We start from the raw sequence: 42,151 nt of genomic DNA on the forward strand, positions 1-42,151 counted from the left end.
CGACGCTGCGACGTCCTCTACGCAATGCTCCGCGACGGCACCCTCTACCAAGCCCAGCACCAACTCGCCGCTTGACAAACCACCTAGGGGCACCCCCCCGCGATTATTCGCACCAAGAAAGGAAACAATGATGTTTGGAACGAAGCACACCGGGCGCGCAGGCGCTGTAGTAGCGATTGCCCTAGGTATAACTCTTGCGGCAGGAGGTTGCGCGAGCTCGACCACCGACAACTCGAGCGACAGCGGCGACGCCGCCAACGGTGATTCAAACCTGTCGATCGTGATGTTGCCTAAGAACCTAGGCAACCCGTACTTCGACACCTCCACCGGCGGCGCAGAAGAGGCAACTGCGGCATTCGGGGGCACGTTCGAAGAAGTAGGCCCCACCGAAGCTTCGCCGACGGCGCAGGTTCAGTACATTCAGACCGCAGCGCAGCAGGGAGTAGGCGGGCTCATCGTTTCGGCAAATGACCCTGAAGCTCTTTGCGATGCGCTCGATGAGGCACGTTCGGCCGGGGTGAAGGTCGTCACGTTCGATTCGGACACCAACCCTGAGTGTCGCGATCTTTTTGTAAACCAAGCAACCGCGGAAGGTATCGCGAAGGTCCAGGTGGACTTGATCGCTGAGGAAATTGGCGAGAGCGGTCAGATCGCCATTCTGTCATCGACGCCGAACGCGACGAATCAGAACGCGTGGATCGCGATCATGGAAGAAGAGCTCAAGGCTTACCCTGACATCGAGCTCATTGAAGTTGCCTACGGCGGCGACGACGACCAGACAGCATTCGACAAGACTGCGGCTCTGCTTCAGACGTATCCTGACCTCGCAGGCATCGTTTCGCCTACCACAGTGGGAATCACTGCGGCCGCTCGCTACCTTTCCACGTCAGAGTACAAGGGCAAAATTGCAATCACCGGTCTTGGTACACCGAATCAGATGCGCGGCTATATCGAAGACGGCACCGTGACGGCATTTGCGCTTTGGAACCCGGCTGACCTCGGCTACCTCGCAGCGTACGCAGCTCAGGCGCTCCTTACAGGCGAGATCACCGGAGCGGAAGGCGACAAATTCGAAGCCGGGGACCTAGGAACTTACGAAGTCGGCGCTGACCAGAGCGTTCTGCTCGGAGACCCCTACGTCTTCAACGCGGATAACATCGCAGACTTCGACTTCTAAGCCGCAGTCGTGAATCGGCTCGGTCTGCAAATGCAGGCCGAGCCGATTTCAATTTCTCACTGATTCGAGCGGGCGGAACCGCACGCCAGGAAAAACTAGTGCATGTCTCGAAGGCTGCATGAGGTACCCATGCTCTACCTTGCTAGGCCAAAGCAGCAGGACAGAGGCAGTGACCCCGTCCCGGTGAAGTTTTCTAGCTCGCCTAGTGACCTCGGTCGTCCACACACTCGAACGCGTTGCGGAGTTCCCGAAAGCTTACGAGAGAAACTTGACGCCGTTTTCGAGCGTCGAAAGGATTGCTGGAGTGAGGAGATTCAAGACTCGTCTTTTCCCGTTGGGGCCGCGACCAACTGCTCGCGAAGGTTGAAAACCTCTGTCAGGGCAGTGGCCGCTTGGTCGACACGGCCATCAATGCCAACGAAGAAATGACTCATGTCGCGCTCCCATTGCGAGGCGATCTCTGAGCCGGCGAGGTAGGCCCGCGAGGCGTCATCGTCATCGGTCTCGTAGTAGCCGACAAGTCGGCCGCCCTCAGCTAGAAAAATCGTATAGTTGCTGCGGCCGGATGCCTCAATTTCGGCGAGCATCTCGGGCGAGACTGGGGAGTGTCGCTCAATGTACTCAGCGATGAGTTCGGGTTTGACCTGCAGCTGGAAGCAGACACGTACCGGTGTGTCGGAATTCGTCATTGAAAAATCTCCTGGTGGGCGATCATGAATCGTTTCAAACAATAGTTCACTCTGCCGTCTCACACAAGTACTCTGTGGCGCGAACTGAGCGACGGCAAGCTTGATCGGCCACGACTTCTTTCCTCTCATCGTTCAAAGTATCTGAGTACGCGAGCCGGATGTGATCATCTACAGCGTGACGCTGAAAAGAATACCCGCACCCTGATCGGCGGCGCCGGGTGTTGTTTCTATTACCGGCCGCTCAACCTAGGGCCCAGTGCCTTCCTCCATCAGGGTTCCAGCCCTATTGCTTGATCAAGATAGATCTGCTTCGGGATCCGATGACGCACCACAACCTTGTCGATCATCGATCGATTAACGCCAAGACGATAATCGGTCCGGTGACGTGCGCGACGAATTCGCCCGTGCGGGGTGAAAGGAGCATCAGCGTGAGTCAAGGAGGCCCCCGGTTGTTGGCGTGAGCTTGGTAACCCACATGCTGCCGGAGGACTTCAGCAAATCAAGCGAGCACAACGTCCATGGGAACTACACCTAGGGCGCGTCGACGGCGCTAGCCGAGGTTGAACGGCGCACCACAAGCTCAGGCTGAAACTCCACGTGACGTGGGGACGCCTCCGGATCAGCCACCTCTTCGAGCAAGATCTCCAATGCGGTGTGGCCGATCATGCCTGCAGGCTGACGGATCGACGAGAGCGGCACGACCGCAGAGGACGCGAAGTCAATGTCGTCGTAGCCGATAAGGGCAATGTCCTCGGGAACGCGAAGGTTAGAGCCCTGCAACATGAGCGCCTGAAGAACGCCCATCGCCACCAGATCGTTCGCCGCAAAGATTGCATCGGGCAGTTCTGAACGGCCAGCTATCGCGGCACCTGCCTGGCGGCCAGCGATCACGCTGAGCGAGGCCAAAGTGACGAGCTCGAGAGAAACCTCCGGATGCGCTTGAGCTGCTCGCTCCGCACCCTCAAATCGGTCGGCGACTTGGCGAATGGAGAGGGGGCCTCCCACAAACACGATGCGCGTGCGGCCCTCGGCGATCAAATGCTCGACGGCCATGCGGCCGCCGGCCACGTCATCCACGGTGACCGAACTAAAGCTTCGATCGGAACTCGCGCGGTCAACGAGAACGGCAGGGATTCCTCGGGCTCGTAGAGCCGTGAGGCGCGTGCTGATCTCGCCGATCGGAGAGATCAGCACGCCGTGCGAGCGTTGCTGCTCGAAGAGTTCGAGGTACGCCAGTTCGCGCGCCGGATCTTCGTCACTGTTTCCCAGAATGACGGACAGCCCCTCTTTGCTGGCCCGGGTTTCCGCCCCACGAGCAACATCCGTGAAGAAGGGGTTTCGCACGTCGAGAACGACGAGCCCCACCGTCTTGCTGTGGCCATCCCGTAATTGTCGAGCGGCGTCGTTGCGCACGAAACCGAGAGTCGCGATGGACCGCTGAACTTTGGTGACGGTTGTCGGCGCCACTTTCGAAGGGTGGTTCATGACGTTCGAGACTGTGCCTACGGAGACTCCAGCATGCCGGGCGACATCTTTCACGCTCACCGCGCTCATGAATCCTGCTTTCCCAGCCTCGTCGCTGCCTAGTTTTTGAATCGTTCAATAGTGTCACGGATTAGCCGCACCTTGACGGAAACCCATAAAAGACCTTATCCTCGATCTCAAGAGTTAAAACGATTCAATGAAGAGTTGACGAGTGGGGAAACACGCGCCCGCCACTAGGCGCAGCCAGTCATCACTCCGCGAGAACAAAGGAACACCAGTGACCAGCTTCAGCTCAATCGCAGCCCGCCTCGAAGAACAGGCCATCGAGCTCCCGTCATGGGCCTTCGGCAACTCCGGCACACGATTCAAGGTTTTCGGCACCCCCGGCACCCCGCGCACCCCCGAAGAGAAGATTGCGGATGCCGCCCAGGTCAACAAATACACGGCTTTGTCTCCGTCGGTTGCCCTGCACATTCCGTGGGACAAGGTTGAGGACTACAGCGCTCTTCGAGCTTTCGCCAATGAGCACGGGGTTGAGTTGGGAACAATCAACTCGAACACCTTCCAAGACGACGACTACAAGTTCGGCTCGCTCACCCACGTCGATCCCACGATTCGTCAGAAGGCTATCGATCACCATTTCGAGTGCATCGACGTGATGGATCAGACCGGGTCACGCGACCTCAAGATTTGGCTTGCTGATGGCTCCAACTATCCGGGTCAAGCTGATCTTCGCGGTCGCCAGGATCGTCTCGCTGACTCCCTCGAGAAGATCTACGGCCGACTCGGGCAAGAGCAGCGCATGGTGCTCGAGTACAAGTTCTTTGAGCCCGCTTTTTACCACATGGATGTTCCGGACTGGGGAACCAGCTACGCCCAAGTGGCGGCCCTCGGCGAGCGCGCTCTCGTCTGCCTCGACACCGGCCACCACGCCCCCGGCACCAACATCGAGTTCATAGTGATGCAACTGCTTCGCCTCGGAAAGCTCGGCTCGTTCGACTTCAACTCGCGCTTCTACGCCGACGACGACCTCATTGTGGGTGCCGCCGACCCGTTCCAGTTGTTCCGCATCCTGTACGAAGTTGTTCGCGGCGGCGGCTACGGCACCGACAGCGGTGTTGCCTTCATGCTCGACCAGTGCCACAACGTCGAAGACAAGGTTCCCGGCCAGATGCGGTCGGTGCTCAACGTGCAGGAAATGACGGCGCGTGCACTGCTCGTCGATACCGCGGCGCTCAGGGTTGCCCAGAATGCCGGCGATGTTCTCGGCGCCAACGCGATCATGATGGATGCCTTCTACACCGACGTGCGCGGTGACCTCGCCGCCTGGCGCGAATCGCGCGGGCTTCCCGCGGACCCGATGGCGGCCTACGCGGCATCCGGTTACCAGGAAAAGATCGCCGCTGAGCGTGTTGGTGGCGTTCAGGCAGGCTGGGGAGCCTAAGCCTCGCGGTTTAGACGCTGCCTCATCCTCGCTCCCGTTCACTCTCGCCTCTGACGACAAGGACCTCTCATGACAAACCCCACTGCAGTTGAACTCATCGCACGCTCGAACCGTCTCGGTTCCGATCCGCGCGTCACCAACTACGCCGGCGGCAACACGTCGGCCAAGGGCACCGAAACGGATCCCGTTACCGGCGAGCCCATCGAGCTCATGTGGGTGAAAGGCTCCGGCGGAGACCTGGGCACCCTCAAGGAAGCTGGCCTCGCCGTGCTGCGCCTTGACCGCCTGCGCTCCATGACCAACGTCTACCCCGGCATCGACCGCGAAGACGAAATGGTTGCCGCGTTCGACTACACGCTGCACGGTAAGGGTGGCGCCGCGCCATCCATCGACACCGCCATGCACGCGCTCGTGGATGCCGCCCACGTCGATCACTTGCACCCTGATTCCAGTATCTCCATTGCGACCGCAAAGGATGGCGAGAAGCTCACCAAAAAGGCGTTCGGCAATAAGGTTGTCTGGGTTCCGTGGCGCCGCCCCGGTTTTCAGCTCGGGCTCGACATCGCCGCCATCAAGGAAGCAAACCCGAAGGCAATCGGCTGCATCCTCGGCGGGCACGGCATCACCGCGTGGGGCGACACCAGCGAAGAAGCCGAGTCGAACAGCCTCTGGATCATTAAGACCGCTGAAGATTTCATTGCCACTAAGGGCAAGAAGGCGCCGTTCGGTCGCACCGTCGCCAAGAACGCGGCCCTTCCCGAAGACGAGCGTCGCGCAAAGGCTGCCGCTTTGGCTGCCACCATCCGCGGCCTCGCGAGCCACGACCGCCCCATGGTTGGTCACTTCACGGACTCCGACGTCGTGCTCGACTTCATGGCATCCGCTAACGCTCCGAAGCTCGCAAAACTGGGCACGAGCTGCCCCGATCACTTCTTGCGCACCAAGGTGAAGCCACTGCTGCTCGACCTCCCGGCCAACGCAACGGTCGAGAAGAGCATCCAGCGACTCAAAGAACTGCACGAGGAGTACCGCAAGGACTACACCGCGTACTACGAGAAGTACGCCACCGCAGACTCCCCTGTCATTAGAGGAGCTGACCCGTTGATCGTGCTCGTTCCCGGTGTCGGAATGTTCAGCTACGGCGCCAACAAGCAGACCGCCCGCGTGGCCGGCGAGTTCTACGTGAACGCCATCAACGTCATGCGCGGCGCCGAAGCCATCTCGACCTACGCTCCCATCAGCGACGCCGAGAAGTTCGCCATTGAATACTGGGCACTCGAGGAAGCCAAGCTGCAGCGGATGCCCAAGCCCAAGTCGCACGCCACCCGCGTCGCCCTCGTGACCGGCGCAGCATCCGGCATCGGTAAGGCAATCGCTACCCGTCTCGCTGCGGATGGCGCGTGCGTCATCATCGCTGATCTCGACCTCGAAAAGGCTCAGGCCGCTGCTGCCGAGATCGGTGCTGCGTATCCGAACCCGGCTGACGTCGCCATCGGCCTCAAGGCCAACGTGACCGACGCTGCCGCAATCGAGCGCATGGTGCAGGATTCCGTACTCGCGTTCGGTGGCATCGACATCGTTGTGAACAATGCGGGCGTTTCGCTCTCGAAGCCCCTGCTCGAGACCACCGAGCAGGATTGGGACTTCCAGCACGACATCATGGCCAAAGGTTCGTTTCTCGTCTCGAAGGCAACCGCGCCGGTGCTCATCGAGCAGGCCATGGGTGGCGATGTGATTTACATTTCGTCAAAGAACGCGGTGTTCGCTGGGCCCAACAACATTGCGTACTCGGCCACGAAGGCAGACCAGGCACACCAGGTTCGACTGCTTGCGGTCGAGCTTGGTGAGCACGGCGTGAAGGTCAATGGCATCAACCCTGACGGTGTTGTTCGTGGTTCAGGAATCTTCGCTTCTGGCTGGGGCGCAAACCGCGCCAAGACTTACGGTGTTGAAGAAGAAGATCTGGGCAAGTTCTACGCGCAGCGCACGATCCTCAAGCGTGAGGTTCTTCCCGAGAACGTGGCCAACGCGGTTTCGGTGCTCACGGGCCCCGACCTCAGCCACACCACCGGGCTCCACATTCCGGTTGATGCTGGTGTTGCGGCGGCGTTCTTGCGATGAATAACGCAGTTGCCGCCGTAGATCTCGGTGCGACCAGTGGCCGGGTCATGCTCGGCCACGTCGGTCACAACGAGCTCAGTGTTCGCCCGGTAGCGCGCTTTCCCAATGGCCCGGTGCGGCGCGAGGACGGTTTGCACTGGGATATCGATGCCCTCTACTCGAGCGTGCTCGCAGGGTTGGTTGCCGCCGTGCGCGAAGAGCCTCAGCTCTCGAGCATCGGTGTCGACTCGTGGGCTGTTGACTATGCGCTGATGGCGGGCGGGCGGATGATCGCCCCACCGTTCCACTACCGCGACGACCGCACCGCGGCCGGAGTCGAGCGGGTGCATGCCGTCGCCGATCACGCTGAGCTGTACTCCTCTAATGGCCTGCAGTTTCTTCCGTTCAATACGCTGTACCAGTTCGCGGCCGAACAGAATCTTGCCGGCGCCGACAGCTTCTTGCTCGTGCCTGACCTCATCAACTACTGGTTGACGGGTCGCCAGGTTGCCGAGCACACCAACGCCTCAACGACAGGTCTGCTCAACATTGCGACCGGTCAGTGGGATGACGCGCTCATCGAGAAACTCGGAATGCCGCGCAAGTTGTTCCCTGAGCTTGTTGTTCCGGGCACACGCCTGGGGCCGGTGCGCGACGAGCTCGGCATCAGTGCCGACGTGGTCTCTGTTGGATCGCATGACACCGCATCCGCTGTGGTTGCTGTGCCTGCCACAAACGACGACTTCGCCTACATCTCGTGTGGCACGTGGGGTCTCGTGGGCGTTGAGCTGAACTCTCCCGTGCTGACGGAAGCGAGCCGTGCTGCGAACTTCACCAACGAGGGCGGCGTCGACGGCCGCGTGCGCTACCTGCACAACGTGATGGGGCTGTGGCTGCTGAGCGAGTGCGTGCGCGAATGGCAAACGACCGACGCCAGCGTCGACCTTCTTGAGCTTTTGGCTGCGGCATCCACCCTCACCGTGAAGGTGCCGACCTTCGATGCGAATGACCCCGGCTTCATGGCGCCAGAAGGAATGCCCGGGCGCATTGCCGCCTGGTGCATCGAGCACGACCTGCCCGCACCGCAGTCGCACGTCGAGTTTGTGCGCAGCATCATCGAGAGCCTCAGCGCTGCCTTTGTGGATTCGGTGCAGACGGCGTCGAAACTGTCGGGCAAGCGTGTGTCGGTCATCCATATTGTGGGTGGTGGTTCGCAGAACGAGTTGCTCTGCCAGCTCATCGCAGACCGGAGCGGGATGCCGGTGCTTGCGGGACCCGTTGAGGCGACAGCGATTGGCAACGTGCTGATTCAGGCGCGGGCTCAGGGTTTCGTTGAAGGGTCGTTGGAAAGCTTGCGCAGCTTGGTTGCTGCGGCATTCTCTCCGCGTCGTTACCTTCCGCGCTCGCGCTAACGTCTGCGCCGGGGTGATACCAGCGCGCCTGCCGCGGGACTAGCCTGCGGCAGGCGCGCTGCGAGTTAGTTTTCGTCGAGCATCGGGTAGGTCAGGCTGATCTGGCGGCGGATCTCGTCGAGGGTATACATGATCTGCACGCTCTGGCTCGGCGGCAGGATGTCGTTGGCGAGTTCACCCGCTGCAACGAGGCGTTCGAGTTCTGCGGCCTGGAACTGCATGCCGCGTCCGGTGGCGGTACCGTCAAATTCTTCGACAACAGCTCCCGAGCCATCGAAACGTGTGAACGTGGTCGGCTCATACCAGACCTCGTCGATCTCGATCCGCCCCTCGCTGCCGACGATGACCGCGCGGTTGGGACCATGCAGGTCGAGGGTGGTCTGGAGCACAGCTTGTGCCTCATCGCCGTAGCTCAGAATCATCGAGGTCTGGCGGTCGACGTCGGTGGCGGTCTTGGTCGCCACAGCAACGACGTTTGTCGGCGTTCCAAGAATGTCGTAGGCGAACGACAGCGGGTAGATGCCGAGATCGAGCAACGCCCCACCGCCGAGAAGCGGGTTGTTGATTCGGTGAAGTGGATCACGCGACAGGTTTTGATTGTGATCGGCGATCACGCTGCGGATGCTTCCGAGCGCACCGCTCCGCACGAGTTCGCGAATACGAACCATGTGGGGCAGGTAGCGCGCCCACATGGCTTCGAGCACGACAAGTCCGAGCTCGGATGCCCGGGCGACGACAGTCTCTGCCTGGGCTGCATTCATCGTGAATACCTTCTCCACGAGAACGTGCTTGCCGGCGTTCAAGGCGAGAAGCGCATGCTCTTCATGGAAGGGGTGGGGAGAAGCGACATAGATAGCGTCGACATCGGGGTTGGCAACGAGTTCTTCATAGCTACCATGGGCGGCCGGGATGCCATACTTTGTCGCGAACTCAGTGGCCGCGCCAGCAGTGCGAGAGCCCACTGCCACGACACTGAACCCATGCTCGATGAGATCGCTAGTCTGCAAGCCCGCAATCCACCCCGTACCCAGAATTCCCCATGCCAACTGATCAGTCATTCCATCTCCTTTGAGGCGCCACGAAACATATCCCATCAACCTAACAGGACGGTATTTCATTTTGTTAGACATTCTGTTAAATTGTTTTACAATATTCGGGAGCAGGCACGGCGACTGCTGGCCGGAGAACCACTCGCATACGTGGTGATTGAGGGGCGTTGATCACCGGGCAGGCGTCATTCGCTCAAACACTTTTCACAACGAAGCACAGGAGAACAAGAGATGACTGCAAAGATTCCGGACACCATGCGCGCTAGCATCCTGCTGTCACAGGACACCCTTACGATCGAGGAGCGCACGGTACCCACTCCCGACCGCGACCAAGTGCTCGTTCGCGTTGCCGCGGTCGGAGTGTGCGGCTCTGACGTTCACTTTTTCCGCGAGGGGCGCCTTGGTGACTTTGTCGTCAACAACCCTCTCGTGCTTGGCCACGAGCTATCAGGCCGCATCGTCGCGGTAGGAAGTGATGTTGATTCAAATCGCGTCGGTCAACGGGTCGCCATCGAACCGCAGCGACCGTGCGCACAGTGTCAGGAATGCCGAACTGGCCGCTATAACCTGTGCAAGAAGATGGAGTTTTTTGCCACTCCATCGATTGATGGCGCTTTCGCCGAATACGTCACGATTCAGGATGCGTTCGCGCACGCAATTCCCGACAGCATGTCGGACGAAGCAGCCGCAATGCTTGAGCCTCTCTCCGTGGCGATCGCGTCAGTGCGCAAAGCGGGCGTTACTCCGGGGTCGAGCATCCTCATTGCGGGGGCGGGCCCCATCGGCATCATCACAGCTCAGACAGCGAGGGCATTCGGTGCGAAAGACATCATCGTCACAGACCTCATTGAAGAGAAGCGCGAGCGCGCGCTCAAGTTTGGTGCGACCCGAGTCATCGACCCTGTCGCGACGTCGATCGAATCACTCGACCTTGACGTCGAGGCATTTATCGACGCATCTGGGTCGCCGCGTGCCGTCGACAGCGGAATCCGAGCCCTTCGTCCCGCAGGAACCGCAGTGCTCGTGGGGTTGGGAAACTCCACGATGACTCTGCCTGTTGAACAGATCCAAAACCTCGAGCTCAATGTGACGGGAATTTTCCGTTACACCGACACGTGGCCTACAGCAATCCATCTCGTATCGAGCGGCCAAGTCGATCTCGACAGCCTGGTTACCGGAAAGTTCGATCTCGACCACGTTCGCGAAGCCCTCGACAGCGATCTCGACCCGACGAGCCTCAAATCGATCGTTTATCCGTAGAAAGGCATTCCTGGGGTTGTGGTCACCTCGTGCGAACTCTGCGTCGACGGCCGCTCCCGAAAGGTAACGATCCTCGCCATTGTGGGCCAACAGCCCCGTTTATTGATTGTTATGCAATCTGCTATATTGTATAGCAATATGAAGCGAATGGAGCACTATGTCTTTGTTGACGGCTGCTGAACGCACGGGGCCCATCCGGCCCGACGCGATCTACGCTGAATTACGTGCCAACATCATCGGCGCCACAATCGCGCCCGGGGCCACCGTCACCGAATCCCGTGTCGCCCTACGCTTCGGCGTCGCCCGCCCCACGGCCCGCATCGCCATCGAACGACTCGTCGCTGACGGCCTGCTGCGCCGCGAACCACATCAGGCTGCGCGAGTTCCCTTCCTCAGCGGTGACGACGTGAACGACCTCTTCACCAACCGCGCGATCGTCGAGGGCGCGGCAATTGCAGCACTGACCCAGCACGGCATGATTCCTGCCGCCGCGCTGCAGGCCCACCGCTCGCTGCGGTCTGGTTCGACAGGGTTCGCGCACGACGACATCCAGTTCCATCGTGCGCTCGTCGCCGGTCAGCCCAGCTCACGCCTCACCCGAATGCACGAACTGCTGATGGGTGAAATCGAGCTGTGCATTGGGCAGGTTCAATCCGCCCAACTGATTACCGCCCACGAGGTGGCCGACCAACACCAGGGCGTCCTCGATGCCATCACCGCCGGGGATGCCGTCACCGCTGAGCGGCTCACCCGCGACCACATCATGGGGGCGCGCGATCGCCTCCTTACCCACCTCGACTCCACCAGCTAAGGGCACACCATGGTTAAGCGTCAATTCCCGAACCCCATCGAGCTTGCGAAGCTCATGAAGTTCAAAGCACCAGAACTCAACGGCAAGAAGCGTCGCCTCGACAGCGCACTCACGATCTACGACCTCAAAGACATCGCCAAGCGCCGCACGCCCAAGGCCGCCTACGACTACACGGATGGCTCAGCCGAAGGCGAGATCTCACTGAGCCGGGCGCGCCAAGCATTCGAAGACATCGAATTTCACCCCTCGATCCTGCGGGACGCCTCCCACGTCGACACCACCACCCAGATCTTGGGTGGCACCTCAGCGATGCCGTTCGGAATCGCGCCCACGGGATTCACCCGCCTCATGCAAACCGAAGGCGAGATTGCTGGCGCGGGCGCAGCAGCGGCAGCAGGCATTCCCTTCACTCTCTCGACGCTGGGCACGACATCCATCGAAGATGTGAAGGCCGCGAACCCTGACGGCCGCAACTGGTTCCAGCTCTATGTAATGCGCGATCGCGAGATCTCGTACGGACTCGTTGAGCGTGCAGCCGCCGCCGGCTACGACACCCTCATGTTTACCGTCGACACCCCGGTTGCTGGAGCCCGACTGCGTGACAAGCGCAACGGCTTCTCGATCCCACCACAGCTGACCGCCGGCACGATCCTCAACGCAATCCCCCGCCCGTGGTGGTGGTTCGACTTCCTCACCACGCCGCCGCTGGAGTTCGCCTCGCTCGCCACCACCGGCGGCACCGTCGGTGAACTGCTCGACTCCGCGATGGACCCGTCAATCGATTACGACGACCTCACGACCATCCGCGCCATGTGGCCAGGCAAGATCGTGATCAAGGGTGTGCAAAACCTTGAGGACTCGAAGCGCCTTGCCGATCTCGGCGTTGACAGCATCCTGCTTTCCAACCATGGTGGCCGCCAACTCGACCGCGCCCCCATCCCCTTCCACCTGCTGCCCAACGTGGTCCGCGAAGTCGGCAACGACGTTGAGGTGATGGTCGACACGGGCATCATGAATGGTGCCGACATCGTGGCCTCGATGGCACTCGGCGCCAAGTTCACGCTCATCGGTCGCGCCTACCTCTACGGCCTCATGGCCGGCGGTCGCGAAGGTGTTGACCGCACGATCGAGATCCTCTCTGACCAAATCGTGCGCACCATGAAGTTGCTCGAGGTTACGAGCATTGAAGAGCTCGAGCCCAAGCACGTGACGCAGCTGCAGCGGTTGGTTCCGCGCGCAGTCGCGCCCAGTGCTGCCGCAGCGGTGCCTGCCAAACGCGCCGCACCGCGAAAGACCGCATCAACAAAGAACTGAGACGGCGCGTGCCGGACGGGGCATAGGGTTGAACAACGTGAACCACAACTCTTCAACGGGCCCACCGCCAGTGTGGCGCGCACCCGGAATGCCCGCACTGCTCGCACTGACGGCTGCTGGCTTCGGTGGCTTCGCGGCCCTGCTGCCCGTCGTACCCCTCTGGGCGGTGCAGGGCGGCGCCAACGAAGCGGGAGCTGGCCTCGTCAATGGGCTGCTTTTGCTCGCGACGGTCATGACCCAACCATTCGTTCCGCGCCTGCTCACTCGCTTAGGGACCGGAAGGGTGTTGGCCGCAGGGCTGGCACTTCTTGGTGTTCCGCCGTTGCTCTTTCTCTTCTCCGACCACCTCAGCTGGATTCTGATCCTGTCGGTTCTGCGGGGCGTTGGTTTCGGCATTCTCACTGTGGCTGGGTCGACCGTCGTCGCCAATCTGGTGCCGCGCGCTCAGCATGGTGCCGCCATTGGGGCCTACGGCGCAGCAATCGCCGTGCCGCAAGTGATCCTCGTTCCGGCGGGACCGCTATTGGCAGATTCGGTCGGGTTTTGGGCCGTGTTCGCGCTGGGAACCCTGCCGATTCTTGGGATCAGTTCCGCTCCACGGCTGGCTCGGGTTCTGCGTGAGCAGGAAGCTGCTCGGTCCTTTCTGCCCCCTACCGATGTCACGCCAATCGTGCTCGGTAACAGTTCCGGGCGTCGAAAGTTGATGAGCAGTCTGGTTCGCCCCATGATGCTCCTCAGCGGGGTCACTCTCGCCGGCGGTGCACTCATCACCTTTGCGCCGCAGATGAGTTCGTCACCAGCCCTCACCGCCGGCGCACTCACTCTCCTCACGTTCAGCGCGGCGGTAACCCGGTGGGGCGTTGGCGGCCTAGCCGATCGGCACGGCGCTAAGCCGTTCCTGTGGCCCTTAGTGCTGCTGACCGTCATCGGGCTCGTTCTGGCCGCCATCGCGGTTCAGAACCCCAACGCCACCACAATTGCGCTCTTTCTCGTCGGCATGACCCTCGTCGGCATTGCGTACGGTGGGCTGCAGAACCTCACCCTTCTGATCTCCCTCGCCTCAGTGCCACGCAAGCAGTATGGAACTGCAAGCGCCGTCTGGAACATCGGGTTCGACATGGGAACAGCAGTGGGCTCCGTGCTCATCGGCACTCTCGCCGCCGCGCTGTCATTCCCTCCAGCACTGCTCGTCGCCGCCGCGATTTCGCTCCTCACTCTGCCGCTCGCCTTTACACGTGGCACGACTGGTGAGAAATAGCGAGGCAAGCGGGAGCGCGGCTAGGCGAGCCGCAGAAGTCGCGCCCGCAGTTCTTTTGGCGTTGATTCAGGCATCGCGGCTGAAAGTTCGCTGCGTTTCGGCAGCGCGCCACCCTCGGCAACCACAGTGATCGCGCGAGCAAGGCTGCCGCGCCCGACATGGGTGAGTGCGTTGTCGTCGGCATGCATTTCGAGAAGGAGGGCAACCTCCCGCGACGCGTTGCGGGCGGTCGGCAGCCAGGGCAGCGACAGCTTCCACGCGGTGAAGAAGATCAACACGATGTCATGCCGCAGCCGAACGTGTGCCCGCTCATGCTCAACAACCGCGCGCAGCTCTTCGTCGTCGAGCAGCTCAATCAGTCCGGCCGTCAACACGGTAATCGACTTGAGCGCACCGGGTAGGCAGTAGGCAACCGGTGCCAGGGTGTCGATGACCCGGGTGCCCGGGCGGTCAGACATGGGTTCGCTCAGCAGAGTGATGAGTTGGGCGTGACGGGCTCGTTCCCGCTCGGCATAGACAACGGTCACCAGCAGGTTGAGAAGGAGGTGCGCAGTGAGGAAGAGTGCGCCCGAGAGCGCGAGCAACGACCACACCGAGGAGCCCTCTGGCAGCTCATTGTGGGTGACGAAACGCCACATGCCATTAGCGGCATCCGGGATATCATCGGCAAACGTTGCTGCGCCCAGCAGCACGAGAGACCCGATCATGCTGGTGCCGCCGACGAGCGCAACAAGTTGCCACACGAGCAAGCCGAGCGTCGGGCGGCGGTATGCCCACTGTGCTCCTGGCAGCAGTGCAGGCACCGGCCACGCGAGCAAGATCGCGACGAGGCCCAGCGTGATGGCAGCGACAAGCATGACTACCGGCCAGCGAGAATGCGGCGCAGAGTTTCAGCCTCTTCGCCCGAGACCTGGCCAACGAAGCGTTCGAGCACCGCAGCGCGATCGCTCGCCCCGCCAAGCACTTCGTGCATGAGGTCGGCCATGTGAGCTTCGCGAGCGGCTGCGGCACGATAGAGGTGCGGGCGAGAGTCACGCTCGCGCACCACAAAGTTCTTGTTCTCGAGGCGCGACAGCACGGTGAGAATTGTAGTGGCGGCGAGCTCACGGCCAGAAGATTCCGGTTCAGCGAGCTTGGCCTGAAGGTCATAGGCAGAGAGGCTTTCACCACCCGCCCACAGCAAATCCATCACGCTGCGTTCGAGTTCTCCTAACGAATTCATGACCCAATTCTACCTCAGGTAGAAATTATTTCTACAAGCGTGTAGAAATAGTTCTACAAGACGTAGAAAATGCAGTGGAAGGTGCGGAGTGGATCCCCTAGAAATCGCCCGGTGGCAGTTCGGCGTCACCACCGTTTACCACTTCATCATGGTTCCGCTCACGATCGGCCTCGGCCCGGTCGTCGCTCTTATGCAAACCCAGTGGGTGCGCACAGGTGATGAGAAGTGGCTGCGCATGACCAAATTCTGGGGCAAGTTGTACCTCATCAACTTCATCATGGGTGTTGCTACGGGCCTCGTTCAGGAGTTCCAGTTCGGCATGGCCTGGAGCGAATACTCCCGCTTCGTCGGCGACGTCTTCGGTGCGCCCCTCGCCATGGAAGGCCTGCTCGCCTTCTTCTTTGAATCAGTCTTCCTCGGCCTCTGGATCTTCGGCTGGAGCCGCCTCCCCAAGAAGATCCACCTCGCGACCCTCTGGATCGCCGTCGCCGGCTCCGTCGTCTCCGCCTTCTTCATCATTGTCGCGAACTCCTGGATGCAGCACCCGGTCGGCGTTGAACTCATCGACGGCCGCCCCGTCATGACCGACATCTGGGCCGTGCTCACCAACAACACCGCTCTCGCCGCGTATTCGCACACCATCATGGGCGCGCTGGCGGTAGGCGCTGGTTTCGTGGTCGGCATCTCCTGGTACCAGCTCTGGCAGCGTCGTCGCGACGGAATCGATACCGTGGATGCCACGGGCCGTGTCGTCGTCGGAGAGAACGCCAGCCTCCCGGGCCGCGATCGCACCGACCACTCGGTCTGGATCAAGAGCATCCGCATTGGCGCAGTAATAGCGATTATCGGATTCGGCGGAGTCGCCATCACCGGTGACCTGCAGGCGAAGCTGATGTTTGAACAGCAGCCGATGAAGATGGCTGCCGCTGAGGCTGCCTGCTACGACGGTACGAGCTTCTCGGTGCTGTCGATCGGCAACCTTGGCTCTCAGAACTGTGACGATGTTGTCGGAATTATTGAGATTCCGGGCATTCTTTCCTTCCTCGCTCACGGTGATTTCGAGACGGAGATCAAGGGTGTGAATACGCTCATTCCTGAATACCAGGAAAAATATGGCACCAACTTGCCCGACAACCCCCTCTACGGAGAGCGTGCCGGTCAGGAGATCAACTACCTGCCCATCATGGAAGTCACCTACTGGGGCTTCCGTCTGATGATCGGCTTCGGCATGCTCGCTGCCGGGTTCGCCCTCCTCACCCTGTGGATTGTGCGCAAGGGCACTGTGCCGCGCTCAAAGTTCCTCATGGGAACAGCCCTACTCAGCATCGCCGCCCCCTTCGGCGCAAACATCGCCGGCTGGGTCTTCACCGAGATGGGCCGCCAGCCCTTCGTTGTCGCTCCGAACCCGACGCCTGGTGGCGTCGACGGCGTGTATATGTTCACCGCAACAGCAGTCTCCCCTGGAGTGAGTGGCGAAGAGATCATCTTCTCGCTCGCCTCCCTCGCCCTCGTTTACGCCTTCTTACTCGTCTTCGAAGTGCGATTGCTGATCAAGTACGTGCGCGGTGGAGTGGCCTCGGCAATGCCTGAGCTCGGGCATCCAGAAGGCGACGGAAACGGCGATGACCCGGACAACCCCAACAACCCCAACCGACCAGACCGACGCGACGACGTTCTCGCGTTCGCCTACTAGACAGAAGGGCACGCACTCATGGAACTTCTCCCCACCATCTGGTTTATCGCGATCGCAGCGCTGTGGATCGGCTACCTCCTGCTTGAAGGCTTCGACCTTGGTGTCGGGATGCTGCTGCTCTTCAGCACCCGCAGTGACAAGCAGCGCCGGCTCATGCTCAATGCCATTGGCCCGGTTTGGGACGGTAACGAGGTCTGGCTGATCACCGCCGGAGCCGCCACTTTCGCTGCATTCCCGTTTTGGTATGCATCGCTATTCTCGGCGCTCTACATCCCGCTGACGATCGTGCTCGTGAGCCTCATCTTCCGCGCGGTAGCGATCGAGTACCGTGGTAAGGGCTCCAGTGACCGGTGGCGCATGTGGTGGGATCGCGCCCTCGGTCTCGGCTCACTCGGTTCAGCATTCGGCATCGGTGCAGCGCTTGCACTCACCACTACCGGGCTCCCGATTGACGCGAACGGTGACCGCGTTGGCGGTGCCTTCGCCTGGTTCACTCCCTACGCAGTGCTCGGCGGCCTTGCGGTTGTTGGCTTCTCGCTCGTGCATGCCTCCGCATTCCTAGGCCTGAAGACGGTTGGCGACGTGCGCGCTCGTGCCCGCACCTTCCTCGTGCGCTGGAGCCCCGTCGCACTGCTCCCCATCGTCGGCTGGGTCTTGGCCGTGCAGCTCCAGAACGGAACCCCCATCACGTGGGCGCTTGTCGTCGTCGCCGTGATCGCGGTCGTCTTCGCTTGGGTCAGTGCGCGAGCCGGGCGTGAAGGCCGCGCGTTTGTGGGAATCGCCGCCTTCTTATTGACTGGTGCATCATCCATTTTTGCTGCCGCGTATCCGGTCGTGCTGCCGTCCACGCTCGACCCCGCGTTCAACCTGACGATCTCGAACGCGGCCAGCGGTGAATATACGTTGAGCGTTATGAGCGTCGTTGCAGCCTTCGGTTTGCCACTCGTGCTGCTCTATCAGGGCTACACCTACTGGGTATTCCGCAACCGCCTGAGCGAACACCACCTCCCTGAGGCTCACGTGGTGAAGCCTGCTGTTGCCCCGGTTTCCTCAGCCCGCTAGGGCCTGAGCAGGATGCCGCGTGCAAAAAAGGGGATAGTGGAGGGCATGAAGGCCAAACTTCGCGAACGACTTGCGGCCGGGTTCGGCCCGGGCGGTGTGCACACACTGTTCGGGCTGGGTCTGCTGGCCGCCCTCAAGGGTCTCGCTCTCGTTCTCATGGCCGAGGCGGTTGCCCGCGGTGTGGTCGGCGTCATCGAGACGGATGAACGTGCCTGGCAGTTCGCGATCGTGCTCGGTGTGGCCGCAGGCCTGCTCCGCGCAGTCACCGCCTGGGGAACAGAGAGTTTCGCCGCCCGCGCTGCTCTTGGCGCAAAAGAGTCACTGCGTCACGAGCTCGCCGAGCGAGTACTAACGGGTTCCGATTCGCGCGTCGGTACAAGCACCGCGATCGCCACTGTGGGGCTCGATGAGCTCGACAACTACTTCCGCGTCGTGTTGCCGGCGATAGTGACAACGGCGACGGTTCCGCTGCTAATCGGTGCCCGCATCCTCTCGGTCGACTGGGTGAGCGCGCTCATCATTGTTTTGACGGTTCCGCTGGTTCCCGTGTTCATGGTGCTCGTCGGTGGACACACCCGCGAACGTGCAGAAGCGGCCAGCGCAAGCCTCGAACGCCTTTCGGATCACCTCGTCGAGCTGGCTCGCGGGCTTCCCGTGTTGGTCGGCCTCGGTCGGGTCGGCGAGCAGTCGCGTGCCCTGCGTGCGATCTCCGCCGAGAACCGTACGACCACCATGGCGACCCTCCGCACCGCCTTCCTCTCAGCGCTCGTACTCGAACTGATTGCCACGATCTCGGTCGCTGTTGTTGCCGTCTTCGTTGGTGTGCGACTCGTGGATGATCAGCTCTCGCTCACTGTTGGCCTCATCGCTCTCGTGCTCGCGCCCGAATGTTTCGCACCCTTCCGTGAACTCGGTGCGGCGTTCCACTCCTCCGAAAACGGACTCACCGCCCTGCGCCGCGCCCGCACGATCATCGATGCCCCGCGTGCCCGCGAGCACCGCCAGCTTGACGACAAATTCCGTGTTGTTGACCTCACGATCGGCTACGACGGTCGAGCACTCCCCGCCGTCGACAACCTCAGTTTCACGGCCACCCCCGGCACGATCACGGCATTGGATGGGCCGAGCGGCAGCGGAAAATCCAGTGTTCTCGAGGTGCTGGCCGGCAATCGCGAGCCCAGCGGCGGCAGCGTGTGGGGCATCGACCCGCAGCACGTGGCGTGGGTTCCGCAACATCCCCACACCGTCGCCGACAGCGTCATTGACGAACTGCGTCTCTATAGCAGCGACGAGAAAGCCATCAAGTCTGTCGTCGTTGAGCTGGGCTTGGCGGCGATCGCTGAGGCCGACCCCCGCCAGGTGAGTCCCGGCGAACTGCGTCGCATTGCCGTCGCGCGCGGACTGCTGCGCGTCGAAGCGGGCGCAACCCTGCTACTGCTGGATGAGCCGACCGCCCATCTCGACCCGGCATCCGCGCATCGTGTGGAGACGGCGATTGCTGAACTGCGCGGTCGCCCTGTGACGGTGCTTGTTGCCTCGCACGAGTCGGGCATTGCGGCCCTGGCTGACCAAGTGATCGCCGTTGGCTCTTCGGGCGGCACGCGTGCGGTCGAGTCTCGCGTTGACCCCCTAGCCGTTGCTCAGGAGTTGGATGCTGACGCTGTCGCCGCGCCCAGCTCACCCCGCGCCACTCTCGCCAGCCTGCTCGAGTTTGTGCGTCCGTCCCTCGCGACCCTCGTCGGAGCGATCGCTCTCGGCATTGGCGCGAGCCTTTTCGCGATCTCGTTGACGGCGATCTCGGGCTGGCTGATTGTGCGGGCCAGCGAACATCCGCCGATCATGTTCTTGCTTGTCGCCATTGTCGGTGTGCGGTTCTTCGGTCTGGGTCGTGCTGGGCTTCGCTATGCGGAGCGTCTCGCGACTCACAGTGCGGTGCTGAGTTCAGTGATCGAGTTGAGGGTCGCGCTCTGGAACGGTCTCGGCGCACGAGCCCTCGGTTCCCGTGCGCTCGCCAATGGTGGGGTTGCTCTCGACTATCTGGTCGCTGCTTCTGACCGGGTGCGGGATCTTGTTCCGCGCGTGGTGCTGCCGCCCGCCGTGGCCGTGGGAACCTCGCTTGCCGCGCTGATCGCTGTCGGATTGCTGCACGCCCCAGCGGTGCCCGTGCTGCTGGGGGGTCTTGCCGGTGCGCTCGTCGTCGCTCCCGTCATCGCCGTCTGGGTTGATCGGTCTGCGGCCCACGGCATCGCCGAAGTGCAGTCGCGTGTCGTGCGCGCCTTCGCCGCCATGACGGGGGCCGCCAGCGATCTGCGCGCCAACGGTGTTGGGGATCGGATGCTTGGCCGCCTCGATCGCATCGATGCCGAAGCTGGGGCACTCTCCCGCCGCAGCGCCCGCGCCCTGGGCATCGGCAACGCCGTCGTCGTCCTCGCCTGCTCGGTGACCGCCGTCGCGATGTTGCCCGCTGCCGCCCCTGCCGTTGTCGCCGGCACGCTTCCGATCGCCGTCGTCGCCGTGCTTGTGCTCATCCCGATCGGGCTCGTTGACTCGCTCATCGCGTTCGTCGACTCCGTGCAGCAGTGGCCCGCGCTCAGTGCCGCGCTGGCGAAAGTGCGGAGCGTCACTGAAGGCGCCGACGATGCTGTCCCCGGTCGCGGGGTACGTGGCGGAAGTGGATCGCGCGACGCGCGCGGATCCCGCACCGACGCTGAAACTGGAGCCGCGAGCGTAGACCGACCGCTGGCCGACGCAAGCGTTCTCGAACTGAGTGAGCTCGGCATCCGCTGGCCTTCGAGCCCGGCTCTCGCATTCTCGGGAGTGACTGCCCGCGTTGAGCGTGGCGAGTGGCTTGTGGTTGAGGGGCCCTCGGGGGCGGGAAAGTCGACGCTGTTGGCGGCGCTGCTTGGATATCTTCCGCCTGCCGCTGGGTCGTGGAGTCTCGGCGGTGTGGATGCTCGCGAGCTGTCCCCCGAGCAGTTGCGGCACGCGGTGACCTGGTGCCCGCAGGAGTCGCACCTCTTCGATTCGACAATTCGCGCGAACTTGCTGCTTGGACGGGCACACGACGATCAGCCGTCCGAGCACGAACTCGTAGCGGTTGTGCGTCAGGTTGGTCTTGGCCCACTCTTCGATTCGCTCGACCGTGGGTTGGATACCCGGGTCGGGTCGGCCGGCAAGAGCCTGTCGGGTGGCGAGCGGCAGCGTCTCGCGGTCGCCCGCACCTTGCTGACTCGTGCCGACGTGGTGCTGCTCGACGAACCGACTGCTCATTTGGATGCGGCGAGCGCCGAGCAACTCATCGCCGATCTGCGAGTGGCACTGGCCGACAAGATTGTGGTGCTCGTGAGCCATCATGCGGATGAGCGCCGCGACTCCGACGTCAGTGTGCGCCTGGGTGCACGCGAGCAGGTTTCGGCTCTTTAGCCCTCGCTAAGCAACGGGTTAGTCGTCGAACAAATCGCCAGCAACAGTCCGATGCACCGACTCGGGGTTAGAGGGGTGGTAAATGCCGGCGAGCACGTCGCGTTGCAAGCGCGCGAGTTCGCTATTGCTGCGGAATGCGCCCCCACCAGCCGAGCGCATCACTTGGTCGACGACGTGGCGGGCGGTTTCCGTGGTGCGGTGCTTGAGGCCAGAAAGTTTGCGGAACCATCCCATCCCGTGATCAACGAGCCCATCAACGTCATCGACGACGCTGTGCAGTTGGGGTTCGATCGCATCAAGGGCGAGGGCGGCATCCGCCATACGCCACCGCAGGTCCGGATGCTCGGAGTACGCGTCACCGGTAATGGCCGAGCTGCGCTTCTGCAGTGCTTCGACCCCGAGTTCGAGGGCGCGGTCGGCGAGCCCCGCATAGACGGAGGCGATGAGCGGCAAGAAGTTCGCGAACACGGCGAAGATGAACGGGTCGGCGTTGGGGCCGACGGGCAGCACGCGGGCGACCCGGTTCGCGGGAACGAAGGCGCCGTCGAGCACGGTGGTGTGACTTTGGGTGGCGCGCATGCCGAGGGTGTCCCAGTCATCGAGGGAGCGCCATCCGGGGGCTGATCGCTCGATGAAACCATGCACGAGGGTTTCGGTGCCATCGTCGGCGGTGTGCTTGCCGAACGTTCCGAGCTGGGTCCACGCCGGCGAGAGTGAGGTAAAGATCTTGGTGCCCGTGAAGGCGTAACCGCCTTCGACGGTTTCTGCGGTGGTGAGCGAGTCCCACATGACGAGATCGTTGCCGGGTTCGCTGAGCCCGAAGGCGAACACTTCCCCGGCTTCGGCATCCGCGAGCAGCCAGTCGAGGCTGGTGTCGCCGCGTTCGCGGAGCGCCCAGGCGACGCCAATCCACACGAGGTGCATGTTGATGGCGAGCGCCGTGGCCGGAGCGTAGGCGGCGAGCAGTCTCTGGTCATCCGACAGCTCCCGCAGGCTGCGCGGCTTGAGGTAGCCGACGGCACGCAACTCTTGCAAGTCTTCGGTGAAGAAGATGTTCTCGCGGTCATAGCGGGCAGCCCGCGACCGGATGCGTTCGAGCAGTGCGGGGGTGAGTACCGTCATGGGTTCACGCTACCGCGCGGTGCGGAACAACCCAGCAAGTCACAACTCCAACGGAGATGATGTCACATTCACTGCCAAGTTTTTTGCTGCCGCAGCAAGGCGATTGTCGTTGGTCCATAGCTCATCGCAACCGTGCATTTGGGCAGCAGCGAGATGCAGTGCATCCGGTGTTTTGAGTCCGTATCGGGCTCGAAGTTCGGCCGCTCTCATGTAGTGCTCCGTTTCCAGGGGAAGGGGCTTGAAGTTGTGAAGCGCTCGGAGATAGTGATCGTGAAGCCCATAATTTTCGTCACGAAGCGGGCCGACTAGGCATTCGAGCGTGACAAGGGGGCTGACCGCCACTACGGCATCAGCCGAGTCGGTGAGCCGTTGGCGCACAGCGTTGCCGCGCGGCCCATCATCTTCGACTACGTAAATCACCATGCAGGAGTCGAGGTAGATCACTCCCAGCCCTCACGCTCGGATGCGATCTGACGGTCGAGCTCTGCTGCGGTTCGTGCCGGGTGGCTGGGAACCGGATTGCGGGTTAGCCACTCTGCAGCTTGTGCAGCGGTGTGCTCGGGGGCGATCTCGACAGCACGCACGAGTCGCGCGACCGGCTTACCTCGCTTGGCGATCACCACTTCATCACCGTTGCCCACTGCCGCGACGAGTCGGGACAGTGTGTTGCGCGCTTCAAGGATGTTTACGTGTCTCATTTGACACCTCCGACTTTATGGCTAGCTTACCTAGCCAGGATACCGCAAAACGTGTCTGGGCTCAATGATCTAGTGAGCTTCAAGCACGGATCGGGGATGTCTTTTGCGGCTTCTGGCGCTCGACCCAGAGGTCGTAGGCGGTCTGCCTGCCGGGCCAGCGCTCGGAGCTAGGCACTCTTCTGCAGCGCGTCGGCGTTCTCGATCTTGCTGAGTTGTTGCACACGTTGGGGCGAAAGCCCCAGCACGATTCCGGCGTCTTTGTAGGTGAGGCCCTCTGCACGGAGACTAGCGACGGCTCGACGCGCAAACGTCGCGGCTTCTGCGCTTTCTTTGCGGGCGGCAATCTCCAGCTTTTTCGCTCGTTCCCACGCAATGCGGGCTTCGCCCGGTATCTCGACATCGAGAGCAACATCGAACGAATCGGGTTCGACGTCCAGCCAAAGTCCAATTACCTCACGAGCAACTTCCTCGATCTCACTCGCACTGCGCGCCTGGCCCACGGTGTCGAGTTCGGGTACTTGCACGAACCACCAACGGCCATCTTTGCGAGCAGTGACGTCGTATGTCTTTCGGTTCGCCATTGTTGTTCCCCTATCGCCAGTTCTGTGGGGTCTCCGGCAGCTTCTTCATCAGTTGCCCAACGACTCCCGCGCTCACTTCGCCGTGGCGCGGTATCGATTCTCTTACTGACGCGTCGGGCAGTCCCCACATTTCGTGGCTACCTTTCGCGTCCCGAAGGAAGACCCAGCCGTTTGCCTTCACTACCTTGATGACATCTCGGTACTTCTGCGGCTTCGGCATCAGCTTACTCTAGCCCCACTTGATTTTTCCATCAAGCCCCACTAGACGAATTGGAGTTATCGCGCTCATCGGCATACCGCGGCGCCATCGACTCCATCTGTTCCATGACCAACTTGATGGCGTCGGGTTGCTTGTCTGGCGGATACCCGTTGAGAACGAGCAGACGTTTGATGGACGAGCGCAGCTTGGCACGCACGTCGTCGCGCACAGTCCAGTCGGTTCGCACATCGCGGCGCATCACCTGAACGAGGCCGCGCGCAATGTCCGCAAGTTTGCCATCGCCCTGCACTTCAACAGCCGATTCGTTCTGGGCTACCGCGTCATAGAACGCGAGTTCGTCTGGGGAGAGCGATGGGTCAAAGGTTTCGCCCCGCTTTCCTTCGGCGGCAACCTCGCGAGCCAGCTCCACCAGCTCCGCAATGACCTCGGCTGAGGTCAGTTGTTGGTTGGTGTACTTGTTCATGAGCTCGGTGATGCGTTCGGAGAATGCGCGTTGACGAATCACGTTGTTGCGAGTGACCGCCGTCAACTCTTCGGTGAGCATCGTACGCAACGCTTCGATCGCCAGCTGCGGGTTCCGCGCATTCTGTGTTGTGGCAACAAACTCGGGCGTGAGATCACTGAGCGATGGTTTGGGCATTCCTGCCGCTTCGTAGATGTCATACACCTCGCCGGCATCTGTCGCTTGGGCGATGAGCTGTCCAAGCAGGCGTTGGATGTCTTCGGGTACGGGTTCGTCGCGGTTCTGACGATCCATGGCGTCGAATTTGGCCATCCAGACGCGCACTTCTTCATAGAACGAGATCTCTGGGTGCAGGTCTGCAAGGTTTGTGCGTCCGCTGGCGAGGGCCCAGGCGCGGGCGAGTTGTCCGGAGAATTTGCGGTAGCGGGCAGCCAACGTGTCATCGCCAAGCGAAGGATCATTGCCGGGTGTTGCCACACTGCGGAGGTAGTTTGCGGCACCGCTGGCAGCGTTGAGATAGGCCTTGGGGCCACCCTTTTTGAGCACAGCACGCCACTCATAGCCGGCGAGTAGCTCGCGCAGTTTATTGACGAGTTCGGTCGCCAATGCGACGGCTTCGTCGACTGAGCGGCCGATGGGTTTGTTCTTTTGGTCGCTTTTTGTGTACTCAGCGAGTGCATCTTTGAGGTTGTCGACGAGGGGTGCGTAGGCGACGAGTAATCCGTCTTCTTTGCCTCGGAAGGTGCGGTTAACGCGCGCGAGGGTCTGCATGAGCAGTGCGCCCTTGAGGGGGCGGTCGAGGTAGAGAGTGTGGAGTGGTGGTGCGTCGAAGCCGGTGAGCATCATGTTCTGCACGATGACAAGCTCGAGTTCGTCATCTACGTCTTTGAGGCGAGTTTTGATGGCGTCGTTCTGCGAGGGTCGACGCACGTGTTCGACGATCGGCGAGGGGTCGGAGGGGGTTCCCGAGTACACGACTTTGACCTTGCCGGCGGTGAGGTCGTCGGAGTGCCAGTCGGGTCGCAGGGCGATGATTTGGTCGTAGAGTCGGGCACAGATTTCGCGGGTGGCGCCGACGATGAGGGCTTTTCCGGGTGCTTCGATGAATGGGAGCATCCGTGTGCGACGTTCTTCCCAGTGGGTGACGAGGTCGGCGGCGAGGGCTTCGAGTCGTTCGGGGGCACCGTAGATGGCGTTGACCACGGCGACGGATGCTTCGATGCGGGCCCGTTCGGTGTCGTCGAGGCTGGTGGTGGCGTCGTCGGCTGCGGCATCCAGTTCTTCTTGGGTGATGCCGTCGGCGAGGCTGACTTTGATGAGGCGGGGTTCGAAGTAGACGGGCACGGTGGCTTTGTCATCGACGGCGCGGGTGAGGTCGTAGATGTCGATGTAGTCGCCGAAGACATCTTGGGTGTTGCGGTCGTCAAAGGAGATGGGGGTGCCGGTGAAGGCGATGAGGGTGGCATTGGGGAGGGCGTCGCGCAGGTGGCGGGCGTAGCCGTCGAGGTCGTCGTAGTGGCTGCGGTGGGCTTCGTCGACGATGACGATGACGTTGCGGCGGTCGGAGAGGAGGGGATGTTCGGTGCCGGTGGCGCGTTCTGCGTCGGTGCGTCCGAATTTTTGGAGGGTGGTGAAGTAGATGCCGCCGGTGGTGCGGTTGCCTATTTCGTCGCGCAGTTGGGTGCGGCTTTTGATTTGTTGGGGTTTTTCGGCGAGCAGCATGCTCTGGTTGAAGGTTTGGAAGAGTTGGCCGTCGAGTTCGGTGCGGTCGGTGATGACGACGATGGTGGGGTTTTTGAGTTTGGGGTGCCGGGTGACGAGGTTGGCGTAAAGCTCCATTTCCATGGATTTGCCTGAGCCTTGGGTGTGCCAGACGACGCCGGCTTTTCCGTTGGATTCGACGGCTTGCACGGTGCTGCGGATGGCTTTGGCTACGGCGAAGTATTGGTGGGGTTTGGCAATGCGTTTGGTAAGGCCGTCAGCGTTTTCGTCGAAGGCGGTGTAGTTGCGCAGTAGCTGCAGGAAGCGCGTTTGGTTGTAGAGCCCCTCGATGGCGTCTTCGAGGCCAAAGATGGTTTCACCGTTCTCGATTCGGTTGGGCGCAACTGGCACACCGTCGTCGTTGATGTTCCAGGGTGCGAAGTGGTTAAGCGGGGTGAAGGGGGTCCCGTATTTGGCGTCGAGTCCGTCGCTGGCGAGGGTGAAGACGCAGAACCGGAAGGCGAGGGGAAATTCGCGCAGGTAGGTGCCGAGTTGGGCGTGGGCGGAGGCGACATCCGCAGTTTTGCTGCCGGCTTTTTTGAGTTCGATGATGCTGACGGGCATGCCGTTGCAGTAGAGCACGAGGTCGAAGCGTCGTTTGTAGTCGCCTTGGATGAGGGTGACTTGGTTGACGGCGAGCCAGTCGTTCTGGTCGGGGTCGGCGGAGAGCAGGCTGATGGTGGGGTTGGTTTCGACCCCGTCCGTGTCGATGTAGCTGAGCCGGAACCCGTCGACAAGGTATTGGTGGATGCGAAGGTTTTCGGCGATCGCATCTTTCGACTTGGGGGCCGCAATCTCGGCGACCGCTTGCGCGAGGTATTGCGCGGGCACGTCTGGGTTGAACTTTTGGAGCGCTGCGAGGAGGCGCGGTCGGATGAGGAGCTCATCCCAGCTGTCACGCTCGCCTGATCCTGGGGCGATTTTGTCGCCGGTGAGCGGGAGCCACCCCAACTCTCCGAGGGTGTCGAGGGTGAGTTGTTCCCAGTCTGCTTCTGACATTCCGACCATCACACGACCTCTTCGATCTTCTTCTCGGCGTCTTTCACGCGGAGCCTGCCCGACATGAGTTCGGGGAGGAGCGTGTCGCGGAGGGCAACTAGTTGTCTACTCTCGACTTCGAGGGTCGTGCGGAGACTGAACAGTCCGGTTGAAACGTCCGTGAGCTCGACGTGGTTTGCCGGCTCAGGTAAAGGCACGCGCTTGTTCATCAATTCTTGCCAATGGCGTTTGTACTCTTCTTGCTTCTGCACTCCTTGCAAAGCGAAAAAGAGCATTGCCGTATCGACCCCATCTCCAACAAATGGGATTGTATTTGGCCCGACGAAGAAGCCTTGTGTTGCGACTCGCAACTTGCAGGTGTGGTCTCCGAAATAGAGGACCGGCTCTGACGGTGAAGCGTGAAAGTAGCCCTCCCCCGATGCAAATCCAAGCAGACCTTCATCGCTTTGATCGAAAATTGGAACTACTCCCTCGCGAATCACGTCGACTTTAGAAAGCTTTCGCGTCTGAACCAGCCTTCGCACAAGATCAGCCACCGGCACCAAGCGGCTAGGCGCATGCTCAATCTTTTGGTCGTATAGAGCGGCCATCAGAGCCATCGCAATTCGTACGACGTCAATGTTTGCGGCAATCTTGTCGTCGAGCGCACCCAGCACTTCCGCGATTCCTACCTGTTCCAAGTACTCAGGTACCAAGACCGGCATCGAGGCGAACGCGTCGCGCGTAGTCGAGGGAATTGCAGAGCCAGAATCGAGTCCGTTTATGTCGGAAAGTTGGAGCGAATAATAAGCCCAGCGGTCGTAAATCCCCTCCGCAGTAACTAAGTAAAACGCGGTATCAATTACCCAAAACGGTCGCGCGGAGTAGTGGACACCTCTGTAAGCACCCTTTCTGCCAATGATTACCCCAGCTCGATCTACCTGCGGCTCTGTGGTGAAACCAATCTCGCCATTCGTCCCATACACAGGGACTTCTTCTCCGCTGGTTTCCCGGTAGCCGCTTAGCGCCTTGCCGTATTTAAGCTCGGAGATGTCACCCCATCTCTTCTTTTCAAACATCGAGTCTCCCAAGCTGCCGCTTCACAGCCGTTGCTAGGCGCTCTGATTCTTCGAATCGAGCGAGCAATTCGCTCTTCAGCCGCTCGATCTTCGGCTGTGAATCTTCTCCATCACTTGCCGCTTCCGCCGATCCGACGAAACGCCCAGGCGTTAGCGCGTAGTCGGCAGCCTTCACCTCGGCCAAGGTCGCGGAGTAGCTGAAGCCGGGCTCGTTCTCGTAGGTGAGCCCGGCATCCGTCGCCGACTTTGTGCCGCGCCACGCACGGAACGTGTTCGCTATTTTCGCAATGTCATTATCGCTGAATGCGCGCTCGGCACGGTCAACCATGTGGCCGAGGTTGCGGGCATCGATGAACAGCACCTGACCAGTGCGGTCGATAGTTCCGTCTGCTCCCGCGGTTTTGTCTTTCGCGAAGAACCACGTGCACACCGGGATACCGGTACTTCGGAACAGTTGAGTTGGAAGCGCCACCATGCACGACACGAGATCCGCCTCCACGAGTTGCGCGCGAATATCGCCCTCGCCACCGGAGTTCGACGACATCGAACCATTCGCCATCACGACACCCGCACTACCACCAGGGGCAAGCTTCGAGATGATGTGCTGAATCCACGCATAGTTCGCGTTCCCCGCAGGTGGCACACCGTAACGCCAACGCGGATCGCTTTCGCTACGCGCCCAATCCTTGATATTGAACGGCGGATTCGCCATCACAAAGTCAGCCTGCATGTCCGGGTGCTGATCGCGCGCGAACGTGTCACCCCAGCGGCTCGCCAGATTGCCATTCAGGCCGTGGATCGCAAGGTTCATCTTCGCCAAACGCCACGTGCGCTCGTTCAGCTCCTGACCATAAACAGAGATGTCGCTTCCCTCTTTATTGTGCGACTCCAAAAACTTCTCCGCCTGCACAAACATGCCACCCGACCCACAACACGGGTCATACACACGACCATGCGTCGGCTCCAAAATCTCCACCAGCACGCGAACCACGCCAGCCGGCGTGTAGAACTCGCCACCACGCTTACCCTCAGCGGCCGCGAACTTCTCCAAGAAGTACTCATACACCTCACCCAAAAGGTCACGCGCACGCGTCGAACCCTGACCAGTGAAACGCGCCGAATTGAACAAGTCGACTAGCTCGCCCAGACGGCGCTGATCAATGTTGTCCTTGTTATAGAGACGCGGAAGAGTTGCCGCAAGCGCCGGATTCGACGCCATGATCGCCTCCATCGCCTCATCAATCAACAGACCGATCGACTTCGTCGGCTCCGCCGTCGATGCCGCAATACCCTTCGCGTTCTCCGACAGAAACCCCCACCGGGCATTGGCCGGAACCCAAAACACCCCATGACCGGTGTACTCGTCGACGTCATCAATGAGCTGTGCGATCTGGTCCTCGCCCAGACCGTCAGCCTCAAGCTCGGTCGCGATCTGAGTGCGACGCTCCTCGAACGCATCCGACACATACTTCAGAAAGACAAGCCCCAGGATGATGTCCTTATACTGCGACGCATCCATCGAACCGCGCAGCTTATCGGCGGCCTTCCACAGGGTGTCTTTCAGTTCCTTCATGGTCGACGGAGCAGCATCCGTTTTCGTCTTGGTGCGAGGGGACATCAGTTAGTTCCTTCCGGTAGGGCAATTATGGCGGCATCACTGCCGGTAATGATCTGGTTGTTGTGGGTAGTCAGAGTGCCGGCAACAACGCCGCCGACAAGAATATTTTCGAGATCGACGAGTGTGCGCATCCGCTCAGCAAGCACTGCCCGCTCGGACTCGACACTCTGCAGCGCCTGCGCCAAACCAGCGCGCTCAGTAGGAACTACACGGCGCACAAGCCAACGCTTCCACTCACGCGACGACTGGTCGGCAATATCCGACGCGAGCAACTCTGAGACGAGGCCCGCCGGGTCTGACTGGTTGATGCGCAATATCCGTGCCGGATAACGCACGACTGAAAATCCTGCGGTGTCGACGAACGCTTTCGGATGCGGGCTCGTGCAGAACACGACATCGCCCGGCTCCGTCAGTCGGGCCGCCGGATACTCCGCCGCCAGAACCAGCCGGTCGATCTTTCGGGCGCCGATCTCGACCTGACCGGTCAACTCCTCGACGCCGATCACGGTATAGCCGGTCCCCACATCTAGATCCTCTGACGTTAGGCGGGCACCGGAAAGGCAACGCACATGGTGCGAACCAGCGAGCGAACCCAACGTTTCAGCAGGCAAAGTCAGTGGCGAATCAGCGGGAACGACATTTCGCACCGCTTCGGGAGCATCGTCGCCGAGGGCCGCAATGATCGCATCCAAGCGTGCCGGGAAATCAGCCCCCACCTGTTGGCGTTGTTGCGTCGCCGTAGTGCGCGGCACCGTCACTACCGGCTTCGTCGACGCGACCAACGAACCCGACCGCGCCAGAAGAGCACCCGTCGAGACCGGGCGAGCGAAACGGAACGCGTGAGCGCGGATCGAACTCTCGCTACCCATCGCTGCCGTCAGATCGCTCACCAGGTCGGTTCGCATCCCCGCCAACAGCGGCTCATCGCCCAGATCAGCCACCATCGTCCACTTGTCGGCACGCGCCACCGACTCGTGGGCCGGACCACACACCCACAGCGCGAGCGCCTGACGCGGGTTACCCGTTACCAGCCCGCGCGGCAGCCGGACTATCGCCCGTAGCTTGCCGGAACGGAGAATCTGCGAACGGATCGCATCGGCCTCAGCCGTGAGCCGACCAACAGTCAGCACGGATGCCGGCGCAAGCACAACAGCCCGCTGGGCGTCATCCATCTGAAGAACAATGTTGTCAATCTCCGACAGGATCTGCACCGGCGACATCACCGGCGACTCAGGGTGCGGGAACTGCGCCACATGCACCGGTGCACCAGTAGCCTCAAACTCACCCGTGCTCGATACCGCCAAGGAGGCGTGCGGCAGTTGGTGCGCTACGAGGCGACGACGCAATAGCCGCGCCCCAGGCCCATTCGTGTTCGCGGTGATCACCGCGGCGTCGATACTCTCATCGACTGACTTCAGGACGGCGACTAGCAGGTCGCCGCACGCGCCGGTCGGGTCCACAAATATGGGCTGGTTGGGGTGGGCGGCAGGGTTGCTCCTCGCCAGCTCCACGGCAAGCTCGCTGACCAGAGCAGCAGCCTCCGGTTCGAGAGCCGTGCGCGAGAGAGCCCTGTGGCCCTCCCGAAAACGTTCCCCCAGAAGAGACTCGAAAGCGGCGGACGCGCCATAGGCGCCATCCACCAGAACATCAACAAAGCGGGCCATCGCAACAAGCTCATCGCCCAGGGCGACTACTTCGCTCTGAAGGCTGGTGTCATCCGGATCGACCTCATCGGCAAGATCGAGAAGCTGCTCACGATCGAACGCCCCAATGGGCTCATCGGTGGCGGCACGCAACGCTACCAACGCGGTGAGGGCATGAAAAGACTCTGAATCGCCACGACTAGTCGCATCGAAGCGGGCGAAGGCGGGAGCATCCGCGACCACATCGGGGTTGTTGCCCCGGCCCGTTGCCACCAACCATTCCGCTACCTGCCGCGCATCAAACACCTCGCTACCGCGATCCTCCGCAACAGGAGCCGGGAACGGCGCATCGGATGCCGCAGCGCGAGAACGCCACATCGACACCACCGGGCGCTGCACCTGCGCCAACCGCGCAATACCGGAAAGGGAGATGAACAGGTTCGGCTTCGTTGCGGTCATGACTCCCCCTTCGGCTGAGGTCTGCGGCAGTGGTGCACGGCTGTGGCACACGATGAGCTTAGCTCGATCTTGTGTCATTTGGATCATGTTATGCGATAAGCCCCATTATCAGCCAGTTTTGCAGTTAGTGAGCGCTGGTGCTGCACGCTTCACTAAGTCACGGCAGGAGGCCCTGACAGCTGAACAAAGGAGCAACCAATGCTGTACATCCGCCAAGTTCGCGTTCAGGCGCCGGGCACCACAAACCAACACATCACCGACCTCAAATACTCGGGCACAAAGACCGGCCCGCTTATGACGGCGAGCCGCGGAACAATCGTCAGCGTCATCGATGGCGGCGGAGCCGTCTACACCTACAACAACACGACCGGGGCGGGTGCTCGGGTCGTCACTCGCGATGGCGCGAACTACGTCAAATACATCACCACAGTGGCCGACGGCAGAGAAACCAACAACCTACTCGAACTGCCGCGGTTCCAGTAAGCGACCGCGAAGAAAGGAAAGAGAAAGTGACCACAACAGAATCAGACACACCGCATCCGACGGAACCCGTAACCCCGACAAACGAGCCCGCGGCACCTCAGGCCTCCTCACTAGCCAAACTAGCCAAGCCCGTCGCGTTCGGGCTCGTAGGAGCTGGAATTGGGCTCACGCTCGGTCTTGTTCTCGGGCTCGCCGTGATCCCCACAATAGGAAATGTGGCCGGTGGTGTCCTCTCCGCCGCACAACCCAGCCCCATCACGACCGCTGTCGAAACCTGCGAGCTCGAAAGTAACCGGTGGATCACAATCGGTGACGAAGGACAGAGCCTGTCGATGGACAGCTTCGGCGAAGAATCATCCGGAGCAGAGTTCGACGACATCTTCTGCATGCTCGACGAGCTCAACACGCCAGACAGTGTTCTCAACCGAATCAATAGCACCCGCGCACTCGATGGTCGGCAGGATGCCGACTGGGACGGGTACAGCGCCTCCTGGGGTTACCACCCCGACAACGGCCTCGACATCGTCATCGAGATTAAACGCGACTAACTCACCACAATCACCAATCACCAATCACCAACGAAGGAGCATCATGACCACTGATACACAGCAACCGTCTGCCGAACTTCCCCCACCAATCCCTGCCGTTCCTGCGGCACCAGACTCCTCCAAGTCGTTCCTCGTAACCTGGCTGCTCTCCCTGCTGCTCGGCATCTTCGGAGTCGACCGCTTCTACCTCGGCAAGGTCGGCACCGGCATCCTGAAACTCATCACGTTCGGCGGTGCAGGAATCTGGTACCTCATCGACCTCATCCTCGTGCTCACCGGTGCACAGAAAGACAAGCAGGGGCTGCCCCTCGCCGGCTACGCCCAGCACAAAAAGCTCGCCTGGATCGTCACCGGCATCCTGATTCTGCTCTCCATCATTACCGGCTCGGTCAACGGCGGCAATGCCGCAAACCAGTCATCGGATGTCCCCAGCACGAGCACCGAACAATCGACCGACTCCGACACCGAGCCCGCCGCAGAAGCACCTGCCGAAGACACCAACACCGTGCAGAGCTGGGCGGATGACACCTTCGGTACCTTTGACACCATCACCGAGACCGGCACCGGCGACAACCTCATCACGCTGCCCAAAGGCGCAAAAGCAGGCATCGTCACCGCAACCCATGACGGTGGATCAAACTTCGTTGTCAACGCGCTTGACGCAAGCAACGCCGCCACAGGTGACCTGCTCGTCAACACGATCGGCGCCTACAACGGCATCAGCGTGTACGGCTTCAACTCCTTCAGTGATGCCACGACCCTCGAGGTGAAAGCCGACGCAAACTGGACCATCACCATCGCGCCCATCTCGACTGCCCCCGCCCTTGTGGCATCCGGCATCGGTGATGGCGTGTACCTGTTCGATGGCCCCGCCGGGAAACTCACCGCAACCCACGACGGCTCAAGCAACTTCGTCGTGCTCGAAGAAACCGGCGAAACATTCTCCATGGGCCTCCTCGTCAATGAGATCGGAACCTACAGCGGAACAGTGCCGCTGAGCGCAGGCCCCTCCGTCATCAGCGTCCAGGCTGATGGCGCCTGGACACTTCTGGCCGAGTAGTCGCCAGCGACTGAGCAACACTGCGGGGCGGGGCCGTGAGGTCTCGCCCCGTTGGCTCGCCCCGGGTGTCTGGGTCATCGTCGACCGCGGGATACTGCGCCGTGCCGCCGCCGGAAAACCGCCACCGACGTGCGCGAACTAGCCGTTCAATACGGAGAGCACATTTCCGGCGGGATCCATGAACCAGGCAATTTGCATCCCGTGTCCTCGCGCGATCCCATTCTCGTCAGTCTCGAGCTCACCTTCTTTTCCGGAGTTCTCGTAGATCTTCGTGCGTACCCCGAGCTTGTTCAGCTGGTCGACGGCGGCCTCCACGTCGTCGGCTACAAAGTTCAGCACCGTGTAACTGGCGGGTTGGTGATCGTCCTTCGGGTAGACGAACACTTCCGCTCCGCCCGGCAGGGTCACCCTTAGCGAACCCATCTCGTCGTCAGCGAGGGTCAGGCCCAGGGTCTCACCATAGAAGGTCTTCGCGGCGGCAATATCGTCTACGCTGAAACCGGAGTATGCGTTTGTTGGAGTAAACATGATGTCCCTACTCTCCTAACGGGCCACGTGCCCCGAACGGAGCACCGTGAGCGGCTCGTGTAGACATTCCACACCCGCCGTAGTTCGTGTGCAACCCTTCTCTGAGCAAGGGAGTCAAACCATGTTGTTCCGTGATCGTTCCGATGCCGGCCGAAAGCTTGCCGCCCAACTCGAACATCTGTCGGCTGAAAAACCTATTATCTTGGGATTGCCCCGCGGTGGAGTCCCGGTCGCCGCGCAGGTCGCCCAGGCTCTGGATGCCCCACTCGACGTCATCGTCGTACGCAAACTTGGTGCGCCGCTCAACGAGGAGTTCGCGATGGGTGCGATCGGAGACGGCGTCGAAGTGCTGAGCGAAAACACGATCCGCACTTTGGGGGTGACTCCCGAGCAATTGCAGCGGGTGCGGGCCCGTGAGCAGAAAGAATTGGGGCGGCGGTTGGAGAGGTTCCGTGCCGGTCGTCCACCGCTCGACTTACACGGCCGCACCGCGGTCGTGGTCGATGACGGAATCGCGACCGGATCCACTGCGATGGCCGCGTGCCAAGTGGTGCGCGCGCTCGGTGCCAACAGAGTGGTGCTGGCGGTGCCGGTCGCACCGCCCAGCTTCATGCCCGGTGACAACATCGACGAATTCGTCTGTCTGGAGCGACCCGCACGCTTCATGGCGATCGGCCAGTGGTACACCGACTTCACGCAAACCACGGACGACGAGGTGCTGCGCTGGCTGAGCCCAATTGCTGAGCCCGATTGCTGAACGCCGCTGCTGCAGCGCTCTCCTTGCGAGGTCCGGGGCGGACCCTATGTCGTGTTCAGGAATCTGACGATTCTCCCGACGAGTCGTTGTCGCCCGGTGACGGTTGTGTCGACACCTTCTGGCTGGACGCCCCTTCTCCGTTCGCCCGCTCAATCGCGTCGGCGAGGTCATCCTCATAAATCAGGTCCTTCCTGAAGTTGCCCATGCGGTAGGCGGCCCGTGCGACGATATGTGCCGAGATGGGCACTGTGAGCATCTGGAACACGAAAACGGGGATCAGCACCAGCATCATCGACCAGCTGCGCGCTGACAGCGCGAGCGCGATGAGCACGAGAACGAGGCCGAGCACCTGCGGTTTGGTTGAGGCGTGCAGCCTGCTCGGTGCATCGGGAAACCGCACAAGCCCGACACCGGCAGCGACGGTCAGGATGCCGCCGAGCAGTAACAGGATTGCGGCGATCAGGTCCGGGATGGTGTCAGTCGTCAACGGGGGCCTCCCCTTGTGGGCCCGCAGCTGCGGCGGTCCCGATCGCGTTCGCACCATTCCGGGCAGGTGTAGTGCTGGCGTCCTGCTTCGAGACGTAGCGGGCGACCGCGATCGTGGCGAAGGTTGCCGTCGCGGCGAGTGCGAGCATGACCGGGACGGTGCGCGTGTGTCCGTTGATCACCATGTCGGCCCCGACAGCCAGCATGAGGGTCGTCAGCAGAACGTCGGACGCGATCATCCGGTCGAGGATAGTCGGCCCCCGAAGCAGACGGTAGAGGGCGAACAGGGCGCCAACGGCGAACAACGCTACGGCAGCCACATGAAGTGCCGGGATCATCGCGGTCCGTCCTCTCGGTCGCTCGACGTGCGAGCGCTCCGCGCACGATCGTCATACCGCGAGGCGAGCATCCTGCAATTGGCGACATCCTCCGGGGATCCGAGCGCCCGCACGAGCGAGCGCTCCACCGAGTGGACGGAGCGCTGCAGGGCGTTCACCGCGACCTCATTCGTGGTGTTGAGGGCATGCAGGTATAGTACGGATTCCTGACGATCCACCTCGAGAACTAACGAACCAGGAATAAGAGTGACCGAGATCGCGGTGAGGGTCATAATGATGTCGGAGCGTGTCACCAGTTGCACCGCAATGATTGAGTTGCCCGTAACCCCCCTCGGGGAAAAGGCACGCCACGCGACATTCACCGAACCGGCCACCAGCTCACCCAAGAACCGGATCAGGTAGACGGCGAACCAGAACGGGTTGAAGCGACCGGAGAGTTGCACCGGAGGCAGGTAAAGGGTGCTCGTCACCGCGAGGGCGATCGCCACCCCGCTCGTCACACTGAGCACGCTGATGGTCCCCCACAACAGCATCCATAAGGCAACGAGGACGAGGATGAGCGGGAGCTGCTGCCAGATACGCCAGCCAAGCTCGCGCCGGGTCAGCGGATCGCTGGTCTCGGGCGGTTCGATTTCGGGCGTGTCACTGCCACCCGGACGGTCACCGGGGTTGGTGACGGCAGGATCAGTCATCGTCACCAACCGGAAATACGATGCCAACATACGTGCGCGGACCCTGCAGGTTCTGGCCCGCACGGTCGCTGTAGCTATAGAGCGGGCCTGCGAATACGGTGAGCGCGAGGCTGACCAGCACCATGATCCCGGTCGCCACTACCATCAGGGTTGGCGCTCGCCGGATGGCGCGCACCTTCGTGGAACCGGGTGCTTCGGAGACGTTCTCGAGCAGCGGCGACTCGTATCCCTGAACGTCTTTCGCAGGCCGCCAGAAGGCCATGTTCCACACACGGGCGAGAGCATAGAGGGTGAGGAGCGAGACAAGGGCCCCGGCCGCGATGAGCACATAACCGAGGGGTGTGCCCTGCTGTGCAGTCGCCTCGAAGAGTGCGAGTTTGCCGATAAATCCAGAGAAAGGTGGGATGCCCCCGAGGTTGAATGCGGGAACGAGGAACAGCACAGCCACCAGCGGCGCGGCCTTCAGTAGACCGCCCAGCTTCGTGATGGAGGTCGTGCCGCCGATGCGTTCGATAAGTCCCGCACCGAGGAACAAGGTCGTCTGCACGATGATGTGGTGCACGATGTAATAGATCGCAGCAGCCGTACCCGCCACGGTGCCCAGCGATATCCCGAGGATCATGTAACCGATATGACTGACCAGCGTGAACGAGAGCAGACGTTTGATGTCCGCCTGCGCGACCGCGCCGAGCACGCCGATGACCATGGTGAGAAGCGCAACCACCATGAGTGCGGTGTTGAGTTCCGGGCCGGGAAAGATGATCGTCTCGGTGCGGATGATCGCGTAGACGCCGACCTTGGTGAGAAGCCCCGCGAACACAGCGGTGACCGGTGCCGGTGCCGTCGGATACGAGTCTGGCAGCCAGAACGACAGGGGAAAGATCGCGGCTTTGATGCCGAAGGCGATGAGGAGCATCACGTGCAGCACGATCTGCACGTCGAGCGGGATCTGCTCCATTCGCAGCGAGATCTGCGCAATATTGACGGTGCCCACCGCACCGTAAATCATCGCGATGGCGGCGAGGAAGAAGAACGACGACACGAGGCTAACCACAACGTAGGTGGTCCCTGCCCGGATGCGCTCCTGCGTCCCCCCGAGGGTGATGAGCACGTAGCTGGCTACCAGGAGAATCTCGAAGCCGACGTACAGGTTGAAAAGATCTCCCGCAATGAACGCGTTAAAGACACCTGCCGCGAGAATCAGGTAGGTCGGATAGTAGATCGACACGGGGGTCTCGTTGTCTCGGTCGGCGAGGCCCTGACCGAGAGAGAAGACGAGAACGGCGAGGAGAACGATCGCGGAGACGACGACCATGAGCGCCGAGAGGCGGTCGACGACGAGCACGATGCCGAAGGGGGCAGCCCAGCCGCCGACCTCCATCGCGAGCGACCCTTCAGCATCCACGACCGAAATGAGTACCGCTCCTATGGCAAGAACTACGACGAGGGCGCCAATGGCGATGACACGCTGTGCCTGGGGTCGCTTGCCGAGGATTAGAGTCAGCGCGGCACCCACGAGCGGGGTCAAGACGACGAGGGGGACGAGTGCGTTCATGCGTCACCCCGGTCTGTGGTGATCGTCGACTGCTCTGTCTCGTCGGCTGCTGCCTGTGCGTCCGCCTCTTCGAGATCGCGCATCTCTGTGACATCATCGTCGCTGAAGTCACTGCCCGAGGTGGTGCCGACCGGATTCTCGCCCGGAACGCCGAGGCTGATGCGAAGCGCGATATCGTCCTCGTCGTCCTGGAGGGTGTCGCCTTGCGCGAGTCGCCAGGCCCGGTAGATGAGCGCCAGCAAAAACGCCGATACACCGAAGGTGATGACGATGGCGGTGAGGATAAGGGCCTGAGGCAGGGGGTCAGTCATGTCTTCCGCGGGGATGCCCCCGCCGACGATCGGTGCGATGCCGGCCTTGCCCGCCATGATGAGCAGAAGCAGGTTGGTGGCGTTGCCGACGAGCAGAAAGCCGAGCAACACCCGCGTGACGCTGCGCTCGAGCATGAGATAGATACCGCACGCGTACAATACGGCCATAACGACGATGGGGACCACTGCGATGCTCACGACGGTGCCCCCTCTGAGCCAACGCCCTGCTTCTCAGTCGTGCCCACATCGTCTTCCTCATACTGCCGGTCGACTTCTGCCCCGAGGCTGCGCAGCACGTCGAGCACAAGTCCGATGATAACGAGGTACACACCGATGTCGAAGATAGTGGATGTCACGAACTCAACGTGGCCGAAGATGCCGAGCTCAGCCTCGAACAGGGTCGAGGCGAGCGCGTCACGACCGAAGAGCAGTGGGGTTATTGCCGTTCCGACCGCGAGCACCAGGCCAGCACCAAGAACTTTGCCGGCTTCCACTGGCGCGGCCGCACCGAGTTCGTGTCGACCCCCGGCGACGAATCGGGCCACGAGCGCCATGCCTGCGACGATCCCTCCAGCGAATCCTCCCCCTGGTGCGTTGTGGCCGGAAAGCAGCAGGTAGAGCGAGAGCACGATGATGGAGTGGAAGAGCAATCGCACGACCACCTCGAGGAGAATGGAACGGTTGCGGTCGGCGAGCGCTCCACCGGCCAGCAACCACGACCCGCGGTCGTCGTTGCTCGGATCGCTCGCGTTTCGCAGTGTGGCGCGGCCGGTCAGCTGAGCGTCACGCCGTGCGACTTTCGGAAGGTTGTCGACCCCTCGACCACTGATGAATACGAGGCTCGCCACACCCGTCGCGGCAGCAATGATGACGGAGAGCTCCCCCATCGTGTCCCACCCGCGAATGTCGACGAGTGCGACGTTGACAACGTTGCGTCCATAGCCCTGCTCATAGGCGAGGGCCGGCCACTGGATCGAGATGGGAAGCTGCGTCCTCGCCCCGGTTGCGACGAACGCGACGACGGCCATGATCGTTCCGACGGCGATGCCGATAGTTGCTCGGAGACCGCGTCGCACCGAGCCGTGAGCTTCGCCGAGCCTGGCCGGCAGTCGCCGCAGAACGAGTACAAATGCAATCAGGGTGACGATCTCAACGAGCACCTGGGTGAGGGCGAGGTCGGGGGCGCCCTGCAGTGCGAAGAGCGCCGACATCCCCATCCCGGTCACTCCGACGAGCACCGCCGCCTGGAACCGTTTCGCCGCTCGCGTCACCGCAATCGCGGCGATCACCATGATGAGGCCGATGACGGCCTGCACGGGGTAATCCCACAGCCGGAGGGAGCCGGTCCAGGTGCGGTTGAGCACGAGCGAAGCACCAACCGCGAGCACGAATACGGTCAGGATGACGCCGAGGTAGAACGGCAAGGATCCGCGCTGGGTGAGGCTCGTCGTGCGTGCCGCCGTGCGATCGATCGCGCGCATGACGGTGCCGTAGCCGTCGGCTGCCGAGTAGCCGGTTGCGACACGCTGCTGCAGGTGAGCGACCCGGATTCGGGCGAAGAACAGCACTGCGCCGGTCGCCAGGGTGAACGCCGAGAGTCCGAGCGCAGGTTCGAGGCCGTGCCACAGCGCGAGATGGTAGGTCTCGGACCCTCCCGATGCCGGGTCCGTGGTGAACAGCGCCGGGTAGCCCGCGATGAAGCGGTCGACGACGGGTGCCGCGAGCCCTAGTACGAGCCCGGTCAGCGCGAGTATGACGGGTGCGCCCCAGAACAATGGTCGCTCTCGGACTGGCCCGATGAGCTCGACACCCGGTTTGGTGGCAAAGGCGCCCCACATGAACCGGGCGCTGTACGCCACGGTCAGCACCGACGCGAGCACAACTCCGATGAGCGCGATCCACCCGAGGGCAGCCCCGCCCTCGGCGTCGGTGAGCAGAGCGGTGAACGCGGCCTCTTTCGCGACGTAACCGATCGTCGGCGGAAACCCGATCATCGACGCGAGCGCGAGCGCGGTTGTGACGGCAAGAACCGGGACACGCCGCCCGAGACCCGAGATCTTGCGCAGGTCGCGGGTTCCGGTGCGGTGATCGATGATGCCGACCGCGAGAAACAGGGTGGATTTGTAGAGTGCGTGAGCGAGCAGCAGCGCGATACCCGCGAGCGCCGCATCCTTCGTGCCATAGCCGACGATGACGAAGAGGAACCCGAGTTGGCTGACGGTGCCCCAAGCGAGGATGAGTTTCAGGTCGTTCTGCTTGAGCGCGTTCCACCCGCCCAGCAGCATCGTGGTGAGACCCAGCACGACAACCACTTCGCGCCACCCGGGTGTGTCTGCGAATCCGGGGGCGAACCGCGCGACAAGGTAGATGCCGGCCTTGACCATGGCCGCGGCGTGCAGGTAGGCGCTCACGGGCGTCGGTGCTGCCATAGCTGCCGGCAGCCAGAACTGGAACGGCACGATAGCCGATTTGGATGCTGCGCCGACGAGCACGAGCATGATCGCGACAATTGCGATGGTGTCTGACGGGCTCGCAGCGATGATCCCGGAAAGGCTGGACGTGCCCGTCTCGACCGAGAGCAGCACTAGGCCGACGAGCATGACGAGCCCGCCGAGAGTCGTGACCAGCAGTGCCTGCAGGGCCGCCCCCCTACTGGCTTTCTTGCCGGTGTAGTGGCCGATCAGCAGGTAGGAGAGCACGCTCGTCGCCTCCCAGAAAACGAAGAGCAGGTACACGTCGTCGGCGAGCACCAGCCCGTACATCGCACCGGCGAATGCGAGCAGCAGGCCGGCAAATCGGCCGAGGGCGACTTCGTCGTTCTCGAAGTATCGCGCGCAGTAAATGAGCACGAGGGCGCCGACTCCGGTTACGACGAGGGTGAGCAACCACGAGAGCGTATCCATGCGCACCGAGATCGAGAGTCCGAGTTCCGGGATCCAGTCAACGTTCTGCGCGATCGCTGTGCCGGCGACAACGCGCGGTCCGTCTACGAGCGCTGCGATGAAAGCTGCCAGCGGCACGAGCGCTGCGACGAAGAATACCTGGCGACCGAGCCATCGCGTGAGGGTCGGCATGATGAGCGCCCCGGCACCGAATGCTGCGAGGAGAGCGAGCATCGGGCCTCCACGGCGTTGATCGGTCATTCAGGGCGGTTCCGGCGGCGGGACAACCGGGAGGAAATAGCGGGCCTTTACGCACGTTGCCCACGGCTATTCTAATGGGGGATGGGCAAATTGGCTCAGTGACCCGGGTTCTAGTTCGAGGTGCAACACGGTGTGGTTTCCTTCGATGATAGTTCTTGGAAGATTTCAGCGGGGGTTGCCCAGCCGAGGATTTTGCGGGGGCGGTTGTTGATCTCGGTGATGAACTCGT

Annotated in this window: 36 protein-coding genes and 2 pseudogenes; 15 read left to right on the plus strand and 23 right to left on the minus strand. The window is 61.8% G+C overall.

Annotated elements, in window-relative coordinates; genetic code table 11:
* Window positions 1–127: 127 nt before the first annotated feature.
* Window positions 128–1,177 (plus strand): rhamnose ABC transporter substrate-binding protein, encoded by a 1,050-nt coding sequence (gene rhaS, locus ACTJJW_RS14210; protein WP_462645741.1) that lies wholly within the window; start codon window positions 128–130, stop codon window positions 1,175–1,177.
* A gap of 314 nt (window positions 1,178–1,491) precedes the next feature.
* Here the strand turns inward: rhaS and ACTJJW_RS14215 are convergent, their stop codons facing one another.
* From ACTJJW_RS14215 to ACTJJW_RS14225, 3 genes and pseudogenes are all read right to left on the minus strand, one after another.
* On the minus strand, window positions 1,492–1,866 hold the full coding sequence (locus tag ACTJJW_RS14215) for an L-rhamnose mutarotase (RefSeq protein WP_462645743.1): 375 nt from the start codon (window positions 1,864–1,866) through the stop codon (window positions 1,492–1,494).
* Between the two features lie 106 nt (window positions 1,867–1,972).
* A pseudogene (locus tag ACTJJW_RS14220) lies at window positions 1,973–2,140 on the minus strand (IS481 family transposase); the annotation flags it as partial.
* A gap of 257 nt (window positions 2,141–2,397) precedes the next feature.
* Window positions 2,398–3,420 carry a LacI family DNA-binding transcriptional regulator gene (locus ACTJJW_RS14225; RefSeq protein ID WP_462645745.1) on the minus strand — a complete coding sequence of 341 codons (1,023 nt, stop codon included), beginning with the start codon at window positions 3,418–3,420 and terminating at the stop codon, window positions 2,398–2,400.
* Between the two features lie 208 nt (window positions 3,421–3,628).
* Between ACTJJW_RS14225 and rhaI the strand changes: the two genes are divergently transcribed.
* From rhaI to ACTJJW_RS14240, 3 genes are all read left to right on the plus strand, one after another.
* Window positions 3,629–4,795 carry an L-rhamnose isomerase gene (gene rhaI, locus ACTJJW_RS14230; protein WP_462645746.1) on the plus strand — a complete coding sequence of 389 codons (1,167 nt, stop codon included), beginning with the start codon at window positions 3,629–3,631 and terminating at the stop codon, window positions 4,793–4,795.
* Between the two features lie 69 nt (window positions 4,796–4,864).
* Window positions 4,865–6,916: a bifunctional aldolase/short-chain dehydrogenase gene (locus ACTJJW_RS14235; protein WP_462645748.1), complete on the plus strand. Its 2,052-nt coding sequence runs from the start codon at window positions 4,865–4,867 to the stop codon at window positions 6,914–6,916.
* The gene (locus ACTJJW_RS14240; RefSeq protein ID WP_462645750.1) at window positions 6,913–8,307 is read left to right on the plus strand and encodes a rhamnulokinase; all 1,395 of its coding nucleotides are present in this window, start codon (window positions 6,913–6,915) and stop codon (window positions 8,305–8,307) included. The genes ACTJJW_RS14235 and ACTJJW_RS14240 overlap by 4 nt, the downstream gene beginning before the upstream one ends.
* 65 nt (window positions 8,308–8,372) lie before the next feature.
* On the opposite strand, the gene ACTJJW_RS14245 is transcribed toward ACTJJW_RS14240, so the two are convergent.
* Window positions 8,373–9,365 carry a Gfo/Idh/MocA family protein gene (locus ACTJJW_RS14245; protein WP_462645752.1) on the minus strand — a complete coding sequence of 331 codons (993 nt, stop codon included), beginning with the start codon at window positions 9,363–9,365 and terminating at the stop codon, window positions 8,373–8,375.
* Between the two features lie 222 nt (window positions 9,366–9,587).
* Here ACTJJW_RS14245 and ACTJJW_RS14250 point away from each other — a divergent pair, with 222 nt between their 5' ends.
* The 4 genes from ACTJJW_RS14250 (at window position 9,588) to ACTJJW_RS14265 (ending at window position 13,999) form a co-directional block, all read left to right on the plus strand.
* A complete protein-coding gene (locus ACTJJW_RS14250; protein WP_343924836.1) occupies window positions 9,588–10,616 on the plus strand; it encodes an NAD(P)-dependent alcohol dehydrogenase in 1,029 nt (342 codons plus the stop codon).
* Window positions 10,617–10,773: 157 nt separating this feature from the next.
* Window positions 10,774–11,427, plus strand: coding sequence for a GntR family transcriptional regulator (locus ACTJJW_RS14255; RefSeq protein ID WP_462645754.1), 654 nt, complete (start codon window positions 10,774–10,776; stop codon window positions 11,425–11,427).
* Window positions 11,428–11,436: 9 nt separating this feature from the next.
* Window positions 11,437–12,741 (plus strand): alpha-hydroxy acid oxidase, encoded by a 1,305-nt coding sequence (locus ACTJJW_RS14260; protein ID WP_462645756.1) that lies wholly within the window; start codon window positions 11,437–11,439, stop codon window positions 12,739–12,741.
* Between the two features lie 37 nt (window positions 12,742–12,778).
* Window positions 12,779–13,999 carry an MFS transporter gene (locus ACTJJW_RS14265; RefSeq protein WP_462645758.1) on the plus strand — a complete coding sequence of 407 codons (1,221 nt, stop codon included), beginning with the start codon at window positions 12,779–12,781 and terminating at the stop codon, window positions 13,997–13,999.
* A gap of 20 nt (window positions 14,000–14,019) precedes the next feature.
* On the opposite strand, the gene ACTJJW_RS14270 is transcribed toward ACTJJW_RS14265, so the two are convergent.
* Window positions 14,020–14,856, minus strand: a complete 837-nt coding sequence (locus tag ACTJJW_RS14270) for a M56 family metallopeptidase (RefSeq protein WP_462645760.1) — start codon at window positions 14,854–14,856, stop codon at window positions 14,020–14,022.
* Window positions 14,857–14,858: 2 nt separating this feature from the next.
* The gene (locus ACTJJW_RS14275) at window positions 14,859–15,221 is read right to left on the minus strand and encodes a BlaI/MecI/CopY family transcriptional regulator (RefSeq protein ID WP_462645762.1); all 363 of its coding nucleotides are present in this window, start codon (window positions 15,219–15,221) and stop codon (window positions 14,859–14,861) included.
* 88 nt (window positions 15,222–15,309) lie between these two features.
* Here ACTJJW_RS14275 and ACTJJW_RS14280 point away from each other — a divergent pair, with 88 nt between their 5' ends.
* Genes ACTJJW_RS14280 through cydC form a run of 3 tightly spaced genes read left to right on the plus strand, consistent with a single transcriptional unit; the run spans window position 15,310 to window position 21,399 of the window.
* A complete protein-coding gene (locus ACTJJW_RS14280; protein WP_462645764.1) occupies window positions 15,310–16,914 on the plus strand; it encodes a cytochrome ubiquinol oxidase subunit I in 1,605 nt (534 codons plus the stop codon).
* Window positions 16,915–16,932: 18 nt separating this feature from the next.
* A complete protein-coding gene (gene cydB / locus ACTJJW_RS14285) occupies window positions 16,933–17,976 on the plus strand; it encodes a cytochrome d ubiquinol oxidase subunit II (RefSeq protein WP_462645765.1) in 1,044 nt (347 codons plus the stop codon).
* 45 nt (window positions 17,977–18,021) lie between these two features.
* Window positions 18,022–21,399 (plus strand): thiol reductant ABC exporter subunit CydC, encoded by a 3,378-nt coding sequence (cydC, locus tag ACTJJW_RS14290; protein ID WP_462645767.1) that lies wholly within the window; start codon window positions 18,022–18,024, stop codon window positions 21,397–21,399.
* Between the two features lie 18 nt (window positions 21,400–21,417).
* Here cydC and ACTJJW_RS14295 read toward each other — a convergent pair whose 3' ends face one another.
* The 9 genes from ACTJJW_RS14295 to ACTJJW_RS14335 all read right to left on the minus strand — a co-directional run bounded on the left by ACTJJW_RS14295 (window position 21,418) and on the right by ACTJJW_RS14335 (window position 32,099).
* Window positions 21,418–22,521, minus strand: coding sequence for an acyl-CoA dehydrogenase family protein (locus ACTJJW_RS14295; RefSeq protein WP_462645769.1), 1,104 nt, complete (start codon window positions 22,519–22,521; stop codon window positions 21,418–21,420).
* 39 nt (window positions 22,522–22,560) lie between these two features.
* Window positions 22,561–22,965 carry a type II toxin-antitoxin system VapC family toxin gene (locus tag ACTJJW_RS14300; RefSeq protein WP_462645771.1) on the minus strand — a complete coding sequence of 135 codons (405 nt, stop codon included), beginning with the start codon at window positions 22,963–22,965 and terminating at the stop codon, window positions 22,561–22,563.
* Window positions 22,962–23,219 (minus strand): type II toxin-antitoxin system Phd/YefM family antitoxin, encoded by a 258-nt coding sequence (locus ACTJJW_RS14305; RefSeq protein ID WP_462645773.1) that lies wholly within the window; start codon window positions 23,217–23,219, stop codon window positions 22,962–22,964. The genes ACTJJW_RS14300 and ACTJJW_RS14305 overlap by 4 nt, the downstream gene beginning before the upstream one ends.
* Before the next feature lie 167 nt (window positions 23,220–23,386).
* Window positions 23,387–23,800 (minus strand): antitoxin HicB, encoded by a 414-nt coding sequence (locus ACTJJW_RS14310; protein WP_462645774.1) that lies wholly within the window; start codon window positions 23,798–23,800, stop codon window positions 23,387–23,389.
* Between the two features lie 10 nt (window positions 23,801–23,810).
* The gene (locus ACTJJW_RS14315; RefSeq protein ID WP_462645776.1) at window positions 23,811–24,020 is read right to left on the minus strand and encodes a type II toxin-antitoxin system HicA family toxin; all 210 of its coding nucleotides are present in this window, start codon (window positions 24,018–24,020) and stop codon (window positions 23,811–23,813) included.
* Window positions 24,021–24,051: 31 nt separating this feature from the next.
* A complete protein-coding gene (locus ACTJJW_RS14320) occupies window positions 24,052–27,252 on the minus strand; it encodes a type I restriction endonuclease subunit R (protein ID WP_462645777.1) in 3,201 nt (1,066 codons plus the stop codon).
* Window positions 27,252–28,301, minus strand: a complete 1,050-nt coding sequence (locus tag ACTJJW_RS14325) for a restriction endonuclease subunit S (RefSeq protein WP_462645779.1) — start codon at window positions 28,299–28,301, stop codon at window positions 27,252–27,254. The genes ACTJJW_RS14320 and ACTJJW_RS14325 overlap by 1 nt, the downstream gene beginning before the upstream one ends.
* A complete protein-coding gene (locus tag ACTJJW_RS14330; RefSeq protein ID WP_462645780.1) occupies window positions 28,294–29,919 on the minus strand; it encodes a class I SAM-dependent DNA methyltransferase in 1,626 nt (541 codons plus the stop codon). Before ACTJJW_RS14330 ends, ACTJJW_RS14325 begins: the two co-directional genes overlap by 8 nt.
* Complete coding sequence (locus tag ACTJJW_RS14335; protein ID WP_462645782.1) at window positions 29,919–32,099, minus strand: hypothetical protein; 2,181 nt, start codon at window positions 32,097–32,099, stop codon at window positions 29,919–29,921. The genes ACTJJW_RS14330 and ACTJJW_RS14335 overlap by 1 nt, the downstream gene beginning before the upstream one ends.
* Window positions 32,100–32,219: 120 nt before the next feature.
* On the opposite strand from ACTJJW_RS14335, the gene ACTJJW_RS14340 reads away from it, so the two are divergent.
* From ACTJJW_RS14340 to ACTJJW_RS14350, 3 genes are read left to right on the plus strand one after another with little or no spacing between them, the layout of a single operon-like run.
* Entirely contained in the window at window positions 32,220–32,504 is a 285-nt protein-coding gene (locus tag ACTJJW_RS14340) for a DUF3892 domain-containing protein (RefSeq protein WP_462645784.1), read from the plus strand.
* 26 nt (window positions 32,505–32,530) lie between these two features.
* A complete protein-coding gene (locus ACTJJW_RS14345) occupies window positions 32,531–33,052 on the plus strand; it encodes a hypothetical protein (protein ID WP_462645785.1) in 522 nt (173 codons plus the stop codon).
* 43 nt (window positions 33,053–33,095) lie between these two features.
* Window positions 33,096–34,112 (plus strand): TM2 domain-containing protein, encoded by a 1,017-nt coding sequence (locus ACTJJW_RS14350; protein WP_462645787.1) that lies wholly within the window; start codon window positions 33,096–33,098, stop codon window positions 34,110–34,112.
* A gap of 138 nt (window positions 34,113–34,250) precedes the next feature.
* On the opposite strand, the gene ACTJJW_RS14355 is transcribed toward ACTJJW_RS14350, so the two are convergent.
* A complete protein-coding gene (locus ACTJJW_RS14355) occupies window positions 34,251–34,640 on the minus strand; it encodes a VOC family protein (RefSeq protein WP_462645789.1) in 390 nt (129 codons plus the stop codon).
* A gap of 121 nt (window positions 34,641–34,761) precedes the next feature.
* Between ACTJJW_RS14355 and ACTJJW_RS14360 the strand changes: the two genes are divergently transcribed.
* Entirely contained in the window at window positions 34,762–35,397 is a 636-nt protein-coding gene (locus ACTJJW_RS14360; protein ID WP_462645791.1) for a phosphoribosyltransferase, read from the plus strand.
* Window positions 35,398–35,452: 55 nt separating this feature from the next.
* Here ACTJJW_RS14360 and mnhG read toward each other — a convergent pair whose 3' ends face one another.
* From mnhG to ACTJJW_RS14395, 7 genes and pseudogenes are all read right to left on the minus strand, one after another.
* Window positions 35,453–35,884, minus strand: a complete 432-nt coding sequence (mnhG, locus tag ACTJJW_RS14365; protein ID WP_462645793.1) for a monovalent cation/H(+) antiporter subunit G — start codon at window positions 35,882–35,884, stop codon at window positions 35,453–35,455.
* Window positions 35,874–36,221, minus strand: coding sequence for a monovalent cation/H+ antiporter complex subunit F (locus ACTJJW_RS14370; RefSeq protein WP_462645795.1), 348 nt, complete (start codon window positions 36,219–36,221; stop codon window positions 35,874–35,876). Before ACTJJW_RS14370 ends, mnhG begins: the two co-directional genes overlap by 11 nt.
* A complete protein-coding gene (locus ACTJJW_RS14375; RefSeq protein ID WP_462645797.1) occupies window positions 36,218–36,913 on the minus strand; it encodes a Na+/H+ antiporter subunit E in 696 nt (231 codons plus the stop codon). Before ACTJJW_RS14375 ends, ACTJJW_RS14370 begins: the two co-directional genes overlap by 4 nt.
* A complete protein-coding gene (locus ACTJJW_RS14380; protein WP_462645798.1) occupies window positions 36,906–38,468 on the minus strand; it encodes a Na+/H+ antiporter subunit D in 1,563 nt (520 codons plus the stop codon). Before ACTJJW_RS14380 ends, ACTJJW_RS14375 begins: the two co-directional genes overlap by 8 nt.
* Complete coding sequence (locus ACTJJW_RS14385; protein WP_462645800.1) at window positions 38,465–38,977, minus strand: Na(+)/H(+) antiporter subunit C; 513 nt, start codon at window positions 38,975–38,977, stop codon at window positions 38,465–38,467. The genes ACTJJW_RS14380 and ACTJJW_RS14385 overlap by 4 nt, the downstream gene beginning before the upstream one ends.
* Window positions 38,974–41,895: a Na+/H+ antiporter subunit A gene (locus ACTJJW_RS14390; protein WP_462645802.1), complete on the minus strand. Its 2,922-nt coding sequence runs from the start codon at window positions 41,893–41,895 to the stop codon at window positions 38,974–38,976. The genes ACTJJW_RS14385 and ACTJJW_RS14390 overlap by 4 nt, the downstream gene beginning before the upstream one ends.
* A 137-nt stretch (window positions 41,896–42,032) precedes the next feature.
* Window positions 42,033–42,151 (minus strand): annotated as a pseudogene (locus tag ACTJJW_RS14395) (IS30 family transposase); the annotation flags it as partial.

Source organism: Rhodoglobus galactosidasius, from assembly GCF_054957775.1.

Bases quoted from the DNA above. Each gene is read 5' to 3' on its own strand.
- rhaS (WP_462645741.1), top strand. From the start codon at position 128: ATGATGTTTGGAACGAAGCACACCGGGCGCGCAGGCGCTGTAGTAGCG.
- ACTJJW_RS14215 (WP_462645743.1), bottom strand. From the start codon at position 1,866: ATGACGAATTCCGACACACCGGTACGTGTCTGCTTCCAGCTGCAGGTC.
- ACTJJW_RS14225 (WP_462645745.1), bottom strand. From the start codon at position 3,420: ATGAGCGCGGTGAGCGTGAAAGATGTCGCCCGGCATGCTGGAGTCTCC.
- ACTJJW_RS14235 (WP_462645748.1), top strand. From the start codon at position 4,865: ATGACAAACCCCACTGCAGTTGAACTCATCGCACGCTCGAACCGTCTC.
- ACTJJW_RS14240 (WP_462645750.1), top strand. From the start codon at position 6,913: ATGAATAACGCAGTTGCCGCCGTAGATCTCGGTGCGACCAGTGGCCGG.
- ACTJJW_RS14245 (WP_462645752.1), bottom strand. From the start codon at position 9,365: ATGACTGATCAGTTGGCATGGGGAATTCTGGGTACGGGGTGGATTGCG.
- ACTJJW_RS14250 (WP_343924836.1), top strand. From the start codon at position 9,588: ATGACTGCAAAGATTCCGGACACCATGCGCGCTAGCATCCTGCTGTCA.
- ACTJJW_RS14255 (WP_462645754.1), top strand. From the start codon at position 10,774: ATGTCTTTGTTGACGGCTGCTGAACGCACGGGGCCCATCCGGCCCGAC.
- ACTJJW_RS14260 (WP_462645756.1), top strand. From the start codon at position 11,437: ATGGTTAAGCGTCAATTCCCGAACCCCATCGAGCTTGCGAAGCTCATG.
- ACTJJW_RS14270 (WP_462645760.1), bottom strand. From the start codon at position 14,856: ATGCTTGTCGCTGCCATCACGCTGGGCCTCGTCGCGATCTTGCTCGCG.
- ACTJJW_RS14275 (WP_462645762.1), bottom strand. From the start codon at position 15,221: ATGAATTCGTTAGGAGAACTCGAACGCAGCGTGATGGATTTGCTGTGG.
- cydB (WP_462645765.1), top strand. From the start codon at position 16,933: ATGGAACTTCTCCCCACCATCTGGTTTATCGCGATCGCAGCGCTGTGG.
- cydC (WP_462645767.1), top strand. From the start codon at position 18,022: ATGAAGGCCAAACTTCGCGAACGACTTGCGGCCGGGTTCGGCCCGGGC.
- ACTJJW_RS14295 (WP_462645769.1), bottom strand. From the start codon at position 22,521: ATGACGGTACTCACCCCCGCACTGCTCGAACGCATCCGGTCGCGGGCT.
- ACTJJW_RS14305 (WP_462645773.1), bottom strand. From the start codon at position 23,219: ATGAGACACGTAAACATCCTTGAAGCGCGCAACACACTGTCCCGACTC.
- ACTJJW_RS14310 (WP_462645774.1), bottom strand. From the start codon at position 23,800: ATGGCGAACCGAAAGACATACGACGTCACTGCTCGCAAAGATGGCCGT.
- ACTJJW_RS14315 (WP_462645776.1), bottom strand. From the start codon at position 24,020: ATGCCGAAGCCGCAGAAGTACCGAGATGTCATCAAGGTAGTGAAGGCA.
- ACTJJW_RS14320 (WP_462645777.1), bottom strand. From the start codon at position 27,252: ATGGTCGGAATGTCAGAAGCAGACTGGGAACAACTCACCCTCGACACC.
- ACTJJW_RS14325 (WP_462645779.1), bottom strand. From the start codon at position 28,301: ATGTTTGAAAAGAAGAGATGGGGTGACATCTCCGAGCTTAAATACGGC.
- ACTJJW_RS14330 (WP_462645780.1), bottom strand. From the start codon at position 29,919: ATGTCCCCTCGCACCAAGACGAAAACGGATGCTGCTCCGTCGACCATG.
- ACTJJW_RS14335 (WP_462645782.1), bottom strand. From the start codon at position 32,099: ATGACACAAGATCGAGCTAAGCTCATCGTGTGCCACAGCCGTGCACCA.
- ACTJJW_RS14340 (WP_462645784.1), top strand. From the start codon at position 32,220: ATGCTGTACATCCGCCAAGTTCGCGTTCAGGCGCCGGGCACCACAAAC.
- ACTJJW_RS14350 (WP_462645787.1), top strand. From the start codon at position 33,096: ATGACCACTGATACACAGCAACCGTCTGCCGAACTTCCCCCACCAATC.
- ACTJJW_RS14355 (WP_462645789.1), bottom strand. From the start codon at position 34,640: ATGTTTACTCCAACAAACGCATACTCCGGTTTCAGCGTAGACGATATT.
- ACTJJW_RS14360 (WP_462645791.1), top strand. From the start codon at position 34,762: ATGTTGTTCCGTGATCGTTCCGATGCCGGCCGAAAGCTTGCCGCCCAA.
- ACTJJW_RS14370 (WP_462645795.1), bottom strand. From the start codon at position 36,221: ATGATCCCGGCACTTCATGTGGCTGCCGTAGCGTTGTTCGCCGTTGGC.
- ACTJJW_RS14375 (WP_462645797.1), bottom strand. From the start codon at position 36,913: ATGACTGATCCTGCCGTCACCAACCCCGGTGACCGTCCGGGTGGCAGT.
- ACTJJW_RS14380 (WP_462645798.1), bottom strand. From the start codon at position 38,468: ATGAACGCACTCGTCCCCCTCGTCGTCTTGACCCCGCTCGTGGGTGCC.
- ACTJJW_RS14390 (WP_462645802.1), bottom strand. From the start codon at position 41,895: ATGCTCGCTCTCCTCGCAGCATTCGGTGCCGGGGCGCTCATCATGCCG.